This window comes from Treponema phagedenis (assembly GCF_008153345.1).
In the GTDB taxonomy this organism is placed as follows: domain Bacteria; phylum Spirochaetota; class Spirochaetia; order Treponematales; family Treponemataceae; genus Treponema; species Treponema phagedenis.
Window position 1 is genome coordinate 3,310,024 of sequence record NZ_CP042818.1, and the last position, 57,671, is coordinate 3,367,694.

51 protein-coding genes and 1 tRNA gene (2 of these 52 only partly in view) are annotated in these 57,671 nt (G+C 41.0%); 33 read left to right on the plus strand and 19 right to left on the minus strand.

All coding sequences use genetic code 11. The features are described from left to right. The 14 genes from rplF to FUT79_RS14710 form a co-directional block, all read left to right on the plus strand. Nucleotides 1-477, plus strand: partial view of a 50S ribosomal protein L6 gene (rplF, locus tag FUT79_RS14645; RefSeq protein ID WP_002700869.1) — the 3' portion only. It extends 63 nt beyond the left edge of the window; the window shows 477 of its 540 coding nt (coding positions 64-540); its start codon lies off the left edge, out of view; the stop codon is at nucleotides 475-477. Nucleotides 478-489: 12 nt separating this feature from the next. Further along, the gene (gene rplR, locus FUT79_RS14650) at nucleotides 490-852 is read left to right on the plus strand and encodes a 50S ribosomal protein L18 (RefSeq protein WP_002700867.1); all 363 of its coding nucleotides are present in this window, start codon (nucleotides 490-492) and stop codon (nucleotides 850-852) included. Between the two features lie 9 nt (nucleotides 853-861). After that, nucleotides 862-1,380 (plus strand): 30S ribosomal protein S5, encoded by a 519-nt coding sequence (gene rpsE, locus FUT79_RS14655; RefSeq protein WP_044635047.1) that lies wholly within the window; start codon nucleotides 862-864, stop codon nucleotides 1,378-1,380. 3 nt (nucleotides 1,381-1,383) lie between these two features. Then, the gene (gene rpmD / locus FUT79_RS14660) at nucleotides 1,384-1,569 is read left to right on the plus strand and encodes a 50S ribosomal protein L30 (protein ID WP_002700863.1); all 186 of its coding nucleotides are present in this window, start codon (nucleotides 1,384-1,386) and stop codon (nucleotides 1,567-1,569) included. Further along, nucleotides 1,569-2,021, plus strand: coding sequence for a 50S ribosomal protein L15 (rplO, locus tag FUT79_RS14665; protein WP_002700860.1), 453 nt, complete (start codon nucleotides 1,569-1,571; stop codon nucleotides 2,019-2,021). The genes rpmD and rplO overlap by 1 nt, the downstream gene beginning before the upstream one ends. Before the next feature lie 17 nt (nucleotides 2,022-2,038). Then, nucleotides 2,039-3,358, plus strand: coding sequence for a preprotein translocase subunit SecY (gene secY, locus FUT79_RS14670; protein WP_024752667.1), 1,320 nt, complete (start codon nucleotides 2,039-2,041; stop codon nucleotides 3,356-3,358). A gap of 47 nt (nucleotides 3,359-3,405) precedes the next feature. Continuing rightward, a complete protein-coding gene (gene rpmJ / locus FUT79_RS14675; protein ID WP_002700855.1) occupies nucleotides 3,406-3,519 on the plus strand; it encodes a 50S ribosomal protein L36 in 114 nt (37 codons plus the stop codon). Nucleotides 3,520-3,535: 16 nt separating this feature from the next. Beyond that, nucleotides 3,536-3,901: a 30S ribosomal protein S13 gene (gene rpsM, locus FUT79_RS14680; RefSeq protein WP_002700853.1), complete on the plus strand. Its 366-nt coding sequence runs from the start codon at nucleotides 3,536-3,538 to the stop codon at nucleotides 3,899-3,901. An 18-nt stretch (nucleotides 3,902-3,919) separates the two neighbouring features. After that, nucleotides 3,920-4,300, plus strand: a complete 381-nt coding sequence (rpsK, locus tag FUT79_RS14685) for a 30S ribosomal protein S11 (RefSeq protein ID WP_002700850.1) — start codon at nucleotides 3,920-3,922, stop codon at nucleotides 4,298-4,300. A gap of 24 nt (nucleotides 4,301-4,324) precedes the next feature. After that, nucleotides 4,325-5,380, plus strand: coding sequence for a DNA-directed RNA polymerase subunit alpha (locus FUT79_RS14690; protein WP_024752666.1), 1,056 nt, complete (start codon nucleotides 4,325-4,327; stop codon nucleotides 5,378-5,380). Further along, nucleotides 5,370-5,861: a 50S ribosomal protein L17 gene (rplQ, locus tag FUT79_RS14695; RefSeq protein WP_024752665.1), complete on the plus strand. Its 492-nt coding sequence runs from the start codon at nucleotides 5,370-5,372 to the stop codon at nucleotides 5,859-5,861. The genes FUT79_RS14690 and rplQ overlap by 11 nt, the downstream gene beginning before the upstream one ends. After that, nucleotides 5,861-6,073, plus strand: a complete 213-nt coding sequence (locus FUT79_RS14700; protein WP_002700844.1) for a hypothetical protein — start codon at nucleotides 5,861-5,863, stop codon at nucleotides 6,071-6,073. The genes rplQ and FUT79_RS14700 overlap by 1 nt, the downstream gene beginning before the upstream one ends. 140 nt (nucleotides 6,074-6,213) lie before the next feature. Further along, nucleotides 6,214-6,297, plus strand: a tRNA-Leu gene (locus tag FUT79_RS14705). Between the two features lie 844 nt (nucleotides 6,298-7,141). Then, nucleotides 7,142-8,056, plus strand: a complete 915-nt coding sequence (locus FUT79_RS14710; RefSeq protein ID WP_024752663.1) for an alpha/beta hydrolase — start codon at nucleotides 7,142-7,144, stop codon at nucleotides 8,054-8,056. 247 nt (nucleotides 8,057-8,303) lie between these two features. Here the strand turns inward: FUT79_RS14710 and FUT79_RS14720 are convergent, their stop codons facing one another. Genes FUT79_RS14720 through FUT79_RS14730 form a run of 3 tightly spaced genes read right to left on the minus strand, consistent with a single transcriptional unit; the run spans nucleotide 8,304 to nucleotide 10,018 of the window. Next, nucleotides 8,304-8,981 carry an energy transducer TonB gene (locus FUT79_RS14720; RefSeq protein WP_002700836.1) on the minus strand — a complete coding sequence of 226 codons (678 nt, stop codon included), beginning with the start codon at nucleotides 8,979-8,981 and terminating at the stop codon, nucleotides 8,304-8,306. Beyond that, nucleotides 8,962-9,363, minus strand: coding sequence for an ExbD/TolR family protein (locus FUT79_RS14725; protein ID WP_024752662.1), 402 nt, complete (start codon nucleotides 9,361-9,363; stop codon nucleotides 8,962-8,964). The genes FUT79_RS14720 and FUT79_RS14725 overlap by 20 nt, the downstream gene beginning before the upstream one ends. Further along, nucleotides 9,350-10,018 carry a MotA/TolQ/ExbB proton channel family protein gene (locus tag FUT79_RS14730; RefSeq protein WP_044635046.1) on the minus strand — a complete coding sequence of 223 codons (669 nt, stop codon included), beginning with the start codon at nucleotides 10,016-10,018 and terminating at the stop codon, nucleotides 9,350-9,352. The genes FUT79_RS14725 and FUT79_RS14730 overlap by 14 nt, the downstream gene beginning before the upstream one ends. Before the next feature lie 634 nt (nucleotides 10,019-10,652). Between FUT79_RS14730 and FUT79_RS14735 the strand changes: the two genes are divergently transcribed. Together FUT79_RS14735 and FUT79_RS14740 are read left to right on the plus strand one after the other, a co-directional pair. Then, nucleotides 10,653-11,660 (plus strand): formylglycine-generating enzyme family protein, encoded by a 1,008-nt coding sequence (locus FUT79_RS14735; RefSeq protein WP_148884220.1) that lies wholly within the window; start codon nucleotides 10,653-10,655, stop codon nucleotides 11,658-11,660. 13 nt (nucleotides 11,661-11,673) lie between these two features. Beyond that, the gene (locus tag FUT79_RS14740) at nucleotides 11,674-12,255 is read left to right on the plus strand and encodes a hypothetical protein (RefSeq protein ID WP_044635045.1); all 582 of its coding nucleotides are present in this window, start codon (nucleotides 11,674-11,676) and stop codon (nucleotides 12,253-12,255) included. 205 nt (nucleotides 12,256-12,460) lie between these two features. Here the strand turns inward: FUT79_RS14740 and FUT79_RS14745 are convergent, their stop codons facing one another. After that, nucleotides 12,461-13,714, minus strand: a complete 1,254-nt coding sequence (locus FUT79_RS14745) for an ISNCY family transposase (protein WP_148889770.1) — start codon at nucleotides 13,712-13,714, stop codon at nucleotides 12,461-12,463. 161 nt (nucleotides 13,715-13,875) lie between these two features. Here FUT79_RS14745 and FUT79_RS14750 point away from each other — a divergent pair, with 161 nt between their 5' ends. The 6 genes from FUT79_RS14750 to FUT79_RS14775 all read left to right on the plus strand — a co-directional run bounded on the left by FUT79_RS14750 (nucleotide 13,876) and on the right by FUT79_RS14775 (nucleotide 21,712). Beyond that, on the plus strand, nucleotides 13,876-14,910 hold the full coding sequence (locus FUT79_RS14750) for an autoinducer 2 ABC transporter substrate-binding protein (RefSeq protein WP_024752779.1): 1,035 nt from the start codon (nucleotides 13,876-13,878) through the stop codon (nucleotides 14,908-14,910). Nucleotides 14,911-14,989: 79 nt separating this feature from the next. After that, complete coding sequence (locus FUT79_RS14755) at nucleotides 14,990-16,492, plus strand: sugar ABC transporter ATP-binding protein (protein WP_024752780.1); 1,503 nt, start codon at nucleotides 14,990-14,992, stop codon at nucleotides 16,490-16,492. A 1-nt stretch (nucleotide 16,493) separates the two neighbouring features. Continuing rightward, on the plus strand, nucleotides 16,494-17,486 hold the full coding sequence (locus FUT79_RS14760; RefSeq protein WP_024752781.1) for an ABC transporter permease: 993 nt from the start codon (nucleotides 16,494-16,496) through the stop codon (nucleotides 17,484-17,486). 40 nt (nucleotides 17,487-17,526) lie between these two features. Next, nucleotides 17,527-18,552: an ABC transporter permease gene (locus FUT79_RS14765; RefSeq protein ID WP_039915603.1), complete on the plus strand. Its 1,026-nt coding sequence runs from the start codon at nucleotides 17,527-17,529 to the stop codon at nucleotides 18,550-18,552. Nucleotides 18,553-18,979: 427 nt separating this feature from the next. Beyond that, nucleotides 18,980-20,620: a ribulokinase gene (locus FUT79_RS14770; protein ID WP_024752782.1), complete on the plus strand. Its 1,641-nt coding sequence runs from the start codon at nucleotides 18,980-18,982 to the stop codon at nucleotides 20,618-20,620. A gap of 18 nt (nucleotides 20,621-20,638) precedes the next feature. Then, nucleotides 20,639-21,712: an aldose 1-epimerase family protein gene (locus FUT79_RS14775; protein WP_024752783.1), complete on the plus strand. Its 1,074-nt coding sequence runs from the start codon at nucleotides 20,639-20,641 to the stop codon at nucleotides 21,710-21,712. 563 nt (nucleotides 21,713-22,275) lie between these two features. On the opposite strand, the gene FUT79_RS14785 is transcribed toward FUT79_RS14775, so the two are convergent. Both FUT79_RS14785 and FUT79_RS14790 read right to left on the minus strand, forming a co-directional pair. Next, the gene (locus FUT79_RS14785) at nucleotides 22,276-23,940 is read right to left on the minus strand and encodes an SPOR domain-containing protein (protein ID WP_024752785.1); all 1,665 of its coding nucleotides are present in this window, start codon (nucleotides 23,938-23,940) and stop codon (nucleotides 22,276-22,278) included. A gap of 120 nt (nucleotides 23,941-24,060) precedes the next feature. Further along, nucleotides 24,061-24,711, minus strand: coding sequence for a plasmid pRiA4b ORF-3 family protein (locus tag FUT79_RS14790; protein WP_044634630.1), 651 nt, complete (start codon nucleotides 24,709-24,711; stop codon nucleotides 24,061-24,063). 736 nt (nucleotides 24,712-25,447) lie between these two features. On the opposite strand from FUT79_RS14790, the gene sufC reads away from it, so the two are divergent. The 7 genes from sufC (at nucleotide 25,448) to hutG (ending at nucleotide 32,738) form a co-directional block, all read left to right on the plus strand. Next, nucleotides 25,448-26,191, plus strand: a complete 744-nt coding sequence (gene sufC / locus FUT79_RS14800; protein WP_002700341.1) for a Fe-S cluster assembly ATPase SufC — start codon at nucleotides 25,448-25,450, stop codon at nucleotides 26,189-26,191. Continuing rightward, nucleotides 26,188-27,669 (plus strand): Fe-S cluster assembly protein SufB, encoded by a 1,482-nt coding sequence (sufB, locus tag FUT79_RS14805; protein WP_024752787.1) that lies wholly within the window; start codon nucleotides 26,188-26,190, stop codon nucleotides 27,667-27,669. The genes sufC and sufB overlap by 4 nt, the downstream gene beginning before the upstream one ends. Nucleotides 27,670-27,689: 20 nt before the next feature. Further along, nucleotides 27,690-28,784 carry a Fe-S cluster assembly protein SufD gene (gene sufD / locus FUT79_RS14810; RefSeq protein WP_024752788.1) on the plus strand — a complete coding sequence of 365 codons (1,095 nt, stop codon included), beginning with the start codon at nucleotides 27,690-27,692 and terminating at the stop codon, nucleotides 28,782-28,784. A 9-nt stretch (nucleotides 28,785-28,793) separates the two neighbouring features. Further along, nucleotides 28,794-29,993, plus strand: coding sequence for a SufS family cysteine desulfurase (locus FUT79_RS14815; RefSeq protein ID WP_148879389.1), 1,200 nt, complete (start codon nucleotides 28,794-28,796; stop codon nucleotides 29,991-29,993). Nucleotides 29,994-30,064: 71 nt separating this feature from the next. Then, on the plus strand, nucleotides 30,065-30,496 hold the full coding sequence (gene sufU / locus FUT79_RS14820; protein WP_024752790.1) for a Fe-S cluster assembly sulfur transfer protein SufU: 432 nt from the start codon (nucleotides 30,065-30,067) through the stop codon (nucleotides 30,494-30,496). 12 nt (nucleotides 30,497-30,508) lie between these two features. Then, nucleotides 30,509-31,387, plus strand: a complete 879-nt coding sequence (locus tag FUT79_RS14825; protein WP_024752791.1) for a phosphodiester glycosidase family protein — start codon at nucleotides 30,509-30,511, stop codon at nucleotides 31,385-31,387. A gap of 346 nt (nucleotides 31,388-31,733) precedes the next feature. Beyond that, entirely contained in the window at nucleotides 31,734-32,738 is a 1,005-nt protein-coding gene (gene hutG, locus FUT79_RS14830) for a formimidoylglutamase (RefSeq protein ID WP_039915611.1), read from the plus strand. Between the two features lie 202 nt (nucleotides 32,739-32,940). Here hutG and FUT79_RS14835 read toward each other — a convergent pair whose 3' ends face one another. The 4 genes from FUT79_RS14835 to FUT79_RS14845 form a co-directional block, all read right to left on the minus strand. Further along, a complete protein-coding gene (locus FUT79_RS14835) occupies nucleotides 32,941-36,321 on the minus strand; it encodes an LPS-assembly protein LptD (protein ID WP_044634631.1) in 3,381 nt (1,126 codons plus the stop codon). Then, complete coding sequence (gene uvrA, locus FUT79_RS14840) at nucleotides 36,314-39,187, minus strand: excinuclease ABC subunit UvrA (RefSeq protein ID WP_039915614.1); 2,874 nt, start codon at nucleotides 39,185-39,187, stop codon at nucleotides 36,314-36,316. The genes FUT79_RS14835 and uvrA overlap by 8 nt, the downstream gene beginning before the upstream one ends. Next, nucleotides 39,150-39,341, minus strand: a complete 192-nt coding sequence (locus FUT79_RS15225; RefSeq protein WP_039915616.1) for a hypothetical protein — start codon at nucleotides 39,339-39,341, stop codon at nucleotides 39,150-39,152. Before FUT79_RS15225 ends, uvrA begins: the two co-directional genes overlap by 38 nt. A gap of 71 nt (nucleotides 39,342-39,412) precedes the next feature. Beyond that, the gene (locus tag FUT79_RS14845; protein ID WP_148889771.1) at nucleotides 39,413-40,117 is read right to left on the minus strand and encodes a Bax inhibitor-1/YccA family protein; all 705 of its coding nucleotides are present in this window, start codon (nucleotides 40,115-40,117) and stop codon (nucleotides 39,413-39,415) included. 386 nt (nucleotides 40,118-40,503) lie between these two features. On the opposite strand from FUT79_RS14845, the gene FUT79_RS14850 reads away from it, so the two are divergent. Beyond that, nucleotides 40,504-41,277, plus strand: coding sequence for a DUF1295 domain-containing protein (locus FUT79_RS14850; RefSeq protein ID WP_002700362.1), 774 nt, complete (start codon nucleotides 40,504-40,506; stop codon nucleotides 41,275-41,277). Between the two features lie 491 nt (nucleotides 41,278-41,768). On the opposite strand, the gene hflX is transcribed toward FUT79_RS14850, so the two are convergent. The 9 genes from hflX to FUT79_RS14895 all read right to left on the minus strand — a co-directional run bounded on the left by hflX (nucleotide 41,769) and on the right by FUT79_RS14895 (nucleotide 53,691). Continuing rightward, nucleotides 41,769-42,929, minus strand: a complete 1,161-nt coding sequence (gene hflX, locus FUT79_RS14855) for a GTPase HflX (RefSeq protein WP_148889772.1) — start codon at nucleotides 42,927-42,929, stop codon at nucleotides 41,769-41,771. 648 nt (nucleotides 42,930-43,577) lie between these two features. Next, nucleotides 43,578-44,198, minus strand: coding sequence for a hypothetical protein (locus FUT79_RS14860; protein WP_148879391.1), 621 nt, complete (start codon nucleotides 44,196-44,198; stop codon nucleotides 43,578-43,580). A gap of 13 nt (nucleotides 44,199-44,211) precedes the next feature. Beyond that, complete coding sequence (gene ligA, locus FUT79_RS14865; protein WP_148889773.1) at nucleotides 44,212-46,158, minus strand: NAD-dependent DNA ligase LigA; 1,947 nt, start codon at nucleotides 46,156-46,158, stop codon at nucleotides 44,212-44,214. Between the two features lie 771 nt (nucleotides 46,159-46,929). Then, nucleotides 46,930-47,520 carry an MptD family putative ECF transporter S component gene (locus FUT79_RS14870; RefSeq protein WP_002695704.1) on the minus strand — a complete coding sequence of 197 codons (591 nt, stop codon included), beginning with the start codon at nucleotides 47,518-47,520 and terminating at the stop codon, nucleotides 46,930-46,932. A gap of 12 nt (nucleotides 47,521-47,532) precedes the next feature. Further along, entirely contained in the window at nucleotides 47,533-48,996 is a 1,464-nt protein-coding gene (locus FUT79_RS14875; protein WP_024752800.1) for an ABC transporter ATP-binding protein, read from the minus strand. Next, on the minus strand, nucleotides 48,993-49,754 hold the full coding sequence (locus FUT79_RS14880; protein ID WP_148889774.1) for an energy-coupling factor transporter transmembrane component T family protein: 762 nt from the start codon (nucleotides 49,752-49,754) through the stop codon (nucleotides 48,993-48,995). The genes FUT79_RS14875 and FUT79_RS14880 overlap by 4 nt, the downstream gene beginning before the upstream one ends. A gap of 101 nt (nucleotides 49,755-49,855) precedes the next feature. Next, nucleotides 49,856-50,479, minus strand: a complete 624-nt coding sequence (locus FUT79_RS14885) for a TetR/AcrR family transcriptional regulator (protein ID WP_024752802.1) — start codon at nucleotides 50,477-50,479, stop codon at nucleotides 49,856-49,858. Nucleotides 50,480-50,971: 492 nt separating this feature from the next. Then, entirely contained in the window at nucleotides 50,972-53,398 is a 2,427-nt protein-coding gene (locus tag FUT79_RS14890) for an FAD-dependent oxidoreductase (protein ID WP_148889775.1), read from the minus strand. Next, nucleotides 53,395-53,691 carry an ArsR/SmtB family transcription factor gene (locus tag FUT79_RS14895; protein WP_024752804.1) on the minus strand — a complete coding sequence of 99 codons (297 nt, stop codon included), beginning with the start codon at nucleotides 53,689-53,691 and terminating at the stop codon, nucleotides 53,395-53,397. The genes FUT79_RS14890 and FUT79_RS14895 overlap by 4 nt, the downstream gene beginning before the upstream one ends. Nucleotides 53,692-53,813: 122 nt before the next feature. Between FUT79_RS14895 and FUT79_RS14900 the strand changes: the two genes are divergently transcribed. The 3 genes from FUT79_RS14900 to FUT79_RS14905 form a co-directional block, all read left to right on the plus strand. Then, nucleotides 53,814-54,359 carry an O-acetyl-ADP-ribose deacetylase gene (locus FUT79_RS14900; RefSeq protein WP_024752805.1) on the plus strand — a complete coding sequence of 182 codons (546 nt, stop codon included), beginning with the start codon at nucleotides 53,814-53,816 and terminating at the stop codon, nucleotides 54,357-54,359. Between the two features lie 788 nt (nucleotides 54,360-55,147). Continuing rightward, the gene (locus tag FUT79_RS15795; RefSeq protein ID WP_052335746.1) at nucleotides 55,148-56,209 is read left to right on the plus strand and encodes a DUF3160 domain-containing protein; all 1,062 of its coding nucleotides are present in this window, start codon (nucleotides 55,148-55,150) and stop codon (nucleotides 56,207-56,209) included. Beyond that, nucleotides 56,190-57,671, plus strand: the 5' portion of a protein-coding gene (locus FUT79_RS14905; RefSeq protein WP_280525094.1) for a DUF3160 domain-containing protein. Its footprint extends 264 nt past the window's final position; 1,482 of the gene's 1,746 nt are visible here — the first part of the coding sequence; it begins with the start codon at nucleotides 56,190-56,192; its stop codon lies off the right edge, out of view. Before FUT79_RS15795 ends, FUT79_RS14905 begins: the two co-directional genes overlap by 20 nt.

The window sequence follows — 57,671 nt, forward strand, 5'->3', positions numbered from 1 at the left end:
ACCGCTTTTACCGTGGAGGGGCCAAAAGGGAAGCTTACACAGGACTATCTTCCTTTAGTCGATATTAAAGTTGAAGGTGCGGAGGCGCTTGTTACCAGAAAGAATGATACAAAAGAAGCTCGTTCTTGTCACGGCTTATATCGAAAGCTTTTAAGCAACATGGTTGCGGGAGTAACAAACGGTTTTTCAAAAACGCTTATAATTAACGGCGTAGGATACCGTGCGGAAGTAAAGGATAAAATATTGGTTATGGCTCTCGGTTATTCAAATGATTTCAGCGTTCTTATTCCTGAAGGAATAGAGGTAAAAGTTGAAAGTCCCGGAAAAATTGTAGTTTCCGGAATAAGCAAAGAGCGTGTTGGTGAGTTCGCGGCACAAATTCGCAAACTTCGGCTTCCTGAACCTTATAAAGGAAAGGGAATACGATATGACGATGAAGTTATTGTGCGCAAAGTCGGTAAATCCGGGGTTAAATAAGGGTTAAGCGATATGATTAGAAAACAAAATGATAAAAACAGAAAACGAATGAAGCGTAAGATCCATATCCGAAAAAGGATTCACGGAACAGCAGAGCGTCCTCGAATGTCTGTTTTCCGCAGTAATAAAAATATTTCGGTACAGGTTATTGATGATGATAAAGGCTGCACATTGGTTTCCGTATCCACGTTGGAAAAAGATCTTGCTTCTTTAAAAGTGAATATTGCATCCGGTGAAAAAGTCGGTGAAGAGATTGGAAAACGGCTCAAAGAGAAAAACATCGACACTGTTGTTTTTGACAGAAACGGCTTTTTATATCACGGCGTAGTAGCGGCTGTTGCCGACGGTGCCCGCAAAGCGGGAATTAATTTCTAGGGAGTGGGTATGGATCGTCAAAAAGATTTCGGCAAAGGCCGACAGAATGAAAAAGAATTTATAGAAAAACTGATTAAGCTCAACCGTACTGCAAAAGTTGTAAAAGGCGGACGCAGATTTTCTTTTTCCGCTCTTACAGTTGTAGGTGATCAAAAAGGTCGGGTTGGATACGGATTCGGCAAAGCAAATGATGTAAGCGAGGCAATTAGAAAAAGTCTTGAAAAAGCAAAACACAATATGGTTGTGTTTCCTCTTAAAGACGGAACAATTCCTCATGAAGTGCAGGGAAAATTTAAAGGTTCTTCAGTTTTGCTACGTCCCGCATGTTCAGGTACCGGAATTATTGCAGGCGGTACTATTCGTGCCATCATGGAAGCGGCAGGAGCTACTAATGTGCTTTCAAAATCATTAGGCTCAAACTCTGCAGTAAATGTGGTGCGGGCAACCTTTGAAGCCGCCTCTCAGCTGATGGATGCGAAAACTGCCGCTAAAAATAGAGGCAAAAGCCTTGCGGAATTTTGGGGGTAGAGCATGGGAAAAAAAATTAGTATTAAACTTATACGAAGTACAATAGGCCAGCGGGTGCATGTATGTAAAACTGTACGCTCGCTCGGTTTGGGTAAGTTGAATTCAGTGGTGGAAAAAGAAGCGAACCCTGCTATTTTAGGGATGGTTCGCACTGTTTCTCACCTTGTTGAGGTAAAGGAGTTGAACTAATGTCTGATTTTAATTTAACAGCTCCCTATGGTGCCAATAAAAAAAAGCGGATTGTAGGTCGCGGTTCTTCTTCGGGGCGCGGAACTACCGCTGGAAGGGGAAATAAGGGACAAAAAGCCCGATCCGGAGGTAAAAGCTATATCGGCTTTGAAGGCGGACAGATGCCTCTGTATAGGCGTGTTGCAAAAAAAGGATTTACAAATTTTCCGTTTAAGAAAGAGTATGTAATTCTGAATGTAGATGCGCTTGAGCAAAAGTATACAGACGGTGAAGTTGTGGATAAAGAGAGTCTTATTTTAAAAAGACTGATTAAAAACACACGAGAATCTGTAAAGCTTCTTGGCAATGGAGAGTTAACCAAAAAACTTACAGTAAATGTTGATAAGATTTCTGCTTCAGCGAAGGAGAAAATAGAAAAAGCCGGCGGTTCCATCGTTCAGGCACAAGAATAAAATAGGCGGTAAGGGGCATGAAAAATAATGCTTTAATAGCAATGTTTAGAATACGAGAACTACGAGAAAGAATTCTTTTTACCTTAGGGGTGCTTGTAGTTTTCCGTTTGGGTTCAGTACTCACCATCCCCGGTATTGATCCTCACGCTTTATCCGCTTATTTTAAGTCGCAAGTTCGCGGAAATGCCTTTGTTGATTATATGGATTTCTTTGTCGGCGGTGCATTTTCAAATTTTTCCGTGTTTATGCTTGGGGTTATGCCCTATATTTCAACACAGATTTTAATGCAGCTGGCGATGGTAATTTTCCCGAGTTTAAAGAAAATCGCGGAAGATGACGGAGGCCGGAGAAAGATTCAACTGTGGACGCGTGTTATAACCGTGTTTGTTTGTTTGATTCAATCTTCTGCGGTAACAGTATATGCAGGACAAATACCGGGGGCAATTGTTATTCAAAACAGAGCCTTGTATTTGTTTATTACAATGATTACCGTTACGTCAGGAAGTATGATTACGCTTTGGCTTGGAGAGCAAATTACCGCCCGCGGAATTGGCAACGGTATTTCCATGATAATCTTTGCCGGCATTGTAGCACGTCTTCCGCATGCACTTTCGGAAGTATGGCGGCTTCAACGGCTGGGTGAATTGAATCTTGTATTTGTGATTATCGTATTCTGTATGTTTGTTGGTATTGTTGTACTTGTTATATATGAGCAGCAAGGACAGCGAAAAATCCCTGTGCATTACGCAAAACGAGTTGTCGGACGCAAAATGTACGGCGGACAGAGTACTTATATTCCGTTTAAAATTAACCCTTCGGGAGTAATTCCTATTATTTTTGCATCTTCGTTTTTAACTTTTCCTTTGCAAATAGCAACAAGTATAGGACCGAATGTACGTTGGCTTAACAGTCTCGCGCAGTTTTTACGCCCGCATGGTTGGTGGTATAATATTTTCTATGTGATTTTAATTATTTTCTTTGCGTATTTTTATACGCAGGTAACCTTAAATCCTACAGAAATTGCAAAACAAATACGTGAAAATGGCGGATCAATCCCCGGCATCAGAACGGATAAAACCGAAGAGTATCTACAGAGAATTCTTAACCGATTGGTTCTTCCTGGATCTCTGTATTTAGCGGCGATTGCCGTATTGCCGACGGTTATTCAAACGCTTTTCGGGTTTCCGCCTTCAATTTCCATGTTAATGGGAGGAACCTCTTTGCTCATTTTGGTTGGAGTGGATCTTGATACAATGAGTCAAATCGAAGCACAGCTGAAGATGCATCATCATGAAGGTTTAGTGAAGAGGGGAAGACTCAGGTCAAGGAACCTATAGAAAGGCTTTTACGTAAAAGGCAATTAGCTTTTACAAGGAGATAGCAAATGAAAGTAAGAACAAGTGTAAAACCTATTTGTGATAAGTGTAAAATCATTAAGCGAAATGGAATTATTCGCATTATCTGCACTAATCCAAAACATAAACAGCGCCAAGGATAATGGAGGAAACTGAAAGATGGCTCGTATAGCGGGAGTCGACCTCCCTAATAAACACGTTAATATTGCATTAACCTATATTTATGGTATTTCTCATTCGTCCGCTAAGACTATTTGTGAAAAAGCAAAAATAGATCCAGGCAGAATGATGAATGATCTCGATCAAGATGAACTGGCGGTTATCCGCAGTATTCTTGAAAAAGATTATAAAGTGGAAGGACGCTTAAGAACCGAAGTTGCTTTAAATATTAAGAGACTTATGGATATAGGTTGTTATCGGGGACTAAGACATAGAAAAGGGCTTCCTGTCCGCGGACAAAGAACAAGAACGAATGCTCGTACACGCAAGGGTAAGAAAAAGACTGTTGCGGGTAAGAAGAAGTAAGATAACTGGAGGATTAACGTGGCTACCGTAAAAAAACGGAAAGAAAAGAAAAGTGTATATGAAGGAAATGTATATATTCAGGCAACCTTTAATAATACCATAATAACAATTACTGACCTGAAAGGAAATGCGCTTTCTTGGGCATCGTCGGGCGGGCTCGGTTTTAATGGGGCAAAAAAATCTACTCCGTTTGCCGCACAGACGGTGGCGGAGACCGCAATACAAAAGGCACAACAGTATGGATTGCGCGAAGTGCATGTTTTTGTAAAAGGTCCCGGTGTCGGTCGTGAATCGGCAATAAGAACATTAGGAGTAATGGGGTTAAAAGTGCGCTCAATAAGCGACGTAACTCCTATTCCTCATAACGGATGTCGCCCGCGTAAGACCCGTCGTGTCTAATTATTCTAATAGAAAGGAGTTGGAATGGCCCGTAAAAACCTTTTAAAAGGATTCAAAAAACCCAAAGGGGTAGATTTTGTAGCTGAAGTATCGGATGAAAGTCATGGGAAATTTATTGCCTCCCCCTTTGAAACAGGCTTTGGAACAACTATCGGTAATTGTCTTAGACGCGTTTTACTTTCCTCTATTCAAGGATATGCAATAACCTCAGTACGGATCACAACCTATGATGCTGATGGAGTAGGGCATAGCATTTCAAGCGAATTTGAATCCATCCCGCATGTTCGCGAAGATACGCTTGAGATTTTAAATAATCTCAAGCAGATTCGTTTATTGCTTCCGGAAGAAGAAGAGGAGGGTGCCTTTACTTTTGAATTTCAAGGTCCCTGCACAATAACGGGAGCTGATTTAGAAAAAGAATATCAGCTTCAGATTCTATCAAAAGATGTCCATATTATGGAAATGATGGAAGGGGCACATGTTGAGTTTGAAGTAAACGTAAAGTTCGGCAGAGGCTATGTCCCCGCGGAAACAAATGAACAGTATGTTGAAGTAGTGGGGACAATCCCTTTGGATTCCATTTTTAGCCCGGTTTTAAAAGTTCGCTATGAAATTCAACCTTGTCGAGTCGGACAACGTAATGACTATGACAAACTTGTGCTTGAAATTTGGACAGACGGTACTGTTCGTCCCGAAGATGCTTTAGCTGAAGCTGCGAAGATCGCAAAAGACCACTTTTCAATTTTTGTAAACTTTGACGAAAGCGTGCTTATTGGTGAAGATGATGCCGATGAAGATGATGCAAAAATAAGAGACTTGCTTAATACAAAAATTTCAGAGGTTGATTTTTCCGTGCGAGCAAGAAATTGTCTGGCAAATATAGGTGTTAAAACTCTTGGAGAATTGACAAAAATATCCGAACAAACGCTTGCCAGCACCAGAAACGTTGGTAAAAAAAGCTTGAGTGAAATTCAGGGTAAATTACAAGAGTATAATTTACGTTTGGGAATGACTGATTACAGTCATTTAAAAGATACGAATAAATTGGTAAGACAGAAGGAAGAAACAGATGAAGCATAAAAACGGCTTTAATCCGCTTTCTCGTACAAGTGCCCATCGACGTGCCTTGCACCGAAATATGGTAACCTCACTTTTTAGATACGAGCGGATTACAACAACTAAACAAAAAGCAATGGAAATTCGTAGAACTGCGGAAAAATTGATTACCCGCTCAAAGGTTGATTCGGTACATAACCGAAGGCAGGCTGCGCGATTAATTTGGGATGCTGAGATACTGAACAAGCTCTTTACAGATATCGCTCCTCGCATGAAAGAACGAAACGGCGGTTATACCCGTGTTTTAAAGCTCGGTTTCCGCGAGGGAGATGCTGCCGATGTTGCAATTCTTGAGTTGGTAGATTATACCCTCGATAAGAGCGGCAAAAAACATGCGTTAAGCGAAAGCGATAAAAAAACAGCTGACGATAAAAAGTCCGCAAAAAAAGCCGCCGAAGCAAAACCAAAAAAATCGGCAAAAGCTGAAAGTTTGGAGGAAAAATAATGTCAAAAGCTCATAGAGGAAAAGGAATACTTGATAAAACCAATCGTAGTCGAGGAACCTGTCCGGTAACAGGGCAAACAGGGGTTAAGCTTTTGTATGAACAGGAAATTGACGGAAAAAAAGTAAATATTTCTAAAATCGGTAGAGCAGTATTAAAAAATAAAAAAGCAGCTGAGGCAAAAAAAGAAGCTCCAGCGGAAAAAACCGAATAGTTTCTCGTTAATTTCTTTATTGATGAAAGCGCTTGTTTCGCAAACTTCTGATATTTTTGCAACAAGCGCTTTTATTTTTATTTTCTAGTCCGGAATTGACAAAATTATCCTATTTTGTTAAAATTAACTCTGTTTTCTAAGCCTCGATGGTGGAATTGGTAGACACGCTAGTTTCAGGTACTAGTGCTTTCACGGGCATGGGAGTTCAAGTCTCCCTCGAGGCATATTTTCCATAATTTCGATTATCTTTAGTCATAAAATTTAGCTCTCTTTGGATATTTTTCTTTCAGGATAAGAGGATAAGAAATTTATCTTGATTTGTTGAAATTTAAAACCATATTACGTTAAATTCTGAAGAAACGGCATGCTAGAATTTTTCGCAGCCTCTGAAATTTAAACAATACTTTTTACTCGTATAACGTTCTATAAGTAAGTTGTCGTTATACTGATTGGAATCTTAACAGTAACAGTCTGCGGTTTCAGCATTCCTATGGTAAATTACTCACCGTTGCTAATTTCCAAACGATGTTTAAAAGCATCAACACAAAATTACAAAATTGAAGCTTTTAAACTCGGTGGCGAAGCAAAGGTAAATATCAAAGCTTCGCCCTTGCGCCGTGTCGGACTCTTTTATAAAATTTTTTATGGTTTGTATTAAATGCACTAAACGTTACTTGAGCTTTGTTGATGACTCTGCTTTTGCGAACTTGAAAAAAGTTTTTTTTACATTCCTAAAAACAAACCGATAGGTGTTGTTTTTACGGGTGTACCAAACAGTGTCGACGAAGAGGATTCTCCGAATCTGGATGAAAGTGTTTTAATGGAAGAATTTCGATTTTGGGAATTTGTTACGGTATGCGGTTTATTATGGCGTAAGCTCTAAGACAGCGTGATGCCTACTTGACTTGTCAATATGAACATGGTAAGACATGTTAGTATCAGTTAACTTTTAAAATCGGAAGAAAGTAAAGCCGGCTTTTGGAGTGTTAAAACTTGATACCGGAATCTGAAGTTTGAATAATACAGACGTACATCAATTGAACGGTTTATTTTATAAAGGAAAAGAAAGTGACAAGTATACGTTATAAGATTATATTACAGCTTATGCGACTTTTGGGAATGAAGAACATGTGTATGCTTCCCAGAGAAGAGTTTTTGAAAAATATAAAAAGCATCAATCAAAAACGTAAATTTTTTATGCCTCGTAAAAAAGGGTATGTTATTGGCGATCGATTAATTATGGAGCACTATCATTGTTTAACAATACAGCGCAATGCACAACCGTCCAAGCGAGCACTGCTCTTTCTTTATGGTGGAGGGATGTTGATTAGTCCGGATAAAAATGATGTCAACAGCGCACTAAAAATGAGTGTGCTTGCTGATTGCGATGTGTGGTTTCCGTATTATCCGCTTTGTATCGATCACGGAATTGATGTTTTACATGAAATGATTTTGCAGTGTTATCGAGAAATGACAACAGTTTATCAGCCTGAGCAAATATCTGTGCTGGGGTTTTCGTCGGGTGGTGCTCTGGCAATAGGGCTTGCTTTGCATAATAACGCCTTAGGCAAAATAATAGCAATGCCGCGTCAAATTATTGCTGTATCACCCGGTTCAGTGCCGGCGACCGAAGAAGAAAAAAAGCGTATGAATGAACTCAATTCTGTAGATATGCTTGTTGATGTAAAATTTATCGAACATGTTGAGTACTTTATGCGACACGGAAAAACAATGCCGGAATATATGATTAGCGGTCATCGAGGAGATTTCGCCGGTTTGCCGCCTCTGCATTTTTATTACGGAGCTTGTGAAATATTATCAGCTCTTGCGCCGTCTTTTGAGAAAGTCTGTCAGGAAAACAATGTTTCTTATACCATGCATATTGCTCCGGGGATGTGCCATTGCTATGCCGCAATTGGTTATTTTCCCGAAGGCAAAGCAGCATTCAATGAGATTGCCGAACGCCTCAAATTTCCGGAATAAGTCCAAGAGATAAAAACGGTGTTGCTTTATGAGTTCCGATCGTGCTGCATGTTTAGTACAGTGTCCGTAATGTTTAACGTTGATCCGCGGTGAGAAACTAAAATAACTGTTTTGCCTGCACTTGATTCTTTCAGTGATTGCTCGATACTGCAAAGACTTGTTTGACCGGCTGTTTGTGCAAACACCATGTTGACACACAAAGCTATACCGGTTAACATTTCAAAAAGGAAAACCGGTGTTTTATATCTTAATTCACTAATTGATATATCAGCGTGAGTGTAAGATTAATTTTTTCCGGTGCACTATCGCCTAAGGGAAACGGTGATGCAGCACGGACACTTGCAAGAGCCGCTTCATTTAAAAAGGCATACCGGCAAGGGGAGACAATATCTGCTTGTACTACTTCGCCGGATTTAAGAACGGTAATCGAAACGGTTACAGCTCCTTCTTGTCCACGTTTACGTGCTGCTTTTGGATATATTTTCTTTTGTTCTATCCGCTGCAAAATAAGTGCTTTAAAATCAATTGCTCCCGTTCCTGTTCCCGTTCCGGAGCCATCTGCAAGCTCTGTATCGAAGGTATCACCGTCTACATCGAATGGAGCTGCTTCGGTCGATTCTACCGGTGCATTATCAACGGTGTCGGCAAGCTGTTCAATAGGCGGAGCAGGTACCAATGCCGGCGTTTTCGGTTGTACAACCGTTTTTTTCTTTATAGGCTTTTTAACCGGCTCCGGTTTTGCCGCACGCGGTGCAGAAGGTCGTTCAGATATCTGCGGAAGACCTTGCATAATAAACTGTGTGTGTGTAGACTGTGGAATTTCAGTACTAAAGTGTAAAAACACAGAGGAAATAATAATCACATGCAGTATAAGTGCAGCAATAAATACTGCAACAGACACTCCGTTAGTGCTGCGGGTAGTCATGCTTCACCGCCGCATTTTTGACACCGCTTTTATTTAAAACATCCATCACTTCAACAAAACTTTTAAATGGCAAATCTTTATCGCAGGATAAAAAGACTGATGCTTGCGGATTTCCTGCTATACGGCGTTTTAAAAACATCTCTAATTCAGATAAATTATACCGCTGTGTGCCAATGTATACAGCTCCGGCTTTATCAACAATAATTTCAATACTTTTTTCCCGGACGGGTATTCCCGATTCTGCTTCCGGCAATGCAACTTTCATAACAGGCTTTTCAAAAGTAGAACCAATCATAAAAAAAATCAGCAAAATGAATACTACATCAATCAGCGACGTTATAGTAATTTCAGGATTCCGCCGCTCCGGTTTAAACCGTTTCATCGGTAGACCCCGCTTGCAGTAATTGCTGTTGATAACTCATTAAAACGGAAACAAGTTGCTCCATATCGCGCACGCGCTGTGTATTCAGCCAATCAAAAAATTCATAGAAGGCAAATGCAAAAATAGCTGTTACTAATCCGGTTGCGGTGGTAATCATTGCCTCCCAAATACCGCTTGAAAGAATAGCAATATCAACACTGCCTCCAAGTACTGCAATTTTTTGAAATGCCGCCATTAAACCGGTAACCGTGCCTAACAATCCAAGGAGCGGTGCAACGGCAGCAATTCTTGAAAGTAAGATAAATCCTTTTTCCTGTAGTGTAAGAATGTACTGCACTGTCCGCTCAAATGCTTCTGCCGTATACTGTGCATCAGCCGTACGACATTGAAAAAAAATATGAGCAACAGCGGAAATACATGAGCCGCTCAATCCTTTTTGGTCAAAGAAATCTTCCTGCAAATCAGTTTTATTTACCGCAGCAGTTTCGCACAGTGCTAATACAGCGCGGAATTGTTTTCTTTTATACCGCGTACTAACGTAATACACAACCCGTTCAGCAGCGGCTGCAAGTGCAATAAGATATAATCCTATAATAATATAATTGACTGTTTTACCCTTTTGCATTAAGTTAATAAAATAGTATAAACCGTTCACAAAAAAACCTCCTAATATCATACGTGCTTACCTCTGCGTACATTGTAGCGCATGGCTTACATATTTTTAACGATACTAATCGGAAATAGCAAAAATGTCAATTACAGCTCCTAACCGCCCATGGCGTACGCATGAAGAATAAAAATCGTATATTCAAGGGCGTTGCGGTTTGAAATTTTTCTCTTCTCCGACTGATTTTTTTACTTGTCGGAGCTAAATACTTACAAACCGCCGGCGTACTACGGGCTCCACTATCGTTGCGGCTGTTTTTGCGCTATTTTGAGCGCGCAAAAACGATCCGGCTTCGCATTTTTGAAAAAATGCTTCGCCACCCTCCGTCCGCCTAACGCTGCTCTAATACTCAAATAGCTTTCACTCACCCTATGTGGTTGTTTTTTTTCATGCGTACGCCCTGCTAACCGCCCTGTTTTTTCTTTGTTGCTCTTGACTTACTATTTTGAGCGGTGTATAGTTATTTTTAATGTTTGCTTAAGCAAACAAAAACAACGGCGTTGTCGCCGTGTATTACAAAGATCACTCATTGGAGGGAGTACTATGCAAAAAAAAGTAAAATGGTTTATTGTTGCATTTGTTGCAGCATTGTTATTTCTTTCCTGTTCACAACTTGCGAACGATGCGGGGGGGGGGGGGGGGCAATCCCTTTGAGCAGTTCAAAGAGCTGATCAGCGAATATCCGATGGTTTCCGTAAAAGGCGGAAGCATAACCGGAACAGACACAACAACAAAGAGCGAGCCGGATCATAACCAAACTTTTTTGGAAGGACGGAAGGTTAAACTTGACGATTTTTCAATTGGAAAATATGAGGTTACCTATGAACTGTGGTATAAAGTGATAACAGAAGCGGAAAAACGCGGGTATGTATTTAAAAATAAGGGGCGGGCAGGTACCATTGCCGCCTTAGATAAAAATGATAAGGGAAAATATGTCGCTCAAAACCGTGTAGGCGAGGAACCGAACGAAGAAACAAAAAAACATCCTGTTACACAAATTGCATGGTGCGATGCCATTGTATGGTGTAATGCCTATTCCGAAATAACCGGAAAAAAACCGGTGTATTGCCTCGATGGTCAGCCTGTAAAGGATTCAACAAAAATAGATGACTGCTTAAAAGCCGAAGTAAAGCGGACTAATGGCGGCTACCGTTTGCCAACCAGTACCGAGTGGGAATGGGCAGCACGTGGCGGCAATCCTCAAGATGCTGCGTGGGGTGACGGTAATGATTTTCCGGGTACAAAGGACCCTGCAAAATTATCCGAATATGCCTGCTTTGGGGATAAAGAAAACGGGAGCACGAAACCGGTCGGCTCGCTCAAGCCGAATGTCTTAGGTCTGTACGACATGGCGGGAAATGTTGCGGAATGCTGCGTTGACGTATATGCATCATTAATTCGTGTTGATCCGGATGTAGTAGAAGATAATCCCGATCATCCTAAGTCGGCTGTACCTGATGAGCAAGATTCCTCGAAATTTGATGAATTTGAACGGACCGGCGGTAGTAAATGTACACGGGGCGGCGCATGGAAAAAAAATGAAGCAGACTGTAGAAATGGGAGAAGAGGGATGACGTTGGCGAAATATGCAAATGATGCAATCGGATTTAGGCTGGTACTAAGTCATTAACGGAAGGATTACAATGAATACTTTTAAAAACTATTGCATAGTTTTGCTCGCGCTTGTGGTCATTACCGGTTGCAAGCCGCCTGAAAATTCTCATGAAAATTCTCATGAAAATTCTCATATCAAAAACTTTATATCCAAATATCCAGATATGCCGGCACTGGAGCAGCCTGCTGTTGTTTTAGCCGGTGAATATGAAGGTGAGGCTGCTATGCGTATGGACGAATCTCGCCCCTTAAATAATTATCCGGGGACATTTACCGTTACATCGAATAACGATACGGATTCGGTTATGCTTTCCGCAAGTATTAAACCGGGTAAAATGCCTTTTCCCGTTAACTATACTTTTAAGGACGCTACGCAGCTTAAGTATTCAAAAGAAGGGTACTTGATCAACGGTTCGTTTAAAGTTGATGTAACGCTCAATAGTGGTACCAAAAAAGAGATGCCGGAATTCGATTTTACACTCAATGAGCGTTCCCGCTTATATGTTGACAATGACGGGCAGTATTGGCTGGAGCTTTACTATCCGGATCAAAAAATGGCCAGCGGCAAGATTTTACCGGGTATATGTTTCTTTAAAGGAAAGAAAAAGTAGTGTAAGGTGCGCTGTCTGAAAACCTACAGGGCAACGCACAAAAAATATAATCGGTTTTATTCTTACATATTTTAAGCGGTTGTCTTTGATGTATACACCGTTGACTTTTGCATTTTTTTTTGTTGCTCTGTCAATAACCAGTGAATATTTCACCCCTAACGGGGGTTAATTTTGCAATGAAAATTGCACCCCTTAACACATCGAGTTATCCTGCTTTTGCATCTTTAAGTAAGAATTCATAAATCAAGTCAATAACTACTTGAGGCAGGTCTCCGGTTCGTCCAACCGTATCGGTTCGGTATATATCATCGAGCGGTACAATCGGATAGAATTCATCATGTATTAAAGCGCGTATACCATGCTTTTGGGAAATCAATACATTTACCATTGTGCCTGCGCCGAATTTATTCTGCTCAATTTTAAACAAATGGTTTTTGATTGAGATGGTAGATCCGCTTGAAAGTTTGCGCGTAATAACGGATGACAACAGTTTATCAAGATCGAGTGTTTTTGGTGTCGGTACAAACATTGAATATGAATCGCAGGCAGGAACACCAAACTGTTTGTTGAAAATACCGATATACTCTTTTAAGAATTGATTTGCTTGCTCTATGGTTGTAATTCCGCGTCGTGCAAATTCAACAGGGAGTCGGCTTTGTAATGTTTGCCATAATCGCTCAACACGTCCTTTTGCTTGTGATGAATGAGCCGGGAACATATCGATTCCTAAGTACTTGATAATTTTGCCGAATTGTGTTACTTGTTCCTCGGTTCCTTGTAATTGCTCCTCAATGGATAACTGTTTTTTTGCATTAACAAAAAAAACGCTACACTTATCCGGATAAAGAGCGGCAGGGAGTCCGTAATTTTCGAGTGTCTGCCGCAGAACTTCTAAATATCCGAGCAGGCACTCGTTTTTGCATAAATAAAGACCGGTAATCATTCCGCGCGCATCATCAATAAAAGCATGTAATGCGGATTTTTCTTTCCCGCCGAACCAAGGAAACGGGGTTGCGTCCACTTGCAACAGCTCTCCGAAGCAAGCTCTTCTATTGCGCGTTTTATGCACCTTCTTTCGTGTTCGTCTTTTCTTTGGTGAACAAATTCCATTTGATAACAGAATACGGCGCAGAGTCGAATATGACAGCTGCAATTGATATTCTTCAGTTACTATTTCATGAAAATGCAAAAAATTGCTTTTTGACAATGCGGGATCGCTTCGCAGCGCAAGTAATCGCTGCTCAATTTCTTTCGAGGTCTTCTTTGCAGAGGGACGCTGACTGTTGCCATGCAGCATTGCTGCTAAACCCTTTTCTTTGAACGCCTTTTTTAATTGCTGTACGCGTCTTCGTGAAAGGTTTAATCGAAGCGCAGCTTGTTGTACCGTACATCTCCCCTCTAAGCAGTTGGCGATAACATGTCCTCGTGTAATTTGATCAATGCTCATAAATAATTTCATTCCTCCAGTGTAATGTAATAAGTCAATAATTTCACCTCGGTAAAATATAGGGGTGAAATTATCACAGATTAAAGACAGTTTTTTAAATCGTATTTGACAAATAGTTTTTCAGGGCTTATAATTTTTAGAATAGAATGTTTCTAATCTAAGGAGAAATTGATATGAAATCGAAAATGAAATTTCTGTTGGCTGTGTCTGTGGCGCTCGGAATTATTTTTAGTGCTTGTACAAAGAGCGAAGAACCTGCCGGCTCGGAGGGCGGCGAAGGCAAAAAGAATTGGAAAATTGCCGTTGTGCCGAAGGACAGTACAAATGCCTGGTTTGTCCGTATGGAGCAGGGTGTAAAGAAATACGCTTCCGATACCGGATTAAATGTTTTCCAAAAGGGGCCGGCAAAAACGGACGGTGCTATGCAGGTACAGGTTGTACAAGATTTAATCGGGCAAGGAGTTGACGCTCTTTGCGTTGTTCCAGTAGACCCCGCAGCTCTTGAACCGGTTTTGGGCGAGGCAATGAGTAAGGGGATTGTTGTTATTACGCATGAAGGTTCTACCGTGCAAAATACGATGTACGATATCGAATCTTTTAACAATGCCGGTTACGGCGCCTTTATTATGGATAATCTTGCAAAAGCGATGGGCGAAAAAGGCGTGTATACGACTATGGTGGCACATGTTACAAACGCTTCCCATAATGAGTGGGCAGACGGAGCTGTTGCGCAGCAAAAGGCGAAATATCCTCAAATGACTTTGTTAGAAAGTGATGTCCGTGTCGAAACTGAAGATAATACCGAACGTGCTTATGAGCGGGCAAAGGAATTGTTTAAAAAATATCCCGATTTAAAAGGTATTGTCGGAACCTCATCAAAAGATGCACCCGGAACAGCTCGTGCGATTGAAGAACTCGGATTAAAAGATAAGGTTTTTACCTGCGGCACCGGCATGCCGAATGAAAGCCGCCAGTATTTAAAAGACGGCTCTCTTGTTGCTATTACCCTTTGGGATCCGGCAGATGCAGGCTATGCAATGGCAACGCTTGCTCGAAAAGTGCTGGAAAAAGAATCGATAGAAAACGGAGTAAATTTAGGCGTAAAAGGATATGAAAATATGACTTTCGCCGAAGGGAGTAAAAAAATCCTCTTAGGTGCAGGCTGGATTGTTATTACAAAAGATAATGTTGACGACTATGATTTTTAGTACATAGTTTGTAAATTAAATCGGCTCCCTCTGATCCGATTTAAAAGCCGAGTTTTCAAAAAGAGCAAGTAAAAGATATATGACTGAATACATATTACAAGTTACAGATATCCATAAACATTTTGGCGGTGTTCATGCCCTAAAGGGCGTTTCGCTTGATATTAGAAAAGGCGAAATTTATTGTCTCGCTGGGGAAAACGGCTGCGGAAAATCAACCCTCATAAAAATTATTTCCGGTTTTTATCAAGCTGATTCAGGGAAAATTTTTTTTAACGGTTCGCTACAAAACACTATCACACCGCAGTCGGCAATAGCCGCCGGCATTCAAGTCATTTATCAAGATTTCTCCATCTTTCCTAACTTAACCGTTTATGAAAATCTTGCCTTAAACACGGAGCTGATGGCAAAAAGAAAAATCGTAAATAAACAACGTTTAAAAGCAATCGCAAAAAAAGCTATTGCTCAAATTGATTTTTCCATTGACTTAGAAGAAACACTCGGGAATTTATCCGTTGCGGACAAACAGCTTGTTGCAATTTCGCGGGCACTCCTTGATGATGCACAGCTGATTATTATGGATGAGCCGACCACTGCGTTAACAAAAAAAGAGGTTGAGTCTCTTTTTAAGATTATAAAACAATTACAATCCAAAGGAATTGCTATTCTCTTTGTCTCTCATAAAATGGATGAAGTGTTTGAAATATCGGAGCGCTTTTCTATTTTTCGCAACGGAGAAAGTATTATGACCGGGAACACAGCTGAATTGGACAATGCACAATTCAGTTATTATATGACCGGAAGAGAATTTAAAAATATACCCCATCAAAAAAAAGAACACGGAACGCAGCCGGTTTTTGAATGTAAAAATATTTCTCATAAAACAGCTTTTAAAAATATTTCCTTTGCCTTGCATAAGGGAGAAGTACTCGGCATAACAGGACTGCTCGGCTCGGGGAGAACAGAATTAGTTGAATGCCTCTTTGGGGCAGAAACAATTTCCGAAGGTTTGTTTATAATGAACGGCAAGCCGGTAAAGATACGATCAATAAAAGATGCTATTCGATTAGGGATTGGATATGTTCCCGAAGACCGACTCACCGAAGGACTTTTTTTACCGCAGTCAATTAAGGATAATATAACTATTGCAAAATTGGATTTGCTTTCTAAAAAAATTTTCGGCGTGATTGATACGGTAAAGATTGATGAGCAAAGCGCTCACTGGATAAAAACTCTGGGAATAAAAACAAATAATGATCAAAACCCTGTGCAAACACTATCCGGAGGGAATCAGCAAAAGGTTGTACTTGCAAAATGGCTGGCACTCAATTTACATATTCTACTGTTGAACTGCCCGACCGCCGGTGTGGACATAGGCGCAAAATACGATATTCATACCTTTATTCGGCAGATGGCTGACGATGGATTATCGGTTATTGTTATTTCCGATGATTTGCCGGAAGTGATAGCCCTTTGCGACCGGGTGCTTATTATGAAAGCAGGAGCAATAACCGCAGAATATACTACGGAAAACATGAGCGAACGGGAACTTTCTCAAGTTACTATGCACGATGAGGTATTCTGAAATGTTGGATAAAAAATATTTACAACGGAAAATTTTAAGAACAGAGTTTTTTGTTTTTATTGCTATCATTATTTTATCAATCCTTATTCAGCTGCGCAGCGGGCAGTTTTTTAGTAATAATAATTTGGTAGACCTTGTGCGTGCGGTCATTATCCCCGCAATGTTTTCTATCGCGGCAATGATTGTGCTCGTATCCGGAGGAACAGACGTGTCTGCTCCGTCGATAGCCTCTCTTGCAATGTATTTAGTTTCAAAATGGATGTTGAGATATGAAGGCAATGTTATCGTTTTGTTTCTTATCGGAGCGGGAATTGGTATTATACTCGGCTGCTTAAACGGATACCTTATTGCCCGATTCCAATTTCCTACACTCATTGTTACATTAGGAACCGCCAGTTTATATACGGGACTATTACAGGGTGTATTTGCCGCACACGAGCATCCTGTTCCAGCTCCAATGCATGCGCTTGGAAAAGCAAAACTGTTTTCGGTAGATAATGCCGTTTCGGGGCTTAAGTCAAACATGCCGGTAACAATCTTTTTGTTAATTGCATTGGTTATTTTAGTTTGGTTTATTTTACAAAAGACAATGCTCGGACGAGGGATTTATGCTATCGGCGGCGATGTCATTTCCGCCCAGCGTGCAGGGTTTAATGTATTCCAGATACAAATGTTCATTTATATCTTTGTGGGCATGATTGCCGGCATTACCGGTGTAGCAAGAGCCTCAATGATGATGAATTGCCAACCAACTAATTTAAACGGTATGGAAATGACCGCTATTGCTTCGTGTGTGCTTGGAGGAACCAGTGTTCAAGGCGGTGCAGGTTCTATAACTGGCACCATACTGGGAGTTTTACTTATTACCATAATATCAAATAGTTTGCTCCTTTTAGGAATCTCAACATTTTGGCAAAAAATATTTACCGGTTTAATTATCCTGATAGGAACAGGCGTTTCTGCTTATCGAATGAAGCAGCGACAGGGGCATTAACTGTCAAGCGACATAGTAATAAAAGATAAGGATGGAAATTATGAATGATAAAAAAACTACTATGTTGAAATGGCTCAACTCAAAAGATTCTACCGTAATTCGATTGGTATTTTTACTGATAGGTGTATTTATTTTTTGTGCGATTTTAAAGCCGCGCTTATTTTTAAGTAGCAACAACTTTGTTTCAATTTCAAAACAATTTCCTGAGCTTGGAATTTTAGCACTCGGGATAAGCATTGCAATGATTTCAGGCGGCATAGACCTTTCGGGGGTTAGCATTGCAAATTTATCAAGCGTGCTTTCTGCATTTTTTTTAATTAAACAAGTTTCATCACCCGCAGGAGCAGAACATCCGCTTTTGTTCATTCTCTTAACGGTCGCGCTCTCTCTTTGCATCGGTTGTGTTTGCGGCGGTATAAACGGCTTTCTTATTGCCGTGATAAACATTCCGCCTATTCTCGCAACATTAGGGTCTTCACTGCTTTATACCGGAATTGCAATCGTTATAACCGGCGGTAAAACAATTTCAGGGCTCCCTTTGTTGTATTCAAGAATAGGGAATTCTAGTCTTTTTTCCGTAATACCGGTACCGCTTATCCTGTTCGCCGCAGTGGCAGCTTTTTCCTTTTTTATTTTAGAAAAGACTAAATTCGGCAAAGAGTTGTATTTAGCGGGTACAAATATGAAAGCCGCTTTTTATTCGGGCGTGCAAACGGTTTCTCTTTTAATAAAAACCTATGCGCTTGCAGGGATATTGGCGGCTTGCTCCGGACTCATAATGATGGCGCGATATAACTCAACAAAAGCAGACCAAGGTTCCTCATATACAATGCAATGCATTCTTATCGCTGTTTTAGGCGGAGTTAATCCGAATGGCGGGAAAGGTTCTGTTTTAGGGATTGTACTTGCCGTTATCATTCTGCAATTTTTAAGTACCACTTTAAACATGTTTGAAAATCTTTCAAACTTTTACCGCGATATCATATGGGGCCTCATTTTAATTGCCGTATTGGTTTCTAATTATTTTATCAATCAGATAGAAACTAAAAAATACGAAAAACAATGAAGGCGCATGCCGATGCGAGTGTAACGGTTTTTTGATAACTCTATGATATTGTTTGATATATTTGTACAACCTGTAAAAAATTTTATAAAAAGAGTCCGACACTACGGTTTAGTTTTTGACGTCCATGTCAAAAACTAAACCACGAGTTTTAAAAGCACTTGGAAAAAGTTTGTGCTTTTAAAACATCGTTTCTGTGTGGAACCACGGGCATCCGTGCCCGTTCTGAGTTTTGACGTCCATGTCAAAACCAAACCTGCGAGTTTTAAAGCTTTACAAATAGTCCTGCTTTAAAACATCGCTGCTGCGTGGAACCACGGGCATCCGTGCCCGTTCTGATTTTGACAACGGTGAGCAATTTACCATAGGGATATTGAAAGCTCAAGCCGTTAATGCTGATGCTTCGATTAAGATATAAAGGAGGAATAAGATGGATAAATTTGTGTTGGGGATAGATTTTGGAACAGATTCTTGCAGAACTCTCGTTGTTAATGCAATGACAGGGGCAATAGTTTCTTCTGCCGTTTGTGAATTTACCCGCTGGAAAGAGCAACGTTTTTGCCGCTCTGATTTAATGCAGTATCGTCAGCACCCGCTTGACCATATTGAAAGCCTTACGCAAAGCATTGTAGCGGCGGTGTCAAAACTATCAGCTGAACAGAAAGAAGCGATTGTTGCGATTGGAATAGATGCAACGGGCTCAACCCCGGGGCCTGTTAATAAGGACGGCGTTCAGCTTGCGCTTTTGCCTGAGTTTGCAAACGAGCCCGATGCAATGTTTATTCTATGGAAAGACCATACGGCAACCGCCGAATCAGTCGAAATTACCGCTTCGGCAAAAAAACAATCGCAGGATTATACTCGCTTTTGCGGCGGTACCTATTCCGCCGAATGGTTTTGGGCAAAGATTTTGCACATTACTCGAAAAAATAAAAAGGTAAGAGAGGCAGCGTATACATGGGTAGAGCATTCGGATTGGCTCCCCGCTCTTCTTACGGATACGATAAAACCCGATTCGCTTATTCGCAATCGCTGCGCCGCGGGGCATAAGGGGCTGTGGCATGAATCATTTCCAAACGGATATCCGCCTGAAGAATTTTTCTATGCGTTTGATCCGGATCTTCCACGAATCCTCAAAACACTATCACCTCCACGTTCGGTTGACAGTGTTATTGGAAATCTTTCAAAAGAATGGGCAGAGCGATTAGGACTTTCGCAAAATATTGTTGTGGCGACAGGAATTATCGATGCTCATTGCGGAGCGATTGGAGCAGGAATTAGCGTTAACACGATGGTAAAAGTAATGGGAACATCAACTTGCGATATGGTACTTGCCGACCCATCCGCAGTAAAAGATAAAACAGTGCACGGAATTAGCGGTCAGGTTGACGGCTCTGTTTTACCGCATTACATTGGTTTTGAAGCAGGGCAATCCTCGTTCGGTGATATTTATGCATGGTATGAAAAACTGCTTTCGTGGCCGCTTTATTTTTTTAAGAATGAAATAACGATAAAAACCGGTACACTTTCTCTGCTTTCTGCACTTGATAAAGAGGCAGCGAAGCTTCCCGTTACGGAAAACACCGATTATGCGGTTGATTGGTTTAACGGACGCCGTACTCCCGATGCAAACCAACGGGTATGTGCAGGTGTAGGAGGCTTATCCTTAGCAAGCGATACGGTTTCTGTTTATTATGCGCTGGCGGAAAGCTCCGTATTCGGTTCGTATGCAATTTTAAATCGATTTGAAGAAGAAGGAATTCCGATTAAAGCTGTCATTGGAACAGGAGGAATTGCTCGAAAGTCTCCCTTTATTATGCAGTTAATGGCGGATTGTTTTAACCGCAATATATCGGTTACAAAAGAAATGCAAACGGTCGCATTAGGAGCTGCAATCATTGCCGCAGCTGCCGGAAAAATATACGAAAACATAGAGCAAGCGCAAAAGGCATTATTGAGAGGTTATGATTCCGTATACACACCGAACCAGACCCGACATGAAATTTTAAAAAAGAGATGGAAAAAGTATACAGCATTTGCTTCTTTTTTAAACACCATGGAGAAAAATTAATACAGGAGAAAAACCGTAATGATGAATTTTAATTGTAAATCAAAAAATGAACTACTGCGATATACCGGTGCGCTTGATCAGATTGCAGGCATAAAAAGATACACCTTTAACAGCGGAATGGAAAAGGGAATTGCTGCCATTGAAGTGCGCAATGGATCAGGGCTCAATTTCACCGTTCTTGAAAGTAAAAACATGGACATATATCAAATGGAGTATAAGGGAATTAACCTTGGCTTTTATTATAAAAACAGAATGGTTGCTCCTGAACGATTTGTGGCGGTTGAAAATGAGTTTTTAGCATATGCGGGCGGCGGTATGATGTATACCACCGGCTTGCAAAATTCCGGTCCGGCAAACACCGATGAAGGATTGTATCAACCGCTTCACGGACGAATTCACGCAATGAGTGCCGACAATATTTTTGCGGAAGCGGCTTATGACGAATCCGGAATATTCCGCATTAAAGTCGGCGGCAGAACAAGAGAAAGCCGCTTGTTTGGGCATAATCTGACGCTTGCACGAACTATATCAACAGAAATGGATTCAAACACTATCGAAATAAAAGATCTCATTGAAAATGAAACCTGCCGCGACACGTTCTTTTCATTGATGTACCATTTTAATTTCGGGTATCCTTTTTTAGACGAAGACACTGAAATTATCCTTCCTCCAAAAACTCAAACTGCAACAAGAACGGAAAGTTCAAAAAAATATTTTGCTGAGCGGTACCGCATGTCAAAGCCGATTGATAACTTTGAAGAGCATTTATATTACCATGATATTCCGGCTGATACAAACGGTATGTCTCATATACTGGTTGTCAACAAAAAGCTTACGCTTGCGGTGCATATTCAATTTAACAAAAATGTTCTGCCCTTTATGGGAGAGTGGAAATCAATGGGGTCGGGTGATTACGCACTCGGTATTTTGCCGGCAACCAATCTTTTACGCGGAAGGCAAGAGGAAAAAGCGGCGAGAACATTGACAAGCATTCCCGCATTTTCCTCCGTCGCAGCTCATCTACTGTTTACCGTTTTAGACTCCGATACCGAAATAGAAAAATTGGCAAAAACCATACAAGCAATGTTCTAATGTAGCGTTTTGTAATTAACTTCCGGTTATACAAATTGGAGCACTAACAATGAGGGAGTGCGGATTTAAGCATTCCTATGGTAAATTGCTCGCCGTTGCGCCGTGTCGAACTCTTTTTTATAAAATTTTTTACGTTTTGGGTAAGATGTATTAAAAAACGAATCGACTTATTAAAAAAACGTTATACTAAGAAGAGCCGGCAGAAAATTTTACGCTGCCTGTTTATCAGCTTTAAATATGCAGCAAATCATATCCTTCAAGGACGACAGTAATTTTTCCGTCTATCAGCTTTATAATGAGTCGGTAAAACGTTAGTAAAGCAGGTATCACAACCGTTATCGACATATAAACGCTTAACAGCAAGAGTCCGTTTCTTATACAAAAATCGCACTCTTTATTTTAGTCCGGAAGACGGCTTCGAATGCAAAACAGCGATAAAAGTTTTTATGGATTTTATGTATCCTTGTTCGGCTTAACTTGACAATGCAGGTAATTTAAAAAGGAGTTTTTATTTTACAGCGTTCTTTTTATATTCCGGTACAATTATAGGGTTTACTGAATCATCACTCCCATATCCGTAAATCTTTTGAAAGCAAAACAAGTTCTTCTTCGCTTAATTTTGCATCAACCCCGTTTCCTACAGCAACAATGTATTGCATAACGGAAAAAGAAACTTCGGGGCCATCAGCTATATCATTTGCATACCATCCGTTTGCATTTTTTATCTTGACAGGATGATTATTTATATTTTTAGATGTCCCTGTTTGCCGAAAAACTTTGAACATAGTGTGAGACTTTTCCGCATTATAATTATAATCCATATCGAAAAAGTCAATATATGTTGGCTTATTTTCAACGCTAAACAAACCTGACGCCTCCCAATGTCCGACAACCGATCGAGCCCAGTCGGCATTGTTCCTGTTTATTGCATAAGAGGGGTCTACCTGTGTTAAAGAAAAAAATAAAAATGCTCTCTGCTGGTTTGTATTTTTATTAGGCAAAACACACAACGTTTTTCGTACTTCAGGATATACCAACAGACTGCTGTTATTAAAACTATTGTTCAGAAGAGATTCAAATTCTTTCTCCGAAAAATCACTGCTTACAAATTCAACTAAAATATTTTTATCCTTGTTAATACCTATTAGACGGTATGTATCTTCCTTTTTAATGAGGCGGCAATCCAATGTTCCGCTTGGCGAATGTAACTCTAAAGATTTGCCTTTCGCATTTTCAGCAGTAAATGAATAAGCGCCTGCGGTACCCGCGTAAACGATAACGCTCATTCGCTTGTTAAATAAATCATCCAAATATTCAACGCAGGAGACAGCCTGCGTTTTTTCGTTGATATCTAAATCCGGTTTCGGCAAATCCGATCTAGCCGCTTCCAATTCCGCAGTCCTTGTACGGATCTCGTCAAAGTCAAAAATAAATAAACGTTCAATTTGAAAATTTTCATTTATTGGAAACTCACGAATACATTGTGCAACCGCAGGCGAAAATAAGTCGGGAATATTCGTGCTGCCGGAGCCGGCGGTTACTTCTTTTGCGGCAACAACAGTATTATACTGTACAATACTTTTCTTAATATTATTGTAATTAGAAACGCTTTTAGTTTTCACACCCGATTCGGTGAGCTGTTTTTGTAAATTGAGGGCTTGCTCTTTCGACGGAAAAGCTCCGGCATGCAGATCAAAAGAAAAATATTCAGTGTTATCATAGGTTTTTACAACATAGGCATCAACGCCTTGTGTTTTAAGCCGGCGCATTCCTGTTTGCGCGCGTTGCTCTTCTTTGTATCGGTTTACTAAAACGGAATACGGAGCTTTTATCGATAAAGGGATGTTCTCTATATTTTCAGTTAATATGGGGGATCGATTATGCGGCATGGAGCCTGCATACTGTTTATTGAAGTGCTCGCTTGCGGTACATATCCATAGGCCCTTAAACGAAAGTTTTTGAGCGTAAGAAGAATCGGCAAGCGTGTCCTTTTTCTGCCGAGCAGTTTGCCTTGTCTCAAACGGATCGGTTAAAAGCACGCGGTAAAAAACTTTTTCACCGATAACTTGTTTATCGATCTCAGCAGAAAGCCCATTATTTTTGAGCACTTTGACAAATCTTTTTGCATTTGCTTCTATTCTAAAGGAACTCAAGCAGACAAACCACGTTTCTGCAAAACATAAAACGGATGTTGTACATAACAATAAAACACAAAATAATTTTTTCATTTTAATCAACCTGTATTCATGCTATTGATTGAAGATAGTATACAATAAGGTTTGCTAAATTGAAAGTAGAAAAAACTATTTCGTTGTATTCATTGATTATATTTATTTTCATTTTCAAAATTATTTATTCGACAATCCGGATTCATAAGCATGTTGCGTTCTTTGAACTAAGTCTTGAAAAAAGATACTAAGATCCTCTAAGTCAAATTCTCTGTAATCCCATTCAATTTCAAATACATCATCGGGGTCGGCTGCTTCGTCTATTTCTTCAATCATCTCTCCGCCATACTCAGAATACAAATGAAGGGTTTTGCCGGTTTTATCAGTATGCTCCATCAGTTCTTCAAGCTGGCTGGGGAAGCTATTTTCAATAATGCCGTTCCCTGCACCGGCAGTAACACGCGGATAGAGCCGTCCTTTGTGCGGGTTCATTTCGGTTGCTGAGATGAGCTCAATACTGAATTCCCAGCCGGCACCGTAGTCATATGCCATCATCAATGTGTCGCCTACCGTAAGCTTTAGTTTTGACAACTTTGTTTTAACGGAGTCAATTAGCGGATCGGATGAAAATTGAAAATCATCTTCGGGCATAAACTCATAGCGATTATTGTTATGCCGAATACCGAAAAGATGGCTTCCGTCTCCGCCAAAAGCCGCAATTATTGAATAAGCCAATTTTGCCACACTTGACGCAGAAGTAATTTCAATATCACGCCAAATCTTATCTTCAAACTCAACTAATTGTACTTTAAACGTATAAACGTATGTCATATAAAATTTCTCCTTGAGCAACATGGACTCATGAGCTTATTATAAGCAAATAATCATAAAAAGCAATCAGCGAATAAGGAATGTTTAAAAGCGTTACTGTTTTGTAAATAGAAAATCAGGCATGGCTAAAACCTTAGCCCATGAGTTTCCGCAATTTTTGCTGTTCCTGCTCAAATTACGGCTGCGAATTTAAATGTTTTGTAATTACGGTTACATTCGAAAGTGTATCAACAATAAGGAACTGTAAATTTAAACATTCCTATGGTAAATTGCCCACCGTTGTCAAAACTCAGAACGGGCACGGACGCCCGTGGTTCCAAGCAGAAATGAGTTTGAAAACTACCACAGCTATATAAACAGGAGCTTTCAAACTCATAGGTTTCATTTTGCCACGGATGGCAAAATGAAACCGTTGTGTCGAACTCTTTTTATAAAATTTTTTACAGTTCGTATAAAATATATCAAAAAAAATGGTATACCGGTGTTTTTATCCTTCCATTTTGCAGCGGTTTATGAAGCTTGGGGAATAATCTCACCCTTGTGATTCAGGAACTCTTATATGTGTGCAAAGTGTTAGCCCCGAATGTAAAACAATCCCTCATCCCTTCAAAAATCTTCCATATTTTAGCGAATTTAGCCGGAAAATTTTCCACTTGAAAATTCTGCCTTAAATGGGTATATTTTTGTATGTAAAAACAAAGTTACATAACTTTGTGATGACGAGCGAGAGGTTATTATGGATACACTTTTGGATATACAAGGGCTTCAAATGTCGGTGAATGAGAAGCAGATTCTCAAAAACCTCAATTTGAATATAAAAAAAGGCGAAGTGCATGTGGTAATGGGGCCGAACGGGGCAGGAAAATCCACATTGGCTGCCGCTATTGTCGGCAATCCGAAATTTACAATCGATTCGGGCAAAATCTTCTTTGAAGGCGAACTTATAAACGAGGTGCCGGTACATGAGCGGGCGAGGAAGGGAATTTTCCTCTCTTTTCAAATCCCGGAAGAAATTCCCGGACTCAAAATAGAAGAGTTTCTGCGTGCATCAAAAGAAGCAGTATCGGGAAAAAAGATTTCGATATTTAAATTTCATTCCCTGCTCCTTGAAAAAATGAAAGACTTGCATATTAACGAAGAGTATGCAGGCCGCAGCTTGAACGTAGGTTTTTCAGGCGGCGAGAAAAAAAAGAATGAGATTTTGCAGCTTGCGATTCTTGAACCGAAGCTTGCAATCCTTGATGAAACGGATTCGGGACTTGATATTGATGCAACAAAAATTGTTTTTGAAGGAGTCTCGAAGATTCGCACCGATGATATGGGGATTTTAATTATCACACATCACAATAAGGTACTTGACTATATCAAGCCTGACTTTGTGCATATTCTAATAGACGGCACCATTGTTAAAACAGGCGATATGGCTTTAGTAGAATATATTGAAAAGCATGGCTATGCAAACATACAAGAGAATATATGAATAAAGAAAATACAAAAGTTACCAATGATTCCGTTGCAGCCAATGAAGCGGAAGATGAGGCTCTTTTTCAAACCAGAAAAAAAACCTATGTTTCCGATATTGACCGCGGAATATACGATATAAAAGATACCATCGATTATGCTTTTTCCACCGGCTTCGGCTTAAATGCCGACGTTGTAAAAAAAATATCAGAGCGCAAAAATGAGCCAAAATGGATGCTTGATTTGCGGCTGCAATCATTGCAGTATTTTATTGATACGCCGGTGCCGAATTGGGGCCCCGATATTTCAGACCTTAATATAGAAGAGATTATTCACTATATTGTCTCTGATTCAAAACCGATGGCGGATAACTGGGACGATGTGCCGGAGGATATTAAAAAAACTTTTGATCGGCTCGGCATTCCTGAGGCGGAGCGCACGTCGCTTGCGGGTGTTGGTGCGCAATATGATTCAGAGGTGGTGTATCACAGTTTAAAACAAGACCTTGAAAATCAGGGCGTGGTGTACCTCGATATGGACACAGCAGTGCATGAATACGAAGCAATTGTAAAAGAGCATTTTATGCAGTTGATTAAACCGAATGATCATAAGTTTGCCTCCCTGCACGGCGCTGTTTGGTCGGGCGGCTCTTTTGTTTATGTGCCGAAGGGGGTAAAGGTTGATTTGCCTTTGCAGTCATATTTCCGGTTGAATGCAAAACAGTCCGGACAGTTTGAGCACACACTCATTATTGTTGATGAAGGTGCATATCTTCATTTTATCGAAGGCTGCAGCGCACCGAAATATTATAAAAACGCCCTGCATGCGGGAGCGGTCGAACTCTATGTTAAAAAGGGCGCAACCCTGCGATACTCAACAATAGAAAACTGGTCACGCAATCTGTATAACCTAAATACCAAACGAGCCTTAGTTGAAGAAGACGGCGCTGTTGAATGGGTGTCGGGTTCTTTCGGCTCGCGGGTTACAATGCTTTACCCGATGAGCATTTTGAAAGGAGATCGTGCGCGCTCCGAGTTCACCGGCGTAACCTTTGCTTCAGCGGGACAGTGCCTTGACACCGGCACAAAAACTGTTCACTTAGGCAAGAACACCGTTTCGGAAATGCACTCTCGGTCAATTTCAAAAAACGGCGGTGAGGCAAATTATCGCGGGCTCTTATATATCGGCCCAAATGCGGACGGCGCAAAGGCAGTTGCCGAATGCGAATCGCTTATGCTTGATAACGAGTCCAGAACCGACACCATTCCTTTTATCGATGTGCATACCGATAATGTTGATATCGGGCACGAAGCAAAAATCGGAAGGATAAGCGACACGATGGTGTTTTATCTTATGCAGCGCGGGCTTGATGAGGCAACAGCGAAGTCTTTAATCATCAAAGGTTTTGTCGAGCCAATTTCAAAAGAGCTGCCCTTGGAATATGCGGTTGAATTAAACAATCTCATTACAATAGAACTTGAAGGCACAATCGGATAACCATTGTGCAGGAATAGATTATGAAAGCAAATAATTATTTTAAGCGTCTTGATTATACAAAAGAAGATATCGATTCGCGTCCTTTTTCAAACATGAGAGTGAAGGTGCAGAACGGCGAATGGCAGCCTGTAGAAGATTTTTTACAAACCGCACCCGCCGAGTATAGCAGAAAAGTTTTTGATTTTACCAAGTCGGAGCGGGAAAAATATTGCGGCTTGGGAAAGCTTTATACCGAAGAGGTAAAAACAAAACGGAATGCCGGCGTGCATATCCGCATTCCGAAAAACTCTGCGGCATCCGAAGTGTTTATTCATTTTTCATTTGATGATGAAAACTCTGTTTTGTTTGACCAAAGCTATATTGAAATTGAAGAAGGAGCTCGGGCAAAAATATTTTTCTATCTTGATTCTAAAACAATTCCGGAAACGGCAATTTTCAGGAACGGACTTATCACGGTGCGTGCGGGAAAAAATTCCGAGCTTGAGTTTATTAAGGTGCAAAACATTACGCCCACCGGTACGAACTTTGAAACTATGAAAATTGATGCGGGCGAAAAATCCGCAGTGCGGCTTTACGATATTCAACTTGGCGGAAAAACAGTCGGCGTGTCGAACTCAACATATATGAAAGAAGAGTGGGCGGATGTGCAGATTTATCCGTTATATTTTGCAGACAACGATCGCAGAATGGATTTAGAGCAAAACTTTATTATTAACGGACAAAATTCGCACGGGTTGATTGCAGCGCGCGGGGCGTTAAAGAATACGGCAAAAAAAATATTTCGAGGAAATATTTTTTTAAACAAAGGCTGCAGTCATTCAATCGCAAGGTTTTCGGACAACACTATCATGCTGAATAAAACCGCTGTCGGCACAAGCATTCCCACTATTTTTTGCGATGAAGATGATGTGGTTGGCGAACACGCTGCAAGCTTTGAAGCAATCGACGGAGACAAACTCTATTATTTAATGACGCGCGGTTTTGATGAGTTCAGTGCAAAAAAACTTATTATTGAAGCCGCCTTTAAACCGGTGTTTGCCATGATTGAAGATAATGATATTCGGCAAACATTGGTAGACGAATTCGATATTCATCTCGAAGAGATGAAGGCATAAGGTGTAGCTATGTATAAAAATGATTTTCCGTTATTAGCGCGGAACCCAAAGATTCACTATTTGGATTCTGCTGCAACATCTCAGCGTCCGCAGGTAGTGCTTGACGGACTGCAAAAATATTTTACCGACGCAAACGGTAATGCGGGCAGGGGTTCTCACTCATTGGCGATTGCCTCTTCTCTTTTAGTTGAAGAAACACGAAAAAAAGTTACGGAGTTTATCGGTGCGAAAAATCCCGATGATATTGTCTTTACAAAAAACTGCACCGAGTCTTTAAACATTCTTGCCTATTGTTATGCTTTGCCCTTTCTGCAAAAAGATGATGAGATTCTTATTCCCGTTTCAAATCATCATGCAAACTTGGTTACTTGGCAATATGCAGCGGAGAAAACCGGAGCTAAGCTCAGGTTTGTATATTTACAAAAAGACGGCAGCATCGACATGCAGGATTTTTCCGCTAAACTTAACGAGCGCACAAAAATTGTTGCTCTTTCGGCGGTTGTAAACGCAACCGGAGCAGTAAACCCCGTGCAAGAAGTTGTGCGCAAAGCTCATGACGTTGGTGCGATTGCAATAGTAGATTCCGCACAGGCGATTATGCACGCTCCGCAAAACGTAAGCGAGCTTGATTGCGACTTCATGGTATTTTCCGGACATAAGTTTTTTTCCGCTTTCGGCGTAGGCGTGTTGTACGGCAAGGCCGCACTCTTAAAAAAAATGCCGCCATTTTTATACGGCGGAGAAATGATTGAATACGTAAGCGAAGAAAAAAGTGAGTACAAAGAAGCCCCGCACAAATATGAGGGCGGAACATTGGATTCAGCTGCAATCGTTTCGTTAAAGTATGCGATTGAGTATATTCAAAAAATCGGATATCAAAATATTGCAGCTGTTATCGGCGAAGTATACCGCTATGCACTTTCGGAATTTAAAAAACTTGACTTTATCGAAACTTATCATATGCAAGAAAAAAACAATGCCGGCATTATTGCTTTTAATGTCAAAGATGTACACTCGCATGACACTGCATATATTTTAAATGAGTATGGGGTGATGGTGCGAAGCGGGCACCATTGCACGCAGCCGCTTATGAACTATCTTGGAATAAACTCATGCTGCAGAGCAAGCATCAGTATTTATAATACAAGGGAAGATATTGATGTTATGGTTGAAGCTTTAAAAAAAGTACAGCAGGTGTTTAATAGTTGAGTTCGGCGGGCAAAAACTTTTGTACGCAGCGGCGCAATTACTGTCGCGCATAAATTTTTATCGGAGAAAATATGGACATTGATACAATTTATCAACAAACGATTTTAGAGTATTCACGCAATAAAGAACACAAACATGAGCTTGAAGGACAAGTGAAAATTGAGCGCGGGCATAATCCAAGCTGCGGCGATGATCTTACACTTTTATTAAAAGAAGAGAACGGTATTATTCAAGAGGCGAGTTTTCTCGGAACAGGCTGCGCTATTTCTACCGCGTCAACCAATATGCTTATAGAACTGATTGAAGGCAAACCCGTAGAAGAAGCAAAGCAAAAAATAGCTATTTTTTTTAAAATGATGAACAAAGAACCGGTCGGCGAAGAAGAAAAAGACTTACTTGAAGATGCACAGATACTTGAATACTTTGCCTCAATGCCCGCACGCATAAAATGCGCAACCTTAAGCTGGCACAGTGCCGATGTGCTTTTGAATAAAGAAAAATAAATGCCGTAACCAATGTACGCAAACAAAAAACTAAAAAGCATTTTACTTTTTCTTTTTTTATTTGTCCTTTCTTCGTGTGCAACCCCGCCGCTTCTTAATCCGAAAATACCGACAAAAGAAGAATTAGCCATTGAACCGCAGTGGCAAAAAATTGAAGACGGTATTGAGCTTGCGGAAATCCGTATAAAAAACATGCCGCTTATTTTGCATGCGGTGCGGATAGATTTAACCAACCCGCATCTTTCGATCGTAACATCTGAAAAAAAACAATTCATCAAAAAAGAAAACGGCTATGACGGCAGCATGAAGGCTGAAACGGTTTTACGGTTTGCAAAAAGAAATAAAGCATCGGCGGCAATTAACGCCGCAATGTTTGAGTACGGCTCAATGCTTTTTGGCAGAACAAGAAAAATAATCGGAATACATATTTCCGAAGGAGAAGTTTTAAGTGCCCCGAATCCGCATTATGCCGCCTTGCTTTTTACAAACGATAAACAGGCACTTATAATTGATTCTCAAAAAGATATCCCAGAAAATATTGCCTTTGCGGTAAGCGGCATTTATACTATTTTGCGCAACGGAAAAATTCTTGATTCAAGCATTAAGGTTGGAGACAGCCGTACCGCCGTTGGAATCGCGAACAACGGAAAAACGCTTATCCTTTTATTAGTTGAAGCGGAGAATACAAAACGAAGTCAGGGTTTGGATTTTGAATCAACCGCACTGTTTTTAAAAAGATTCGGCGCGGAAGACGGCTTACACCTTGACGGCGGCGGCTCTTCAACTCTTGTGGTAAAAAAGAACGGCGCTTATAAAGTCATCGCCCCGACTATCGCCTTTTTGCCTTTACGAAGAGTCGCTTCCTGTTTAGGTTTTGTTATACATAAATGATGCGGAGTGTTTTCTGTAATTCATACCTGAAAACAATTTAATGCTACAAACACTGTACCTATTTTTCATCGAATCATTAACAGGCATCTTACCGGATTTACGCATTCCTATGGTAAGCTGCCCACCGTTGCGTCGTGTCGGATTCTTTTACAAAAAAAATTTTATGTCACATAAACGTAGAAACGGCAGCCCTTAAAAATGCGGGAAAGTTCTTTTGTGATTTTTCCGTTGACCAAAGCATGCGAATGCGTATAATGAAAAAGCTGCAGTTTTTAGTGGCTCAAAATTTAGTATTCATATCAAATATTGATTTATGAGTTTACGAGCAAATGGACGAGGTGATAATATGATTAGAAATTATATTACAGAAGATTTAAATTCATGGACAGGCAGAGTTGATTCGGTTGATGATTATGATTCATTTAGGTGGCATCAATGGATTCAAATTTTAGATTTGAACGATGAAAGCTTGCAGCCTTTTGACGGTACGGTAGGAATCGGCATAATCGGTTTTATGTGTGATTATGGAATTAATCTTAACAAAGGCAGAGTCGGTGCGGCAAACGGACCGAAAAGTATCAGACGACAATTGGCGAACCTGCCGTGTCAATTTGACAAAAAATTAAAACTCTTCGATTGCGGAAATGTGTTCATAGACGATCTGTCTTTGCGAGAAGCCCAAGACTCTCTTGCCGAAGCGGTAGACAAAATTCTTTCACTTAATTTATTTCCTATAGTTCTCGGCGGCGGACATGAAACAGCATTCGGGCATTATTTAGGGTTGTTTAAACATTTCAATGAGTGCGCGGAACAAAAACAAAAAATCGGAATAATAAATTTTGATGCTCACTTTGACACAAGGCCGTATAAAGAAACGGGAGCGTCAAGCGGTACCATGTTTCGGCAAATTCATGATTTAAACAAAGAAAACAATTTGCCGTTCGCATATATGGTGATGGGAATACAAAAGCACTCAAATACCAACAGTTTGTTTAAGTATGCAGATGAAGTGGGAATTCAATATGTGTTGGCAAAAGAAATTGTACACGGGGATTTGTACACACAAATAGAAAAGCTTGATGAGTTTTTAAAAGCGCAAGACAAAATATATGTTACCATTTGCGCCGATGTCTTTTCAACATCGTATGCGCCGGGGGTTTCCGCTCCGCAACCGCTCGGACTTGATCCGGAAAAACTTTTGGTGTTCTTAAAGCATATCTTTTCGTTTAAAAAAGTTGTAAGCTTTGACATTGCGGAAGTATCTCCGCGCTTTGATCAAGACAGCACAACAGCTTCCCTTGCCGCCGCTTTAATCTATACGGTAGTTATGGCGCTGGATAAATATCGGTGATATAAAACAAACCTTCAACGCTTATCATGCACTACGTAAGAGATGTAATTATTTCGTTGAATACAAAAAATTTATACACCAAAACTGCTGCAAAAAAAGATTCCTTTTAAAAGATTAATATACGGAGAAAAAGTTTTAAAATGAGGACACAAAAGGCATACGCTTTTTATTCATGCGTATGCCTTGTTTTCACATACTCGGGTTATTTTATCTCGCCTCTACTCAACGTGAATTTCTTTTCCTTTTTTTCAGTTTTTACTTTAATATCTGAAATCGGATTCCATTCCACTACAAATGTAATGGTCGGTGTAAATTCATAATAGAATTGTTTTTTTCCTGCAACAATTTTATCCTTTTTTTGCGGGCTTATCGCATAGGTAAATTTCATTGTCCAATCTTTTAAATAATGCGTTAATCCGACATTTAAAGATTTCAGTTTAAACCCCGAAGACTTCCGGGCATTTATATCCCAAAAATAAAAAGAAGCAAGTAAGTCTTTTAAAATATTTGTTTCGCCGGGTATTACCACCGGAAGATTTAAAAATCTTTGAAAGTAGCGGGCTATGCTGTCATTCCTGCTAGTAGAGCCAAAGGATAAATCCCAAAATTCATGTATTTTAAAAGTGACGGAAGGTGTAAAGGTAAAATAGCTGTCCGTAATTTTTTGTAAATGAATTTGCAACGAACTTGAAAAAGAAAGATCCACCGCAAGCCGATTTTTCCATGAATATATCTTAAACGGATTTGAAGAATTTGAATAATTAATTCCTATGGTATTCGGTAAAAACCTTTTATCTTTTGATTTTGACACCCATCCTTTTCGCGGGTCAAGCACATAACGCATATCTCTATTCATCGTATACGAAGCGGATAAACCCTTTCGAGCAAAAGAAATCAGATATCGTTCGCTGCTTTTTTCTTCTATATTGTATGAATATTCTTGCGTAAGTCCGATTGAGTACGGAAGCGAAAAGGTAAGTTTTGAAACAAAGGGATCCCAAAACCATTTTTTCTTTTCTTTTTCTTTCTCAAATAGTTTTGAGGAAAAAGAAAGCGATCCATAGGGAAATGTGAAGCTTGTTTCAGCGGAATATGCTTGTAAAAGCGGCGGCAAGTTAGCGGTAAAAGCCATCTTTTGGGTATATTCATTTAGAACAACCCCAACGGTAAGTCCTACCGTATGCGCAGTAATAAAGTCTTTATGCCATTTTAGTTTTTCAACCGTCCATTCGGGAGTATCTACCGTGCCGGTAAATTTATTTTTTATCAGTATCTCCGATAAATTCCAACTAATTGCTATCGGATTAAACATGGGAAAATCAGAAAAGGGTTTTATCGTAAGTGTGTTGGAATTTTTTAAACTGTAAACACTTGCCTCATAATTTGCTTTTTTTGACTTTGCTTCCGAAGCAGTATTTTTTACATAGTTATGCCCTTGTTGGTTGCCTGAAAATTCAAGGCTATTTGATAAACTGAGAAAGTCTTTGGCATACGATATTTTTGAACTGAGTCCGACCTTCCCTTTATACTGAAAGAATTTTGTTTTAAACTCTTTCCACTTAACATCCTCCGGTTTATGCCAGTTATCGGAATCAAAAATAGTTTCCTGCAAACCCGTAACATCACCCGTGTATGAAAGAGAAAAATCAACCGAACGATATTTACTTCTTAAATCGGATGATGAATTCTTAATCTTGAACGCCGGAATAAACACATCTAAAAAAAGAGGCTCTTCTTCGTTTGGCGTTTTTTCAGTTTCATGTTTGTTTTCCTCTACAGCATCTTTTGATTCTTCTTTTTCTTTGTCTTGTTCTTTTGCGGATTCCTGTTTTTGCTCTTCAATAAAAGGGTTTTTTATCCCTTCAGGAGCAAGTGAATCTGCAGGCTTTTTTTTGGATTTAAACATTTCATTATTTATCAGCGTACCGGATATTGAGCTGCGAATTTCAGGTCGCATCAATTGCTGATAAAAAAACTTTCGCTCGGGAGAGTTCAAAATTTCTTCCACTGAAAGATCTTTGTTTGATTTTGATCTAAAATCAACACGAAAAGAAGCACTGTCTATACCGAAAGAACTTATCCACGGAGAAATTTGTTTAATTGATGGACGGAGCGATGTTTTAAAAATCCATGAAAAAGAATCTTCAGAAGACGCGCCTTTAGCATCCGCAAGTTTATCTTTATTTAAAAGATATTTAAACCAATTCATATCTTCTTCACGATTAAAATAATCGGATTTGAAAAAAGGATCGGAAACCAAAGGAAAATCAATATCAAGGGTAAAAGGAGCCTTATTTAAATTAAAAGAAAATGTTGACTTATATCGAAAAGGCATTTTCTTACCGAAAAGATAAGATTTACTCATGTGAGATTCGCCTTTTCTATCATATATTGAGTACAAAGGCGTACTGCTCTGTTTATACAGCGTACGGGAAACACCAAAAAAAACAGAAAAGTTAATTTTTTTTACTGCAGAGCTTTTCGGTTCAAATTTGCCGTCAAGCCCCACAAGACCGCCAAGCCCCGAATAATAATCCGCAATAAGTTTTAAATAACTGGGATTTGTATTGCTTGCCGGCGTTTCGAGGTTTTTAAAAAAAAGACCTTCAAGTTTTTGCTCTTTTAAAGAATCGCTTAAAAGAAAGTTTGAAAAGGTTGATCCTTCTTCCTGTTTTGGCAGCGGTTTTCTGCCAATAATATAGGTGGTTGTCTGCACAAAAGCACCTTCACGATTTCTGAACCCGAATACCGGATGAGTAATCATCTCGTCGGCGGGGTAATAAAAAAACGGCAGATAAAAAATGGGAACCACTCCGATTGAAAAATAACCGTTGGCAAAGGCAAGCTCATTTCCGGGTAAAAGCCATATCCTGCTTGCCTTGATTGACCACAGCGGATATTCTTCGTCGCTAGTGCTTAGTATTCCGTTTTTAAAAGTTACCACACCGCTTGCATCACGCCCGACAACATTGGATTGAATAAAAAAAGGATTTTGTTTTTTTCGCACCGGCTCCTGTCGAATTGCACCGTCAAGAAAGACGCCGGTCATCTCTTTTATATTAAAAAGAAGTTTTTCTCCTTTAAAAGTTTGCCCCGATTTTTCTCCAATCTTGCGCTCATAAAATACGCCGCCAGATGCATGCAGCATATCCATTGATCTATTATAAATAATTTGGTCGGCGGTAATGGTAGAAGTGGAATCTCCGTCGGCAACTGAAATCGAAACATTGCCTGAAAATATGACAATTTCATCTTTGTCATCGTCAGCTGGCTGTTCGGTTTCCTCAGCCGTTTTAGCATCGGATTTTTTATCTTCTTTTACCGATGAGTCGGACTCTTCTTTTTCACTCTTAGAGGAAGGCTTTGCATCGCCTCCTACCGCCCCGGGATCTTCTTGCGGCGCCGAATCGGAATCCGATTTTTCATTTTCCGAGTCGGGCTTTTTTGCACCCGGCATTTTTACATACTGCATTTCCCGCGCGGAATTAATCGTAACAGTCCGCAAGGTTTCAGACTTTTCCGCAGCAAATACAAAAGTAGAAAGAAAAAAAAGAATACCGACACAACCGAGAAGCTTATTCATGTATGTTTCGCTCAAGCATTTCCTTTACATAAAATCCGGTATATGAATTTTTCACCGCCGCAAGCTCTTCGGGCGTTCCTTCGGCAATAATTTCACCGCCGTTTACTCCGCCTTCGGGGCCAAGATCAATAAGCTTATCTGCCTGTAAAATAACATCAAGATTATGCTCGATCATCACTACCGTATTTCCCTGCTCTACCAAACGCTGAATAACCGCCATCAATTGCTTTACATCGGCAAAATGTAAACCGGTGGTAGGCTCATCAAGAATGTACAAAGTTTTGCCGGTTGAACGCTTTGCAAGCTCATTTGCAAGCTTCACCCGCTGCGCCTCGCCGCCCGAAAGCGTTAAGGCCGACTGTCCCAGCTTAATATACCCCAAGCCAACCGAAAGCAGGGTTTCAAGCTTACGCGCAATATGCGGAATAGGCGCAAAAAAATCGGCGGCTTCTTCAACCGTAAGATTTAATACATCGGCAATATTTTTTCCTTTATACCGAATATCCAAGGTCTCTTTATTAAAACGCTTGCCCCGGCACACATCGCAGGTAATATACACATCGGGTAAAAAATTCATCTCGATGGTGATGGTGCCGTCCCCGCGGCAATGCTCACATCTGCCGCCCCGCACATTAAACGAAAACCTGCCCGGCTTATATCCGCGCATCTTAGAATCGGGCAAACTTGCAAAAAGGTCTCGAATGCCGGTAAACACACCCACATAGGTTGCGGGGTTTGAGCGCGGCGTTCTGCCGATCGGACTCTGATCTATGTTTATTACCTTATCAATATGCTCCAAACCCTCAATTTTTTTATACGCACCCTCGGGCAGGCTACTGCGCATCAAGCGATTGGAAACAGCCGGATACAAAATATCGGTTAGCAGGGTTGACTTCCCCGAACCGGAAACGCCTGTAATACAGGTAAAAGTACCGAGCGGTATGTCCACCGACACGTTTTTTAAATTATGCTCGGTTACACCGGAAAGCCGCAACACATGTCCGTTCCCCTTACGCCGCTCTTTCGGCACCTCCATTGTCAGCGTGCCGGCAAGATACTGCCCAGTAAGGCTTTCTTTTACCCGCATCACTTCAGCAGGCGTTCCCGCCGCAATAATCTTCCCGCCGTGCACACCGGCGCCCGGCCCCAAATCGACAATATAATCGGCGGTACGCAGCGTTTGCTCATCATGCTCCACAACCAAAACCGTATTACCGATATCGCGCAAATAAGTGAGCGTATTAATCAGCCGCTCATTATCCCGCTGATGTAAACCGATTGAAGGCTCATCAAGAATATACAACACGCCGATCAAACTTGAGCCGATCTGCGTTGCAAGCCGAATTCGCTGTGCCTCGCCGCCTGAAAGCGTTGCCGCCTTCCGCTCCAGCGTTAAATAATCAAGTCCCACATTCTGCATAAAATCAAGGCGGGAAGTGATCTCTTTTAAAATTTGCTGCGCAATTACCTGCTCGGTTTCGCTTATTTTTAGATTTTTAAAAAATTCAATAGAGTCCGACACGGAAAGAAGGGTAAGCTCATAGATATTCTTCCCGCCAACCGTAACCGCCAAGGCTTCGGGCTTTAAACGCCGCCCCTTGCATGCCTCACACTGAGAAACAGACATATACCGCTCATAACTTTCCCGCTGTGCATTGGAATACGCTTCATTATACTTCCGCTGCATTTCCGAAAACACGCCCAGCCACGGACGATTATAACTTGCCTTCCGCGAGCCGTCTTCCCGCTCATAGGTAAAATGAATAGGTTCCGAGCCGGTACCGTACATGATTACTGAAAGCGCTTTTTTGGAAAGCTTATTCACCGGCGTATCAAGAGAAAACCCATACTTTTCCGCCAATGCGGCAAAACGCGCATAATTCCACGCGGAATCGGGCTTGAAGGTTAAAAAAGCACCCTCATTAAAAGAAAGTGTTTTATCAGGTACAAGAAGATTAAAATCAAACGCCTGCTTTGCCCCGAGTCCGGTACATTCGGGACAGGCGCCAAAGGGATTATTAAACGAAAAAAGCCGCGGCTGCAGCTCAGGCATGGAAATACCGCAATCGGGACAGGCATTCTTTTGTGAAAAAAACACCTCATTCTGCAGAGAATCCTTTGATGCCTGCGTCAGCACAATAAGCGTGCCGCCGGAACTTTCAAGCGCCGTTTCCACCGACTCTGCAAGCCGCTTGCGCACATCTTTTGAAAGCTGAATACGATCAACAATCAACTCAATCGTATGCTTTTTTTGTTTATCAAGCTTTATTCCGTCCTCTAAATTGACGATAAGCCCGTCAATGCGCGCCCGCACAAACCCCGCCTTTTGTGCATCCTCAATAATTTTTTGATGCTCTCCTTTTTTGCCTTTAATAATCGGAGACAAAAGCTGAATGCGCGTCCCCTCGTTCCAAGTCATAATCGTGTCGATAATTTGGTCAACCGTTTGCTCCTGAATTTCCTTCCCGCAATTTGGACAATGCGCATGCCCGATTCGGGCATACAAAAGCCGATAATAATCGTATATTTCGGTAACCGTGCCGACCGTAGAGCGCGGATTACGGTGTGTTGTTTTTTGTTCAATAGAAATGGCGGGCGACAAACCGCCGATATAATCAACATCGGGCTTATCCATCCTGCCCAAAAACTGCCGCGCATACGCAGAAAGAGACTCAACATACCGGCGCTGCCCCTCGGCAAAAATAGTATCAAAGGCAAGCGAACTCTTCCCCGAACCAGACAGCCCTGAAATAACCACCAGCTTATCACGTGGAAGTTCCACATCAATATTTTGAAGATTATGCTCTCGTGCGCCCCTAATAACGAGCTTATTCACGCTTTTTAACTGAGAATCCTGCTTTTGCATAGGGCGGTATTATAAAAGGTTTTACAAGTTTATGCAATGCAAATTTTTTAAGGACATCGGCACACTTCTCTGCCGGTACCTTCCGCAAAAAAGGAAGCGGACTTTTTTCTTTAAAGCTTACCGAATAAAACATTCCTATGGTAAGTTTACTCACCGTTGCGCCGTGTCGAACTCCTTTTTATAAAATTGTCTTGATTTTTGTAAGGTGTATTAAAAACCGCTGTACTAGCGTTTTTTACCAAATAAGCGGAGGAGGGCGAGGAAGATGTTAATAAAGTCAAGATACAATTTAAGAGCACCGATAAGGGCTACTTTTCGGTAGGCATCGTCCTGCCGCGCATGTTGTGATATTTGCAAAATTTTTTGACTATCATAGGCGGTGAGCCCGGTGAATACGCCGACCGTGATAAAAGAAAGAAGCCAGTCAAATGATGATGAACGGAGGAACATATTAACGAGGGATGCAATAACAAGCCCGATTACGGCCATCATTAAATAACGCCCTGCAGAATTCAAATCGGTATTTGTTGTCATACCGTAGATGCTCATTACACTGAACATCAATGCCGTGGTGAGGAAGATCCGGGTAATAGAACCGCCGGTGTAGATAAAGAAAATAGCTGATAAGGTAATGCCGTTCAGTATGGAATAGCCGATAAAGGCAAGTGCAGCGGTTGTAAAACTTATTTTTCTGATACCGGCTGATAATCCGGCAACAAGTAAAACCTCTGCAATAATAAGACCAAAAAATACAAGCTTATTACCGAAAATAAATAATAAGGCAGCTTCACTGTTGATGACTAAAAAAGCAGAAAACCCGCTGATAGCCAAAGCTGCTACCATCCATCCATAAACTGCGGCTAAAAACCGCTGTGTAATTTTCTCATTGGCTTGCTGCAATGAAAGATCATGTAGCGTTGTCTCATTCATGACGTTAATATACAAGACAATGGTAGTGACTGTCAATTGTACATCTAAATAGGTAGTTCATTGAAAAATGTGTACGGAAAGCGTTGCGGTTTGAATAACAGTGGATGAAAGGAGCCGCATCCTCGTCTCCAGCTTGGAAGGTTTGGGTAATAGCCGTTATACGACATCCGCAAGGTTTAACAGTGGTATCGTAAAGGCCTCGAGGGGTCAGTACAAAGAGGAGTACTCTACGTTTGAAAAATTCGTCACGGCGTTATGCGGAATGAATCCCTGTACATTTTGACGTACGGCCTGCCGCCCTTGCGGTTGTTTTTTTCATGCGTAAGCCCTAGCATGAAAAGTCCGTTACCTTGACGTATGATATCGAAGTCCATATACTCAAGCCTATGGAAAAACTTTTGTTTGCTTTTACTGTTGCGCAACTCGTGCTTTTTGTTTTTGGGCTTATTTGTTTTGTTGTTTTATTCTTTGTTCCTGCGGGTTACGGTAAAATGATCGATAAAAAATGGGGTTATTCTTTTAATAATAAAGCGGCATGGTTTATTATGGAAGTACCGACACTGATTACAATGATTGTATTGATGTGTGTTTGGGCAACTCCTGAAAATTTCGTCAGAATAATAATAGGGCTTTTTTTTATTTTGCATTACACACAAAGAGTTTTAATCTTTCCATTTTTGCTTAAAGGGAAAAGTAAGATGCCTTTATCAATTGTATTAATGGGCGTAGTGTTTAATACGATAAATACATTTTTAATTGGTGCATGGTTATTTTACCTTTCGCCGAAAGATATGTATCAGGTTTCATGGCTTTATGACCCGCGCTTTATAATCGGTGCGCTGATTTTTCTTTTAGGCATGGCGATAAACATAGATTCCGATAAATATATTCGTTCCCTCAGAAAAGCCGGAGATACCGCGCATTATTTTCCGCATAAGAGAATGTATCGCTATGTATCAAGTGCAAACTATTTCGGCGAAATTTTAGAATGGTGCGGTTTTGCGCTTTTATCATGGAGCATGGTCGGTGTTTTATTTGCTTTTTGGACAGCCGCTAATTTAGTACCGCGTGCCTACGCTATTAATAAAAAATATAGAACGGAATTTCCTGCGGAATATGCAGCCCTTAAACCTAAATGCGTCTTTCCTTTTATTTTTTAAAAATACCATTCTAATTGTAATATAAATAATTTTACCTTACCGATACTCAGTCTTACCCATTATGAAAAAAAATGTTGTAAGCTTTTCAATAAGCGAATCCTTTTATAAAAATTCTTTTGCTGCCGATTGTAAAAGGAGATAGTTTGATTTAGCAGAATACATGAGCGAATAAAACTTTTAACACTATGATAAGTTTACTCACCCTTACTAAATTCCAAACGATGTTTTGCCTGATGCTCCAGCGTAAACAGGCAAAACTCAGAACGGGCACGGACGCCCGTGGTTCCAAACAGCAACGATGTTTTAAAGTAAAACTATTTACAAAGCTTTAAAACTCGTGGTTTAGTTTTTGACAAGGACGTCAAAAACTAAACCGTTGTGTCGGACTCTTTTTATAAAAAATAATACAAGCGCTTTGCGAGTTTTAATTTTACTATCGGCGTTTTATAATTTTTCGGTGATGCTTTTAAATGCTGCTGGAGTCGAACTCTTCAATGCGTTTTTGTTCTGTTCTGCACTTGTTTAAAAAGAGCGGTTTTTAAATTTTCTATGCCGAGTCCGGTTTTTACCGAGATTTCTACCGCTTCAGGATGCTGAGTTTTCAGCGCCATAATCTCTGTCGGATCAAAGGGGGCGTCCATTTTATTTATTGCAATAACAGTAGGTTTGTCGGCACAATTAAGCTCGTGTAAAACTTCCATCGTTACATTTAAGCATTCGCGCATCGCGGGATGAGAGGCATCACAGATTATCAGTAAAAAATCAGCGATGGCGGCTTCCTCTAATGTTGAGCGGAAAGCATCAATGAGCTGATGCGGTAGATTGCTGACAAAGCCTACCGTGTCGGTAAGTAGAAATTGCGCACTTCCAAGTTCATTTTCAAAATAGATTTTTCTTGTTTCGGCATCGAGGGTTGCAAAGAGTTTATCTTCGGTAAAAATTTCAGTACCGGAAAGTTTTTTTAAAAGCGAAGATTTACCGCTATTTGTGTATCCGACAATCGCACCGATTTTTTTGCTGCCGAAAATACGGTTTTTCCGTTGTACAGTTCGTTGCACGCGAACTTTCTCAACCTCATTTTTTAATCTTGTAATTTCAGTTCGCACCCGTCGTCTGTCCAGCTCAAGTTTTTTTTCACCGGCACCGCGCGAGCCTTTTACTCCTCCGCGTTGTTGCGCAAGTCCTGTCCAGCGGCGGGTCAAGCGAGGCATAGAATATTCAAGTCGAGCAAGCTGTGCTTGTAAAACCGCTTCACGGGTTTGCGCTCGGTCGGCAAAAATTTGGATAATAACTTCCCGGCGGTCAATCACACAAAGGTCTAAAGCTGCTTCAAGGTTTCGCTGAACGCGCGGGCTTAAATCGCTGTTAAAAATAATTACATCGGCATTTTCTTCGGATGCGGTTTCGGCGATTTTTTCAAGTTGCCCAGAGCCTACAAAGGTTGCGGGATTTCGAGTGTTTATATTAAAGCGTAAAGAAAAAACAGGATTTACAAAAATTGTTTCTGTAAGATTTTTTAATTCTTCCTCCTCGATAGCCTTCAAAGCGGCAAAACTTTTCACATTGTAATTGCCGATGATTTTTTCGGAATATACATCAGTAAAAATCAATAGAGCCTTTTTTTGTTCTTGTTTTAGTTCCTGTAAATTCAAACTCTGTTTAACCTCTTTAACATAGTATGATTTTTCAAAATCTATTTAATTAAAAATAAGTCCATGGATACAAGACGTCAAGCTATCGCTTTGTTTATTGTTTTTATTGTTGCATAATAGTGATAAATTTGCAATGTATAATCAGTGATTGTAAAAATCTATTATAACGTTTTTTTAATAAATCGATTCGTTTTTTAATGCATCTTACCAAAAACGTAAAAGTTTTATAAAAAAGAGCTCGACACGGCGCAACGGTGAGTAATTTACCATAGGAATGCTTAAATCCGCAGTCCTTTATTGTTGATACCCCGATTTTTATAACAGGAAGTTAATTACAAAACGCTACACTATGTTTTTTGTTTATATTTTTCAGTTTTATAAAGCTCTTGTATATTTTAGTCAGGGCTTGCGCATGAACAAGGGGCGCTGCCCCTTAGACCCCGGATTACAGTTGCTGCTGACGCAGGGCGTTTTTGGCTTATGCTTCGCATGCAGGGGCATTGCGGCACCCCTGCACCAGAGGAATATAAATTTCAGAACGGGCATAGACGCCCGTGGTTCCACGCAGACAGGCATAATTTTACCACGGACGGCAAAATTATGCCTGCGGTACATTGACATCGATCCTCAAATCATTTTATGCTGCGCTTACGATTTTCTAAAATAGACCAATCCTAAATTGTCAATAAAAAGTTGGTAGTCGGTGTCTTTTTCAAAGGTGCGGATGCGAATTGTTTCGATTTTTATATCTCCGAATAGCTGCATTCCCAAGGTAAAACTTCTGATTAAAAAGAAAAGGTCTTTCAGCGCTTTTTGCTGGCTTGACGACAGCAGATCGGTGTAAATGCCCGGCTCTCCTTTTATTTTGTAATACTTGAAGAGGCGAATGCCGCTGCCGTATCCGGCATCGGAGTATATTTTGTAGGGAAAAATAAGGAAGCCTTTTTTTGTCGGGAAACGGATGTATTCCATTTTTAATTCCCAGCCTTCCCATGAGCGTTCGTATATTCCGAGCGGTTTCCCGGCCGGAGTGGAAAAGGCAAAGCGCGCACTGAGAGTGTCGCCGCTTCTGCCGTAGGAAGTCATCACGCAGGGCAGAAAACTATTCACCAACGAATAGGATTCAAACTCTTTTTGTATCCGCGTCAGCATTACATCATAATAATGCAATGCGGCGAAGCTTGCTAAAAAAACAAAGCTTACCGCGGCGACAATAGTAATATTACGTTTTCTGTGTTGAAAAAAGAATTTGTTAAATCCCCTTCTCATAATTCCTCGATAGTTATTCCGTTTTATGTTCTTTTTGAAGAAGCGCAAAAAATGCTTCTTCGGTTATAATTGCGGTGCCAAGCTGCTGTGCCTTTTTATTTTTTGCGGAGCCCGATTCCGGCGTGTTTGTTACCAGATAACTTAAGCCCTTTGTAACCGATGATTTTACCGAACCGCCTTTTTCCTTTACCAGCTGCTCCGCTTCGGAGCGCTTTATTGCGGTAAGCTCTCCGGTAAAACAAAAACTCATGCCGTGCAGCGGAGCATTTTCGTCCGGTGCGGCGGGCGGTTTAATGGTGATAAAACCTTTTTCAATCAGTGCGGTCATTTCCGCTTTTAATGTTTGTAAGCCCCGCACCAAGTTTTGTGCCAGCACTTCGCCGAATTGATACACGGTTGAAAACTTTTGCTCATCCGCTTCAAACAGTTTATCCAGCGTATTAAACCCCGCCTGCGTCAGTTTTTCCACCATGGTAACTCCGATGCCGTCAATATCAAAGCCAGCAATAAAGGTTTCGAGGCTTATCTCTTTTTTTGCATGTAAAGCGCTGTGCACTTTTTTTGCGGAAATCTCGCCCATGCGTTCAATACTTGCAAGGTCTTCAACCGTAAGCGTGTACAAATCTACAATTGAATTCACTTTGTTTGAGTCAAACAAACGCTGAATTAAATTGATTCCGAAATCCCGTATGTCAAGAGTTGCAATCCATTTTTCAATCCGGTGATGAATGAGTTTTGGACATGCCGCATTTGGGCAAAAAAGGCGCGTGCCTTCATTCAGCAGAGAGCTGCCGCAGGTGCCGCAAACAGTGGGCATCGGAATCTCCGTGCACTCGTCCGTGTTTTCCACCAAGGTTTCTATCTTTGGAATAATCTCTCCGCGTTTTGTAATAACCACCTTGCTGCCGATTTTAAGATTCATGTCTGTAATCATATTCGGGTTTGCAAGGTTTGCCCGTTTTACGGTTGTGCCCGCAAGCCGCACCGGGTCGGTTATCGCAATCGGCGTATAAGTCGCCCCCGATTCGCTCCATTCAACTTCGCGCAGCGTGGTAATTGCTTCTTCCAAGCTGAACTTAAAGGCAATTTGCTTTTCGGGGCGCGGGCGGGAAACATCGTCAGGGTCAATAAGATTGTTTTTTATCACAAGCCCGTCAATATCATAGGGAAGAGATTCCCGTATGTCCATCACATGGGCGCGCCAATCGATAACTTCCTGAATGCTGTTGCACACCTGTATTTCTACCGTACTAAAACCGTTCCGCTTCAGCCATGCAAGTTTTTCAAGCTCGGTGGAAAAAGGCGCCGTTCCGGTAAAAGGCTTTTCAGGGCTGCCTTGCACCGCATCATAGCAGATCACCAAAAGATGCTCGCTGCCGCTGCCGTCCTTGCGCTTCATCAAACCGTTTGCGGCGTTTCGGCAATTTGCCTTGTCGGCATAAAACTTTTTATGGATTTCCTTTGTCATCAACACTTCGCCGCGGATACCGCCGCTAAAAGGCTGCGCCCCCGCAGGAGCGGACTCGCCCTGTAATTCACTGACGACGCCCTGCATTTTCCTGACATTCGCCGTGATATCATCGCCGATTTTTCCGTCACCGCGGGTAACCGCCCTTACAAACCTTCCCCGCTCATATTGCAGCTCAAGACTTGCGCCGTCCAATTTATACTGCACAAGAAACTGCGTAAAAGGCATTTTAAGCGCCCATGCGGTAAACGCTTCGGGATTCGCCGCCTTCTCCTGACTCCCCATCGGGATAATATGACTTGCCTTCGGAAAACCGTCACTTGACTCTTTCGGGACGGTAAAAAACAATTCATTCTCCGGCTCAAGAGCGCGCAGCTCGTCCCACAGCGCATCAAACTCCGAGTCCGGAATCTCTGCCTCTTTATTATAATACAAATCTTGATGATACCGGATAAGCTTTTCAAGCTCGACAGCCCGCGGATTTCGTTTCATGCAAACACTCTACCAAAAAAAACAAAAAAATAAAACAGGGTTCTGATAGCAAGATACAAAACACGATAGAAGTTTTTATGGACTGTATATATCTATAGTTCGATACAGCATTTTTTAATGCATGATATAAAAAGAGAGCGACACGGCACAAGGGCAAAGTTTTGAAAATTTACTATAACTTCGCTACGGTGGGTAATTTACCATAGTGAGTAATGCTGAATCCGCAAGCCGCCTGTTGTTTTCTTGACCAGCACAGCAGGAGGCTAATTACAGAACGCTACGCCGGACTAACGTGACAATTCAAAAACCATAAACTTTTTCCAAGTACTGCTGAACCAACAGGAAACTTTTTAACACAGATGCAAACTTCATACCCGCCACCTCAGCACTGCCACGGAGGGCAGTGGTTCCACGCAATAGCGATGTTTGCGCAGCAAACTCGTCGTTTAGCGGGGTACATGGACGGCAAACTTCAGAACCGCCACGGACGGCGGTGGTTCCACGCAAAAACGAGTTTGAAAACTACCACATTCGTACGATAGAAGTTTTCAAACTCGCAGGTTTCTGTTTGCCATGGACGGCAAACAGAAACCGAGCGTGAGGCATACGGAGGGCGGCGAAGCAATTTTTCAAAATTGCGAGCCGGATCATTTTGCGGCGGCAATTTCCGCCGCAAAATAGCCGAAGCGATAGCGAAGCCCGTAGTACGCCGACCCGAAGCGGAGCGGAGGGGAACGCCCAAATTCTTATACAAAACTGAAAGCGAGTTCATCACATAACCGAAGCTTTTTCAAAGTGCTTTTTGAGCATGGCTTTGCCGAGGTACATGCCGAGTACAGCGCCTGCAATAACCAAGAGGCTTGAAATGCAGAGCCGCTGCCAGGTAATGAGACCGATGACGCTTTCTATGTAGCCGGTTTTTACGCCGAGCCTGCGAATGTAGTCGAGGTAGTAATTGCGTGCAAGCAGCATGATTCCGAAGACGCCCAGATTGTAAACTAAGCCAAAGCAGGCAAAGCCCGCGGTGTGCAGCTTGTAGTTTTTATATTTGCCGACAGCAGATACAATCTCAGCGACAATTCCGCCCGCCAATAATCCGAGTGCGATAAACCACGGAGTTCCGCCTAAAAAGGTCAACGCAGTCATGATTGCACACTGCAATAAAACAGCGAAGGGTTTTTGAATTTTTACCCGTAAGTATGCCCAGACAACTCCGCATGGGATGAGCGAGATTGCGGGCACGTAGGGATAAACCCACGGAATAAGGGCGACGAGCGAGACTAGTCTAAACAGTACGTAATTTAGTACCGAAAAAACAGCAATTGTGATAAGGTCTTTGCCTTTCAATTTTTTATCATCCATTTCTTGGACATCCTAAAAAACATTGTTTTGTATTTCTGCCTGAGAGCCGGCTGTCAGGGAAATATCTTTGCGGATTTTACCGCCGTCAATTATCAGTGCGCGGGTGCATGCGGAAAGAAAAAACTCGTAATCATGTGTAATGATAAAAATTATTTTCCCGGCTTCCCGCAGCCGCGTAATAAGCTGCGCAATGCGCTGCATATTCGTATAATCAAGTCTGCTGGTGGGCTCATCGAATATCAGGATCTTTGCATTGCGGATGAGTGCGGAAGCAATTGCCACACGCTGCTTTTGTCCGCCTGAAAGACTCATCGGGTGGCGTTCCTTGTACGGCACAAGATTCAAGTTCTGCATAATTTCATGCACGGCACTTTCGGCCGGAGCGTTTTTTTTATGCAGCGAAAGCCCGAGTTCTTTTTCCACACTGTCGGTAAATAATTGATAGCCCGGCTCCTGCATTACAAGATAAAAAAGCTCCGCACGTTTGGGATAAGAAATTTTTCTTCCATATAGAGTAATACTGCCGCAGTCTTCTTTGTGCAGTCCGCAAAGCACGCACGCAAGAGTTGTTTTACCCTGACCGTTTTTACCGACTATGCCGATAACCTCGCCCGCCGATGCGGAAAAAGAAAGACCTTCCAGCACCTGCTTTCCGCGTAAATAGGATGCACAGAGATTCGATATGTGCAATTCCGGCTCTTTGCACGCACATAGCGGAGCGGCAGGACTAAGGCGTTCATAAGAAAGAGAGCGAAGCCCAAGCCGGATTCTTTTTTCATCTGAAATATTTTTAAACGATTCCGCCGTCCACTCGTTTTCGATTGTACCGTCTTTCATGTATACAATGCGGTCGTAGATACCCGAAAGATAGTGTATTCTATGTTCGGCAATTAAAATGGTTTTCCCTTCCGTTTTTATTTTTTGTAGAAGTCGAGAAAGTTCCTTGCAACTCGTCGCATCAAGATTTGCGGAAGGCTCATCAAAAACAAAAATTTCCGGATTTAGTGCGTATGCGGATGCAATGGCGATAAGCTGTTTTTCTCCGCCCGAAAGACCGAATATGTTTTTATGCAAAAGATGCGCAATGCCGAGTGCAGAAACTGTTTGCAAAATGCGTTCCCTTATTTCCTCCGGCGGAACCCCGATGTTTTCGCAGGCAAAAGCTATTTCATCCGTTGTATCCAAATTGAAAAATTGATTTCTCGGATTTTGAAAAACTGAAGCGGCGATGCGGGCAATGGTATCCATCTGCATATCCCGTGTGTTTTTTCCGCTCAGAAAAACGTCTCCCTCAAAGACGCCTTCATAAAAATGAGGAATTAAGCCGTTTGCCATACGCATAAGGCTTGTCTTTCCGCAGCCGCTTTCGCCGCATACGAGCACGCACTCGCCCTGCTCTATTTGTAAATTGACATTGCGTATTCCATACCCGCCATTTTTTGTGTAGCGGTAAAAAGCATTTTGTATTCTCATCATATAAAAATCCTAAAACCCCCGAGCAGAGAAAAAAGAGCGAGCAGGGAGAACAGGGATAGAACCGCATAATCGCCGAATGTAAAGGAGAGCTCATAAAGCGATGTTCGCTTTCCGTTTCGTTCAATACCCCGCGTCATTGCAGCGGCGGAAAGTTCATCCGCAATAATTGCGCAGCGCAGCATGAGCGGTATTAAAAGATATTCGGAGAGTGCAAGCAGATGCAGTAAAATATTTTTTGCATTCAGCCTGATGCCGCGCAATTTCATTGCATCTTTTACACAGCGGTATTCTTCTCCAAGTGTAGGAAAAAACCGAAGCGTAATTGCCAAAGTGATAACAAGGCTTTTCGGTATGCGGATTTTTTGCAAAGCAGCTATCAGTTCATTTACCTTTGTGGTCGCAACAAGTCCCGATGCAAAAAAAACTGCGGGCATAAGTTTACGAAAAAGAATGGCAAGCATCGAAAACATTGACGCAATATAATCGGGTAAAAATCCGCAAAGATGTAAAATGCCCAACAAGCCCGCATACAAAAAAAGACCGCGCAGCGCTTTGCGGTATGTACCGAGAGCGCAAAGCGTCAGGGCAATCATTGCAACACAAAAAACCTCCGTGCCGAAATCCTTTGCCGCAAATACGGTTATGTTAATTAAAATAAGAATGAGCAATTTTGAGCGCGGGTCTAACAAAAGCTTCGGCACAGGAGTAGGCCTTGCAAGCGGTGCCCTTATCGCGCTCATTTTATTTTGCAATTTCATACTTTCTCCTTTTATTTGTTAGCTAGCACCAACTTAAAAAGTTTAAAATAACCGTCCGTGTTTTTACGGACGGCACACGTATAATTCCTGTTACAGCACTCTTATGATTCCTGTTTTAGAATCTGCTGCCACCCACCGCTGAAAAATCCTGAAATTGTTTTGACGTATCCGAGAACAAGTTTTTTCGGTACGTCATGTAAAACCATTTCAAAAAGAACCGAATATTGTCCGCATATAATGATGCGCAATTCCTGCCGGGATAATTTGCGGATTTTATAACCGCTGCGCCGTACTGCAGCTAAATACTGGGCGGTCATCTCAACTTCGGTTTGCACAAGCCTGTCAACAAAGTCTGCATATGCGGTTTGCTCCGACGCGGAAAGCAATAACTTAAAGCTGTCGAAATGCTCATACACATAACCCAAAAACAATTCAGCAATTTGCGAGGTAATTTCCGTCATTGCCGCAATACCGCCTGCCTTAAGCGACTGCAAATAATGAGCGGCTTGCTCCTCCGTTATCTCTAAGAATTCCGTATACACCGGTTCAACAATGCTTTTAAACAATGCTTCCTTATCCGCAAAATGCCGATACAGGGCACCTGTGGTAAGCCCCGCCTCTTTCGCAATAGTGCGCAGCGATGCGTTTGCAAAACCTTTTTCGAGAAATTCTTTTTTTGCACTTGCAAGAATCGCTTTTACCGTCTCAGTTGAATCAACCGGCACAGTAGCCTCCATTCGTATGATAACACCGTTATCATACGAATTTATTGAAAAATGTCAAGAAGCGCGGGATATAAATATTTGGGAACCTCTAAAAATATCAATTTTTAGAGGTTCCCTTAAATTTTTTGCGATGTTTCTCTGTAAGTCATGATAATACCAAGACTTACAGAGAAACTCGTCGGGCATCTCTAAAAACTAAGCGAGTTTTTAGAGATGCCCATTTGTATCTTAGCGTAAAAGTAAACTCTTTAATTAAATTTATAAAAATTGGCTTTGTAGTTTATTAAAATTTCCTATACCTACAATGAGACTGGATTAGAATTTATAATCAATAAATATATTTAGGAGGGGGAAGTCTCCCCCTCGCCTCCATAAAAGTTCGCTGCTGCTGTTTTTTCGGAGCAAGGATTATCCGCTCATCGCTCCTAATCTTGCTGCTGCTTTACACGAGCAGCGAACTTGTTATTCCGGCTACCCCCTCTGACAGCGTTTTTAAATAAATAAATTAATTCCGGATTTTTGCGCATCGCCTAGATAGGTTGCGACGCCTCCGATTTCAACACCTTCTAAAAGCTCTTCTTTTTTTATTCCCATTACATCCATTGACATGGAGCAGGCGATAAGCTTAACACCCAAGTTGCGTGCGCTTTGCATGAGTGTCGGAAGGTCATCAACATTTTTTTCTTTCATTATTTTTTTCATCATGGCAGAACCCATGCCGGCCATATTCATTTTTGATAAACCGAGTTTTGTTATGTCAGCAGGAAGCATAATATCAAACATTTTTTCCATTGCATTTTTTTGTGCATGGGCTCTTCGCTTTACAGCGGACAAACCCCAGAATGTAAAAAACATAGTAACCTTTTTTCCCATACTCGCAGCATCGTTTGCAATAATAAACGCCGCCATTGTTTTATCAAGGTCTCCGCTAAAAACAATAATTGTTGCGCTGTTGTGATTTTCAAAAACTTTCGTTTCGAGTGTTTGCTCTGTTTTGCCCTTCATAATTTGCGCAGTATAAACGCCGCTATCCTCATGCACACCGATTAAGGTATTTCCGGTTGTGCTGCACCATGAGTTTATATCTTTGGTAAACCCGATATCGGTTACTTTAACTTCAAGCACATCACCGTCTGCAAGTTCGTTCATTGCAGTGTATACCCTTGTGATGGGACCGGGACATTGCAAACCGCAAGCGTTGATTTCTACTTTTGCTGTAACATTTTTCTGAATCATTTTTTCCTCCTGATTGTGTGCACTTAACGGGCAACCGCAAATAGCGGCGGTATTTTTAAGTTTATAGTTTGCAATAGCGTATGTTTTATATCCTCCTGAAAGCACAACGGAATCGATGCCCTTTTGTCTTAATATGCAATGCGCATTATATGCACGCAGAGACACCCTGCAATACAAAACAATTTTTTTACCTTGCAGAGTGTTGATATTATCTCTGATTGTGCCAAGCGGAATATTTACAGAACCGTCAATATGCCCAATGGCGAATTCGGCTGCTTCGCTTACATCGACAAGCATGTATCCGTCTTTTTTATATTGCTCAATTTCATTGCATTGAATAAAAGAAACTTTTTTGTTTAATGCATTTTCAGAAACATAGCCTACAAAATTGATTGCGGTTTTTGCTGCATTAAACGGTGGCGCATATGCAAGCTGCAAATCTTTTAATTGTGTAATTGAAAGCCCTGCATATATTGCCGTAGCTATTGTGTCAATGAATTTATCGGCACCGTCTTTTGCAACGCATTGAGCACCTAAAATTTTTCCTTCAGTAGAATACAACACTTTGACATGCATCGGGTAAGAGCCGGGATAATAGGCGGCGTGATTTACCGGGTGTAAATGGATAACCTGATACTCGCCTTTGATTGTTTTTTCATTTAAACCGATACTTGCCGCTTGCAAGTCAAATACTTTGGCAATGCTTGTTCCTAAGGAGCCCTTGTATTCCGCTTGCATACCGTTTAATAGATCGGCAATCATTCTGCCCTGATAATTTGCATAGCCCGCAAGTGCTATTTGTACTTTTTCACCTGAAACAAAATGATTAACCTCTGCGGCGTCCCCCAGGGCATAAATGTACTCATCGGATGTTTGCATTTGGCTATTTACAACAATGCCGCCCCTTGCACCTATAGCAAGCCCCGCATCCTTAGCCAAAGTATTTTCAGGTTTTACGCCAATCGCAAGGATTGTAATATCAGAATGAACTGTACTGCCGTCGGATAATTCAATGGCGGCGCCCTTATCCTTAAATTTTTTTACGCCGTTATTTAAAATGAGCCTTACGCCCTTATCTTCCAAATGCATATGCAGTTCTTGCGCCATTTCAAAATCAAGCGGCGCCATAACCTGTTTATCCATTTCGATAAGCGTTGTTTTAAGTCCTGCTCTTTTGAGATTTTCCGCCATTTCAAGCCCGATAAAACCGCCGCCGATAACGGTTGCTTCTTGCGCATTATTATTTTTAATATAGCTTTTAATCGCATCAGTGTCCGGCACAGTTCTAAGCGTAAATACATTTTTCGCTTCGCTAATGCCTTCAATGGGCGGCTTAACGGGACTTGCACCCGGCGAAAGAATTAAATAATCGTAATCAGACTTCCCATCAGTTCCGTCTTTTGAAGAAAATTCAATAGATTTATTTTTACGGTCAATCTTTGTTACTTCCGTATTGTTGTAAACCTTCATATTGAATTTCTTTTCCATTTGTTCAACGCTTTGCAAAAGCAGAGCATCCCGCTCGGCAATTTCTCCGCCAATGTAATACGGAAGCCCGCAGTTTGCAAAAGAAACATACTCGCCTTTTTCAAACAAAACAATTTCAGCATCTTCGTTTAATCTTCGCATACGCGCGGCAAATGACGCGCCGCCTGCAACTCCGCCGACAATAAGTATTTTCATTTTTCCTCCAAAATATTTTGGATAAGTTTTTTTATTTTCTTATCCGTAATTGAATAGTAAATATTAACGCCTTCGCGCCTCCCCTTAATAAGCCCCTTATCTTTTAAAATACCTACATGTTGAGATATTGTAGACTGCGGAATATCAAGACAATGCTGCATATCCGACACTTGCACTTCCCCTCTTAAGCTCAAACCTCGTAAAATACAAAGCCTCACAGGATGAGCAATTGCTTTTAAAAGCTCTGCTTTTTCTTCCAACAAATTAAAATCAGCAGATAAAAAATTTTCCATAAGTTTTACGCCTTTATTATATCTATATATCGCAATATAGCGATATATAGATATATTGTCAATAGGATAATACGCGTATTGATAAGCTTGTAATATAAAAGTTATTTATTTATAATAGAAGAATGATAAACATAATTGTTGAAAAAAGCGATATTACAAAAAAAGAAGTTGATGTGATTGTGAATGCGGCAAACTCAAGCTTGCTCGGAGGCGGCGGAGTGGACGGCGCAATTCACCGTGCAGGCGGGCCGAAAATTTTAGAAGAATGCAAAAAAATTGTTGCAGCGCAGGGTGAGTGTAAAACCGGACATGTCGTGTACACAAGTGCGGGAAACTTACCGGCAAAGTATGTGTTTCATACGGTAGGTCCTATTTGGCATGGCGGCACAAAAAACGAAGCAAACTTACTGAGAGATTGTTACCTTAACTCAATCCGCCTTGCTTCAGAGCTTAATTGCAAAACAATTGCCTTTCCGAATATCAGCACCGGAGTGTACGGCTATCCAAAAGAAGCGGCTGCAAAACTTGTTTTTGAAACTATACAAAGTGCAATACGCGGCAAAACGGATGAAACTATTCATATCGAAAAAATCAATACAATTTTTTTTGTAACATTCGATGATGAAAATTACGAGATTTATAATCGCATTTTTAAGGAACTGCTATAAGCCGTGCCTGCAAACTAAAAGTATTGCTTATAATCTAAGAGCCGAGCCCAACTTCAGGTTAAATATATTTCCAAAACCGGCGCAGCTTTCGGCATTATCGGTCGGCGGGTGTAATACAGCCCCTGAAAAGCCCTACGACTCATAAACATCCGTGCCGGTAAGTGTTTTACTAATCGCGACAGTAACAAAACGGCTTATAGATGCAGCATCACTATGGTAAATTGCTCACCGTTGTCAAACTCAGAACAAATTCAAACGATGTTTAAAAGCATCAATACAAAATTATAAAATTGAAGCTTTTAAACTCGCAGCCGATGTAAACAGGAATAGCAAACATTACATTCAGAACGGGCACGGATGTCCGTGGTTCCAAGCAGCAGCGATGTTTTAAAGCAAAACAGCTTACAAAGCTTTTAAACTCGCTAGGTTATCAAAAAACGGTATATTACCATTGAGCCAAATCTGCCGTTTCTGAAAGCAGCGGTAACCTCTGTTAATTTGCTTGCATCAATTTTAAACATTACAACATACTTAATGGTGTTATTGAAAAGCTTGATGCAAGATTAACCGATGAAACTTGGAAGCATTATGTGTACTCAAACGAAGCTAAAAATTATGAATACTTAAAACCCGAATGGTCGCGCAATATTTCTTTGACGGAAGAAAGATGACTCTATAAAAAATCAGGCACAACGGCAGTCTGAAAAATATTGTTTATGGTATTGGTTTTCAAAAAAAATTGCTATATATTACCTATTATATAGAAAATATCTTCGGAGGGATATAAAATGAAAACAGAAAATAAAAAGAGAATACTTGAGTGCGTTCTTACAGCTGCGCTTATGACGGGAATTGTTCTTGCAGGTTTTTCCGCATGTAAAAAAAAGGAGCCCGTTCCGACGAAAGATGTCAAAACAACTGAAAAAAGCGAAAGCCAAACCGCATCAATTGAACAGCGTTTTGATGAGCAGCTTTCTAAAAAGATGCCCGAATTGGCTACTGTATTTGAAAAGGTAAAGGTTGATGCGAGTGCTCACAAAAAGTATTTAAGCGAGCCTCTTGTTTTTTCTGAATTACCGAAAACGGATATCCCCGAAGGAATGGGCTCTACCGTTGTAGGTAGCAAGCTTTGTCTATTTTATCCTAATGCAAAGCTTAGCACTCACGCTGACCTTAAAAATTTGCCGGAAGGTATTTCCATTCCGTTTGGAACTGTTTTGGTTATTGACCAAGACGTAGTTGGCGATACAGATGAAGAGGGGGAATACGAAGGGCTTTTTAAATTTCAGGATCAGCTCAATTATTTTTATAAAGCAGAATGGAACGGAGAAAAGGGGCTTGTCTTCGGTGCGGATTTAGTCGGTGTGCGAAATGAACCTTATGTCAATCAAATGATATCCCTTTTGTATGCAAACAAGGGGCACTTTGATACATTTTATCCGATGAACGGATATACATTGCTGTCACAAGAAAAAAGGGATGCGCTTACAAAAAATAAACTCGCATTTCAAAATCTAAACAACCGAGAAATAAATTATTATAGCAACTTTGATGATATGATAGCCATGTACACAACACATCTGCCATCGGATGAGGATATATACATAAATACTCCTATTTTTATTACAACAGATTTAATTGCTCATGCGCGTCATCTTGTTTTTGATAGGGCATTGCAAACAGCGGAAGAAGATTTTTTTGTTCCCGAGTTGTACAAACTTGTTGATTCATTTTTAAAAGAGCTTGATAAGGTAAATACTTCCGGCGGGCTTACCGCACAAAAAGAAACCTTGGAAAAAGCAAAACAATATTTTTTTAACCGCAAAAGCTTTGATAGAGCTTGCCCCTAAAAAAACGGAAGCTGAAGATGAATCAGGGCGTTCTTATACTAAATATGTAGATCCGAATAAAGCGGGGGTATTAGCAAAATATCCTAAAGCTGTTCAAGATGAAATTAAGCTCATGGAAGCAGCCCAAGGGCAGGCTCCCTCTTCGGTTTTTACATTTGCAGATTCTTCTGCGGCCGAAGAAGATTATTCTCAATATACGGTACGGGGGCATTATACAAAAAACGGCATCTTGGCTACTTATTTTAAGGTTATGATGTGGTTCGGCAGAGCCCATTTTTTAATTGCGGATAATGCTGCAAAGGTTTTACCTGTAGGCGAAAAAACCGCTTCTGATGCCATTGCTCTTACGGCTAATATGCAGCCTATCGCGCTTTTAATTACCGAAGTCATTAATAAAAATCCAAGTCTTTATACACAGTGGCAAAATATTTTTGATCCGATAACAGCCTTGATTGGTCTTTCCGATGATCTTTCGTTTTATGAAGTGCTGCCGATTTGGAAAGAATTTAATGTCAATGATTTTGGTGCATGGTCTTCCGATAAAAAGAACTTGCACGATTTTATGAAAAAAGCTCATGAAAAATGTGCGCCGCCTGCAATTGCGGGTTTATCCGTATTATATGCGGCAGCGGAAGAAGACAGCGAAGGCAATAACAAGCAGCCCATGGGTTGGCGTCTTTTCGGTCAACGCTTTACTTATGATTCATTTATTCATCATTTGGTAAGTTCTCCGCGATTATATGGCAGACAAATGGTTTCCGGTATGGACATTATGAAGGCTTTCGGCTCAAAGGCTGCTGATGGTTTTTTGGCGGAAGACTATAAGAGATTTCCTGCTATGCAGCCTATTCTAAATAGCCTCGCTGAGGAAATCAGTGCAGACCCCGGACGTGCCTTCGGAAAAACTTATTACGGTAGTGTATTAAACGAAATTGCAACTCAGGCGCGCTTTGAGCAGGGCAGCGGTTTTTATTTTACCGAAAGTCCTGCATGGACGGTGAAAGCTTTAAACTCCGCACATGGCAGTTGGGCGGAATTGCGGCACGATACAATCCTTTATGTAAAGCAAAGTTATGCCAAAATGGGAGGAGGCGCCTACGAGCCGACATTCAGAACGGAACCCATCCCGAAAATGATACACTATATTGAGCCGAACCTTGCATTCTGGAAAAATGCGGTCAACTCAACAAAACTGCTTACAGCTCTTTTTAAACACTTTAACATGATTCAAGAATACGATCTTCAAAAACTTCAAGAACTCACCGACCTATGTGTTAAGGCAAGTGAAATTGTAGAGCTGGAAATAAAAGACAAGCCTGTTTCTGCGGAAGATAACATTTGGATATCAACTATCCCAAGGAAATTATCGCATGTTATTTTAGTCGGTATTGATTCTGCCGGTGATGGTGCATATTTTGACAACGATGATATGGTGAAGATGGCACTTGTTGCCGACGTATTT

Coding starts and splice junctions, on each gene's coding strand:
- rplR (WP_002700867.1), top strand. CDS start 490: ATGATTAGAAAACAAAATGATAAAAACAGAAAACGAATGAAGCGTAAG.
- rpsE (WP_044635047.1), top strand. CDS start 862: ATGGATCGTCAAAAAGATTTCGGCAAAGGCCGACAGAATGAAAAAGAA.
- rpmD (WP_002700863.1), top strand. CDS start 1,384: ATGGGAAAAAAAATTAGTATTAAACTTATACGAAGTACAATAGGCCAG.
- rplO (WP_002700860.1), top strand. CDS start 1,569: ATGTCTGATTTTAATTTAACAGCTCCCTATGGTGCCAATAAAAAAAAG.
- secY (WP_024752667.1), top strand. CDS start 2,039: ATGAAAAATAATGCTTTAATAGCAATGTTTAGAATACGAGAACTACGA.
- rpmJ (WP_002700855.1), top strand. CDS start 3,406: ATGAAAGTAAGAACAAGTGTAAAACCTATTTGTGATAAGTGTAAAATC.
- rpsM (WP_002700853.1), top strand. CDS start 3,536: ATGGCTCGTATAGCGGGAGTCGACCTCCCTAATAAACACGTTAATATT.
- FUT79_RS14690 (WP_024752666.1), top strand. CDS start 4,325: ATGGCCCGTAAAAACCTTTTAAAAGGATTCAAAAAACCCAAAGGGGTA.
- rplQ (WP_024752665.1), top strand. CDS start 5,370: ATGAAGCATAAAAACGGCTTTAATCCGCTTTCTCGTACAAGTGCCCAT.
- FUT79_RS14700 (WP_002700844.1), top strand. CDS start 5,861: ATGTCAAAAGCTCATAGAGGAAAAGGAATACTTGATAAAACCAATCGT.
- FUT79_RS14720 (WP_002700836.1), bottom strand. CDS start 8,981: ATGACTACCCGCAGCACTAACGGAGTGTCTGTTGCAGTATTTATTGCT.
- FUT79_RS14725 (WP_024752662.1), bottom strand. CDS start 9,363: ATGAAACGGTTTAAACCGGAGCGGCGGAATCCTGAAATTACTATAACG.
- FUT79_RS14735 (WP_148884220.1), top strand. CDS start 10,653: ATGCGGGGGGGGGGGGGGGGCAATCCCTTTGAGCAGTTCAAAGAGCTG.
- FUT79_RS14740 (WP_044635045.1), top strand. CDS start 11,674: ATGAATACTTTTAAAAACTATTGCATAGTTTTGCTCGCGCTTGTGGTC.
- FUT79_RS14745 (WP_148889770.1), bottom strand. CDS start 13,714: ATGAAATTATTTATGAGCATTGATCAAATTACACGAGGACATGTTATC.
- FUT79_RS14750 (WP_024752779.1), top strand. CDS start 13,876: ATGAAATCGAAAATGAAATTTCTGTTGGCTGTGTCTGTGGCGCTCGGA.
- FUT79_RS14755 (WP_024752780.1), top strand. CDS start 14,990: ATGACTGAATACATATTACAAGTTACAGATATCCATAAACATTTTGGC.
- FUT79_RS14760 (WP_024752781.1), top strand. CDS start 16,494: ATGTTGGATAAAAAATATTTACAACGGAAAATTTTAAGAACAGAGTTT.
- FUT79_RS14765 (WP_039915603.1), top strand. CDS start 17,527: ATGAATGATAAAAAAACTACTATGTTGAAATGGCTCAACTCAAAAGAT.
- FUT79_RS14770 (WP_024752782.1), top strand. CDS start 18,980: ATGGATAAATTTGTGTTGGGGATAGATTTTGGAACAGATTCTTGCAGA.
- FUT79_RS14775 (WP_024752783.1), top strand. CDS start 20,639: ATGATGAATTTTAATTGTAAATCAAAAAATGAACTACTGCGATATACC.
- FUT79_RS14785 (WP_024752785.1), bottom strand. CDS start 23,940: ATGAAAAAATTATTTTGTGTTTTATTGTTATGTACAACATCCGTTTTA.
- FUT79_RS14790 (WP_044634630.1), bottom strand. CDS start 24,711: ATGACATACGTTTATACGTTTAAAGTACAATTAGTTGAGTTTGAAGAT.
- sufC (WP_002700341.1), top strand. CDS start 25,448: ATGGATACACTTTTGGATATACAAGGGCTTCAAATGTCGGTGAATGAG.
- sufB (WP_024752787.1), top strand. CDS start 26,188: ATGAATAAAGAAAATACAAAAGTTACCAATGATTCCGTTGCAGCCAAT.
- sufD (WP_024752788.1), top strand. CDS start 27,690: ATGAAAGCAAATAATTATTTTAAGCGTCTTGATTATACAAAAGAAGAT.
- FUT79_RS14815 (WP_148879389.1), top strand. CDS start 28,794: ATGTATAAAAATGATTTTCCGTTATTAGCGCGGAACCCAAAGATTCAC.
- sufU (WP_024752790.1), top strand. CDS start 30,065: ATGGACATTGATACAATTTATCAACAAACGATTTTAGAGTATTCACGC.
- FUT79_RS14825 (WP_024752791.1), top strand. CDS start 30,509: ATGTACGCAAACAAAAAACTAAAAAGCATTTTACTTTTTCTTTTTTTA.
- hutG (WP_039915611.1), top strand. CDS start 31,734: ATGATTAGAAATTATATTACAGAAGATTTAAATTCATGGACAGGCAGA.
- FUT79_RS14835 (WP_044634631.1), bottom strand. CDS start 36,321: ATGAATAAGCTTCTCGGTTGTGTCGGTATTCTTTTTTTTCTTTCTACT.
- uvrA (WP_039915614.1), bottom strand. CDS start 39,187: ATGCAAAAGCAGGATTCTCAGTTAAAAAGCGTGAATAAGCTCGTTATT.
- FUT79_RS14845 (WP_148889771.1), bottom strand. CDS start 40,117: ATGAATGAGACAACGCTACATGATCTTTCATTGCAGCAAGCCAATGAG.
- FUT79_RS14850 (WP_002700362.1), top strand. CDS start 40,504: ATGGAAAAACTTTTGTTTGCTTTTACTGTTGCGCAACTCGTGCTTTTT.
- FUT79_RS14860 (WP_148879391.1), bottom strand. CDS start 44,198: ATGAGAAGGGGATTTAACAAATTCTTTTTTCAACACAGAAAACGTAAT.
- ligA (WP_148889773.1), bottom strand. CDS start 46,158: ATGAAACGAAATCCGCGGGCTGTCGAGCTTGAAAAGCTTATCCGGTAT.
- FUT79_RS14870 (WP_002695704.1), bottom strand. CDS start 47,520: ATGGATGATAAAAAATTGAAAGGCAAAGACCTTATCACAATTGCTGTT.
- FUT79_RS14875 (WP_024752800.1), bottom strand. CDS start 48,996: ATGATGAGAATACAAAATGCTTTTTACCGCTACACAAAAAATGGCGGG.
- FUT79_RS14880 (WP_148889774.1), bottom strand. CDS start 49,754: ATGAAATTGCAAAATAAAATGAGCGCGATAAGGGCACCGCTTGCAAGG.
- FUT79_RS14890 (WP_148889775.1), bottom strand. CDS start 53,398: ATGAAAATACTTATTGTCGGCGGAGTTGCAGGCGGCGCGTCATTTGCC.
- FUT79_RS14895 (WP_024752804.1), bottom strand. CDS start 53,691: ATGGAAAATTTTTTATCTGCTGATTTTAATTTGTTGGAAGAAAAAGCA.
- FUT79_RS14900 (WP_024752805.1), top strand. CDS start 53,814: ATGATAAACATAATTGTTGAAAAAAGCGATATTACAAAAAAAGAAGTT.
- FUT79_RS15795 (WP_052335746.1), top strand. CDS start 55,148: ATGAAAACAGAAAATAAAAAGAGAATACTTGAGTGCGTTCTTACAGCT.